Origin of the sequence: uncultured Deefgea sp. (assembly GCF_947072475.1) — a bacterium.
Classification (GTDB): domain Bacteria; phylum Pseudomonadota; class Gammaproteobacteria; order Burkholderiales; family Chitinibacteraceae; genus Deefgea.
On sequence record NZ_CAMTIA010000017.1, the window covers coordinates 1 to 57671 of the forward strand.

Below are 57671 nucleotides of genomic sequence, written 5' to 3' on the forward strand. Positions count from 1 at the left end.
CAACGACGCGTTGCTTACGCGGCATCTGAATGCCTAATTGTTTTAACTTACGGTAGAGATGGGTGCGCTCCAAGCCAATTCGCTCGGCGACGCGACTCATATTACCGTTGGATAATTCAATTTGGCGCTCTAAATAAAACCGTTCAAATTGGTCTCGCGCTTCACGCAGTGGTAAGTCAAGATCGATTTGTGGCAGCGGCATGGCTTGCTGCGTCACGCCTAAAGTCGCCTCTTGCGAGTTGGGCGACAACTGCGTGAGCAGGCGGCTGACTGGCAAGATATCAATATCACCATCGCGACCGGTGAGGGCGAGACTTTTCACTACATTGGCCAGCTGATCAATATTACCTGGCCAATCTTGTTGGCTAAGTAATTGTAAGGCTGATTTAGAAAAGCGCCGTGGCCCGAGCTTATTGCTGGTGACGGTTTGCGCCAATAACACTTCGGCCATGGCTGGAACGTCTTCAGCATGTGCCCGTAGCGGCGGAACCGCCAAGATGATTTGGGTGAGTTGACGCAGCAATTCAGGTTCGCACTGACCAATGAGCTGATCGAGTGGTCGACTGGAGGCGGTGACTAAGCGGATTTTGTATTTTTCCAGCTTGGGCAGCAAATTGAGTAAGCCGGTTTGCGCTTTACGATCGAGCCAAGCGATGTCTCGCACAAAAATAGTCCCGCCCGTGGCGCGATTGAGCAGGTCTTGCGGTGGCAAGGCGAGTTCTTCGTTGGAACTTGGCGAAATAAACGGCGTGTTCGGGCGGGTTAAATGCCGGGCACACGTTTCAAAGCCGGATCCTGGTTCGCCGGTTAATGTGATAGGCAGGGTTTGGCTTGCAACCTGGTCAAGCGCCTCACGCAGCGATGTAATCGCTGGGCTATTACCGAGGCTCTGCAAACCCTGATTCGGCTTTACCTGATTCACAGGTTGCGAAAAAGCGCGTTTTACGGTGGCCAGTAGTTTTTGCAAACCGATCGGTTTTTCAAGAAAATCAAGCGCCCCAATGCGGGTTGCTTCCACTGCGGTATCCACAGTGGCATGGCCTGACATCATCACGACGGGCATGGTGAGTTGACCATTGCGCGCCCACTCTTTGAGTAGTGTCACACCGTCAGTGTCGGGCATCCAGATGTCCAGAAGCACCAAACGTGGTTCACCTTGGTTACGGTATTTGCGTGCAGCTTCTGCATTTTCAGCGATTGCAACGCTATACCCCTCATCCAGCAAGATTTCAGATAGAAGTTCGCGGATGCCGATTTCGTCGTCGACGATTAAAATATCTTGATTAGCCACTAGTTGTTTCCTCCCAGAGCGGCAGCTCGATCCTAACAAATGCACCGGTGGAATTACCCACCTGAACGCGCCCGTGATGTTCTTCGATAATTTTCTTCACGATTGCTAAACCTAGACCTGTACCTTTGGCCTTTGATGTAACGTAGGGCTCAAAAACACGTGGCAAGAGTTCGGCTGGAAAGCCTTTGCCGCTGTCTTCAATATAAAGACGTGCCCATTTTTCGTCTTTTTCCACCAGAAGGCAAATCCTTTGCTCTGCAGCATCGGTAATTGCATCCTGGGCGTTTTGTAGCAAGTTATGAATGACTTGCCGCAAATGCGTTGGGTCGCCATTAATCATCAGGGGCCCGTGTACTTTAAAATCGAGCATGATGGGCGACGCTTCGTACAATACCAGTACTTCGTTCAGTAATTGCATCAAATCCAGTGGGCGTTTTTTGCCCGATGGCTTGCGGGCATAATCCCGGAAGGCATCGACCATTTGTTTGAGCGCCGCAACTTGCTTGACGATGGTTTGCGTATTTCGACGTAAAAATTCAGCGCCAGCAGGGTCGAGTTTTTCAACTAGCTTCATTTCCATACGCTCGGCAGAGAGCTGAATCGGCGTGAGTGGGTTTTTGATCTCGTGCGCTAAGCGGCGCGCGACTTCACCCCAAGCCGCATCGCGCTGCGCTGAGAGCAGTTCAGTAATGTCATCAAACACCATTACGTAGCCATGCAAATCATCACTGCCATCGATTTTTTGCGTTAAACGGGTGCCGCGCACCAACAGCACGCGTTTTTCTGCGTCGAGCTCAATTTGGCGCTGCCAAACTTCATCGTCAGATAAAAACCCGTGGATGGTATGCGCAAAAAAAGCCGTGAGGTTGGGGTAGGCTTGATTCCATTTCGAGAGCGGCAAGTCGCCAATTCGGCTTGGGTCCAGCCCTAAAATGCGCAAGGCACTGTGATTGGCCGATTGTAAGTGCCAGTCTTCATCCAGCGATAAAACCCCAGCTGATAACGAAGCTAAAATCGCTTCAACATAGGCTTTGGCTTCGGCTTGTTCGGCTTGGTTGTGCTCTAGCGTGTCGCGAGCATCGGAAAGCTGGCGGGTCATTCGGTTAAACGAATGGGTCAAAATCCCGAGTTCATCGCGGCTAATCACGGGATGTTGTTGGGTGAAGTCGCCTTGTGCCACCGCTCGAGTGCCCGCTGCCAGCACCGATAACGGGGCGGCGAGTTTGTCTGAGAGGTAAATCGCTAAGGCCAAAGCGCCCAAAAGTGCCATGGTGAGTGCCATCGTCAGCGTGAGACTAAAAATCAGCTTAAGGCCTTCTCTGGATTGCGAGAGCTGCTTGTACTCACTGCGAACTTGTTCGACTAATTCAGCGTCTTGCGCCAATTGTTTGGGTACGGGTTGCAGTAGTTGCAAAAGCTTGACGCGATTGGAGAATTCACTGCCGGGCAATTGCACAATAATGCGCATCATCAAGCCATTGATGGGGTCTGATTCAATGGCTTTGTAACTGCCTCGTTCGGCCTCAGTAATGATTTTTCGGTCCGGTAGACTGGGCACTAGGCTGGCGTATTCATTGCCAATATGGGCGTGCACTTGGCCATTATTGTCAAACAGCGTGATCTCTTGCACGCCAGTTTGATCGCGCAGTTTGGAGAGCCGCTCTAATAAAGCGCTCTGGCTATTGTCGTGAATATCCCAAGCGATCACGCTGGCTTTGCGTTGTAAATCATTGAGCTGGTAATCAATGGCGTTGTGACCCAAATTAAGGCCACGATCGAGGGCATTATCCACCCGAACATCAAACCAGGTTTCAATCGAGCGATTTAAAAATTGTACCGAGAGTGTGTAAACCAAAGCGCCAGGTAAGACCGCGACCAAGGAAAACATCAAGACCATTCGAATGGTGAGCCGAGAGCCAAAAACTTTGCTTCTCACTCGTTTGAGTAATTGGGTGAGTCGAGAGCCTACCAAAACGGCCAGTGCGATCAACAGCAGGGCGTTGAGCGCTAAAATTAGCTTGTAGTATTGCGAAGATTCTGAGGTATTTCCCGAGGCCGAGGCCAATAGAAACAATAAAATCGTACCCAAAACGCCGAGAAAAATTAATAGCTTTTTCATGGCACAGGCTCGGCAGAAGGGCTACTAACCGGGCGCTGTAATTCATGCCAGCCCGAATCGAGCACCCAGTCTTCATCACCTAATGCGGTGAGTTGATACGATTTGGGTAGCTGTGAATGATCTAAACGAAAGCGGATTTTGCCAGCAAAGTCGTCATTATCAATATTGCTACCTTCAAGCACCGTCCAGCCGCGAATAATACTCAGCGCCACTAGCGCCTCTTCGGCGCTATTAAAGCTACGGGTGAGGCCGCTGGTATTGAGGCGGTATTGTCGGGTGAGCGGCTGATAGCTGAGGCGATAGGTGATGCTGGCGGTGGAATTAAAGCTGTCGGCTAAATTGCGATACCAGGCGTAAAATTTAGGTTTTGTAAGTTTAAATTCGTAAGTAAATGGCAGTGATAGCCCATTTTTTAGCGCGGTTTCAATGTCTGGCGACAACGTGACCAAGTAACGTCCCGCCAGTTCGATATGATTACCGTTAAATTCAACTTCGGACTTGATGGTTTTGATGCTGCCTGCTTGCGCGTAATAAGCGCATAGCAGCAGCATGACACCCAATAGGTATCGCCAATTACGATTTAGAGAAAAGCGCGTAATAAAAACCATCATGTTCCGCGGTGGGTAATAACTGACCATCGATTGACTGGCCATTCGGTAATGCGCTGGCGGGTAATTCTAAGCGTTTTGCATCAGGATGACGCAGCGCAAAAGCCTCGGCTGAAGCGGCATTTTCTATAGGAAAAACTGAGCACGTAGCGTACAGGAGTTTGCCGTTTGGCGCTACGAGCGGCCAGAGTGCATCCAAGATTTTTGCCTGTTGGCGCGCGAATTTTGCCAAGTCATCGTTGCGACGCAACCATTTAATGTCAGGGTGACGACGTGCAACGCCTGTTGCCGAGCAAGGTACGTCGGCCAAAATTCTATCGAATTGCTGACCGTCGAACCAAGTATCTGGGGCAGATGCATCGCCTTGCAGTAAGGTCGCGGTTTTATTGACGCGCTTGAGGTTGTCTTTAACGCGCTGTAGGCGGCTGGCATCGTTATCCAGTGCGGTTAATGTCACTTGCGCGGTTTCTAAAATATGGCAAGTTTTACCGCCAGGCGCAGCGCAAGCATCGAGTACGGTTTGCCCGTCGTGTAAATCGAGTAACTTGGCGGCAACTTGCGCGCCCCAATCTTGAACTGACACCCAGCCAGCAAAAAAGTGTGGTAAAAAATCAACACTCACTGGGCGTTTTAAAATAATGGCTAATTCGTCGAGTGCGCTCGCTTCAATATTGGCGGCGCTTAGGAGCGCCAGATAGTCATTCACTGAGGTGTGTGCCGGATTGACACGCAGCGTCATCGGCGGATGTTGATTGTTGGCGACTAGGATCGCTTCCCATTCTGTTGGGTAGGCCGATTTCATGGTTTTAATCCACCAAGCTGGGTGTGAATACAAACCCACTTCATTGGCCTGTGCACGACGAACTAATTCGTCTTTGCCGCGTAAAAAGCTACGTAAAACGCCATTGACGAGGCCTTTGCCAAAGCCGCTGCCGGTTTGCGCTGCAACTTTGACCGCATGGTCAACAATGGTGTGCGATGCCGCACGCGTGAATTGCAGTTGATAGACGGCAATGAGTAACAGCGCTTTGAGTTCAGGTTCATGCAATGGACTGCGCAGCAGCTGTTTTAAAACACCCTCTATTAGACCCAATTGACGCAAAGTGCCATAACAAATATCTTGAATCGCGCCGCGTTGGCCTGATTCAAGGTCGGGGTTGCTGCGCCAAACGGCATTGAGGGCTTCGGTGAGATTTTGACCGGCCAAAACATGGGCGACGGTTTGTCCGGCTAATTTTTGGGTAATAAACATAATAAGCTTCCAAATAATGAGCCCGACCAAGTGTCGGGCTGTAGGGTATTGAGTGGTATATCTTTTTTTATAAGGTCTACAAAGATATACCTATCCGGTGTATCTGATATTTTGTTGCGCCATAGTGCGTAAACGTGCCACCCGTTCACTGGTGAGTGGGTGAGTACGAAATAAATTTTGTAAGCCACCACCGTGCAGTGGGTTCACAATCATCATCTGTGCGGTTTCTGGGTGCGCTTCTGCCGCATGCATTGGAATGCCACGCGCAAAAGCTTCAATTTTGGTGAGTGCATCGGCCAGCGCCGCAGGATCGCCAGAAATGCGCGCGCCACCGGCATCGGCTTCAAATTCACGCGCTCGGGATATCGCCATTTGAATCACACTGGCCGCCAATGGTGCCAACATGGCAACCGCAATGCGGGCGATGGGATTGATACTGTGCCCGTTGCTATCGCGGCCGCCAAAGAGCATGGCAAAATTAGCCAGCGCTGAGATCGCCCCGGCCATGGTTGCGGAAATGGTTGAAATTAAAATATCGCGATGCTGTACGTGCGCTAATTCATGCGCCATCACGCCGCGTAATTCGCGGTAGCTCAGTACACGCATAATGCCCGTTGTGGCGGCCACGGCGGCGTTTTCAGGATTACGTCCGGTGGCAAACGCATTGGGTTGGTCTTCATCAATCACAAACACTTTGGGCATCGGCAGACCCGCATTACGCGCGAGCTCTTGAACCATGGTGTACAGCTCAGGGGCACTTCGCGCATCGACTTGATGCGCGTTATACATTTTGAGCACCATTTTGTCGGAGTTCCAGTAGGCGAAAATATTCATGCCGCCACCAAAAATCAGTGCCATTAGCATCCCGCTTTTACCGCCGATTAAGCCACCAATCAGCATAAACAAGGCCAAAATTGCGGCCATAAGAACCGTGGTTTTAAACCAGTTATCCATGATTTTGGCTCCTGTTGATGTGAACGAAACTAAGCACCCAATTGCTGCCCGATCGCCAGTGGCGAGCCGCTCAAAAAAGCCGCCGCGCTGATGCGCTTGCCGCCAGCTTTTTGGAGTTCGGTTACGCGCAGCGCGCCTTCACCACAGGCAATAATCAGCGCGTCTTTTTCAACGGCAATCAACGTGCCGGCTGTGCCTTGACCTGCAATGGTGCTCGCTTGCCAAAGTTTGATGGTTGCGCCATCCAGCGTGGTTTGGGCGCTAGGGAAGGGGTTGAAAGCACGAATTTTGAGCGCGAGCTGACTGGCCGATTGCGTCCAGTCGATTTGGGCTTCTTCTTTTTTGAGTTTTTCCGCGTAACAAACACCAGTTGCCGGCTGAGGGATTGGCGTCAAATCCGGTAGCTGATCCAAAGCACTGACAATCGCACTGGCGCCTTGCTGGGCTAATTTGTCATGCAAGGTTTGCGCATTGTCGTCGTGCGTAATCGGCGTGATATGCACTGAGAGCATGTCGCCGGTATCGAGCCCAGCATCCATTTGCATAATGGTGATGCCGGTTTCGGTGTCACCGGCCATGATCGCCCGTTGAATTGGCGCGGCACCACGCCAGCGCGGTAGCAGCGAGGCATGAATATTTAGGCAGCCTAAACGGGGCAGATCGAGGATGATTTGTGGCAGTATCAGGCCGTAAGCTGCAACCACCATGACGTCTGCCTCGATACCCAGCAAGAGCGCTTGTTGTTCCGCTGTGCGTAGTTTTTCGGGCTGATACACGGGAATCTGGTGCGCTTGGGCGACCATTTTGACTGCCGATGGTGTGAGTTTCATGCCACGGCCACTGGGGCGATCAGGTTGTGTCAGAACCAAAACAATCTCGTGCCCAGCGGTAATCAGCGCTTTGAGTGCTTCAGCCGCAAAATCAGGCGTGCCAGCAAATATAATTTTCATGGGTTTATGCGCAAAAGTGAATGGATGTGAATGTCCTCGTCTGGTGCGAAGTTCAAGTTGCCGATTAGATCTAGGATCTTAGGATCTAGATCCTAGATCAGTTACATTGTGCGCTTTTGATTTTTTTTGATTTTTTGAAGAATGCGATTGAGTTTGAGGCGCGAGAGTTTTTCAACAAAAATTTTACCGTCGAGGTGGTCCATTTCATGTTGAATGCAAATCGCCAGCAAGCCTTCGGCTTCTAATGTAAGCGCTTTGCCGTGTCGATCGAGTGCTTGAACGGTGAGTGTTTGCGCACGCTCAACTTCTTCGTAAATGCCTGGCAACGAGAGGCAGCCTTCTTCGTACGTAGTGTGACCATCGGCAACGATGATTTCTGGGTTGATCAACACCAGCAAGTCGTTTTTTTCTTCAGAAATATCGATTACAACCAAGCGCTGATGAAAATCAACCTGCGAGGCGGCAAGGCCAATACCCGGTGCGGCGTACATGGTTTCTGCCATGTCATCGATTTGGCGTTGCAGAACTGTATCAAAAACAGTCACGGGCTGAGCGATTGTGTGTAAGCGCTCGTCGGGATAGTGCAGAATGTTTAGAATTGCCATGTGTGCTTGCTAGACCAAAAGTTGATATGCAGAATTAAAAATAGAGATAATCTATAGCGTTGTATTATATTCGATATGGGTCGGGGTGGTTAGATATCAAGATCATATCGGTGAACTTCTTTGAATTTTTGCTTGCAAGGTCGACGACCGGTAAGCTTTGGGCTTAAATAATGATGCGTAAATCCATTGTATCGCTGCTGTTAGCGGTTGGTTTTTTATCTGCGCCTGCCTTGGCAGATGAATTGAAGTTAGCTAAAAATGCACCGGATCGGTATGTGGTGGTGAAAGGCGATACATTGTGGGGGATATCCGGTAAATTTTTAAGTCAGCCTTGGCGCTGGCCAGAAATCTGGCAATTAAATAAAACTGACATTAAAAATCCGCACTGGATTTATCCCGGTGATGTGATTGTGTTGGATACTTCAAGTGGCCAACCGCGACTTAAATTATTAAAAAATCAAAAATTTGACGGGCGCAGCGGCAACGGCAAATTAAGCCCGAGAATTCGCGAAACCACCTTGAGTGGCAATGCGATTGCGAGCATTCCCTACGCCTCAATTGAGCCTTTTTTGAGTAAACCGCTGGTGATGAGTGTTGAGGATTTTACGGCCGCGCCACGGATTGCTGCAGGACCTGATAGCCGCTTATTGTTTGGCCCAAGTGATCAAATTTACTCCGTCGATTTGGTCGATGCCCAACCTGGTGAGACATGGCAGGCGTTCCGCAAAGGTAAACCATTGGTTGATCCAGAAAATCCTAAGGAAGTGATTGGTATTGAAGTGACTTACCTGGGCGATGTTCGGGTTAAGCGCGAGGGCGACGTGACCACGATGATTGTCGGCAATAGCCGAGAAGAGATTTCAGTCGGCGATCGTTTAATCCGCTCGCCAGAAAAGCAATTCATTAATTATGTACCGCACTTGCCAGCTCATGCCATCGAAGGCAAAGTGATTTCTACTTATGGTGGCTCGACTGAAGCGGGTTCTTTAACCACGGTGGTACTGAATCGCGGCGCACTTGATGGTTTGGATATGGGCACGGTGCTGTTTAGTTATAAAGCGCCAAGATTGATTGCTAAAGAAACCAGCGCCGAACCAACACGATTTACGCCACCGATTAAAAGCGGCAATTTATTCGTGTATCGTGTTTTTCCAAAAGTTGCTTATGCCCTCGTGATGGACAGCACATTGCCGATTAATGCCGGCGATACTGCGAAGGCTGGTGCTGCGGCAGAATAAGATTGCTCACCGCTGAACTTCAAGCTTGGCTACGACTCTCTCTAGTTCCTGGACTAGGGGTTCGTAGCCAATTGCATTTATTGCGCGCTTTGGGCGAACCTGAGAAGATTTTTTCTGCGCCGCGCAGCGCATTTAAAAGTCTGATTTCTCCCCAACTTATTGACGCAGTGTTGACCACTTGTGTGCCAAATCATACTGGCATCGTCGAGTTAACCCAAGCGTGGTTGCTTGAACCTCAGCATCACTTAATCACTTTAAATGATGCATTGTATCCGGCTTCGTTGTTGTCACTACCCGATCCCCCAATTGTGTTGTATGCCAAGGGGGACTTGAATTTACTTAAAAAGCCCGCACTCAGTATAGTAGGGAGTCGAAACGCCACGCCGCAGGGGATTGAACATGCAGAGCAATTTGCTGCACATTTATCCAACGCCGGACTGTGCATTGTGAGTGGTATGGCCAGTGGTATTGATGCTGCAGCACATCGCGGTGGCTTAGCTGGCCGTAGTTCGAGCATTGCAGTAGTGGGAACAGGGCTTGATCGGATCTACCCGGCCAGTAATCGTCAGCTCGCCCATCAATTGGCGAGCGAAGGTTTGATTTTGTCGGAGTTTGCCTTGGGCTCACCGCCGTTGCCGATGCATTTCCCACAGCGAAATCGAATTATTGCTGCCTTAGGTTTGGGCTGCTTGGTGGTTGAGGCGGCATTGGGTAGCGGCTCATTGATTACAGCGAGACAGGCCGTTGATCTTGGCCGTGAAATTTTTGCCATACCTGGCTCAATTCATTCCCCGCAAGCGAAAGGTTGCCATGCCTTGATTAAGAGTGGTGCTAAGCTTGTTGAGTCGGGGGATGATATTTTGAGTGAACTTTGTTTTGGTAATGATTTATTTTCAGTGGCCGCTACGCCTAAAAAACAGGCTCAGCCGCCGGTGGCTGAGGATGAGTTTTGGCAAGCTTTAGGTTGGGACCCCGTAGATATCGAGACTTTAATTCTGCGAACTGGCTTGACGAATGCCGCGCTGTACGAGATTCTGTTGGGTTTTGAATTGGAAGGGAAGCTGGCTTCTTTGCCTGGCGGACGCTATCAACGCATTGGCGGAGGGGTTTAATACAGATTATGTTAGAAGTGCTTGCTTACCTTTTTGAGCAGTTTTATAACGCAGATGGCTTGCCTGATATGTCTCAATTGGCCAAAAAATTGTCTTTGGCTGGCTTTGAAGGTGAAGATATACATGACGCGCTGACGTGGTTATCTGAGCTCAAACAAATTGATGTTGCACCCTATAAATTACTCGATTCCAGTGAGTTTGGTTTTCGCTCCTTGCATCCGATGGAGCTAGAAAGACTGAGTGAAGAAGCGGCAATATTTATGCATTCTTTAGATGCAACACGAATCTTGAGTGCGGGCGAGCGCGAACTAGTCCTTGATCGACTTTGGCGTGAACCCGATGGTGAAGTCGCTCTAGAAAGAATTAAATTAATAGTTTTAATGGTGATTTGGCAAAAGCGTGACGCTTTAACCAATCTCCTAATCGAGGAGTTGCTGTTTGGCCGTGAAGGTTTTGCTTTGCATTAGACCGCGCTGCGCCACGCACTCCAGTTTTTGAATCTCTGCTGCCTTGGGGAACCATGCCGGCCAATCTCTTAATCGTTGAGTCGCCTTCGAAAGCGAAAACCCTACAAAAATATTTGGGCAAAGATTTCCAAATTCTTGCTTCTTATGGCCATGTGCGCGGATTAGTGCGTAAATCTGGCTCGGTAGATCCTGAAAAAGACTTCAAAATGAAGTATCAGATCATCGAAAAAAATAAAAAGCACGTTGATGCCATCTGTGATGCCGTTGAAGCTGCTGACCATATTTATCTCGCCTCCGATCCGGATCGAGAAGGTGAAGCTATTTCTTGGCACATTATGGAAATTTTAAAAGCTAAGAAATTAATTAGCCCAGAAAAAACCTTTAAACGCGTTGTGTTTCATGAGATTACTGAGTCTGCTGTTTTGCAGGCCGTCGCCAATCCACGCGATATTGACTTTAATTTGGTCAATGCACAGCAAGCACGCAGCGCCTTAGATTATTTGGTCGGCTTTAATTTGTCGCCCTTGTTGTGGCGAAAAGTGCGTACTGGTCTCTCCGCAGGCCGAGTGCAAAGTCCTGCTTTGCGCTTAATTTGCGAGCGCGAGATTGAAATTCGTGCGTTTAATGCCCAAGAATACTGGTCAATCCACCTTGATACCAAAAAAGGTCGCAGTAAAGTCGCGGCGAGACTCACCACGTGGCAAGGGAAAAAACTCGATCAATTTGATATTCCGGATGAAGCGGCTCAAGCCACTATTTTGGCGGGTTTAGCCGATTTACCCGCTCAAGTGCATTCGGTTGAAAAGAAAAAGAAATCGCGCAGTCCTGCTGCGCCATTTACTACGTCAACCTTGCAGCAAGAAGCGGTGCGTAAATTAGGCTTTACCACCGATAGAGCCATGCGCACTGCGCAGCAACTCTATGAAGGGATTAATCTGGGCGGGGAAACCGTCGGTTTAATCACGTATATGCGTACCGATTCGGTGGCTTTATCGAATGATGCTTTGGCTGAAATACGTGGCTATATTGGCGAGCATTTCGAAAAAGAATATTTACCGAAAGACGCGATTGCGTATAAAAACAAAGCCAAAAATGCGCAAGAAGCGCATGAAGCGGTACGTCCAACGTCGATTCATCGCACGCCTGAGTCGGTTAAAACCTTCTTGTCGCCAGAGCAGTTTAAGCTGTACCAAATGATTTGGAAGCGGACCTTAGCCTGCCAAATGACCTCGGCAAAATTTGATACGGTTGCGGTCGATATTGCTGTTGGTAGTCCAGAAAATTTATTTCGTGCCACAGGACAGACTTTGGTATTTCCGGGCTTTATCGCGGTATATCAAGAAGATGCCGATGATGTCGACGATGATGATGATGAAGCTCGCTTGCCGGTGATGACTGAAGGCGATGTGTTACCGGTAGAAAAACTCTCTGGTGAGCAGCATTTTACCCAACCGCCGCCACGCTTTACTGAGGCGAGTTTGGTCAAATCACTCGAAGAATTTGGCATTGGTCGTCCTTCAACGTATGCATCGATTATTTTTACCTTAAAAGATCGTGAGTACGTGATTTTAGATAAAAAGCGCTTCACGCCGACCGATACCGGTGAAGTGGTGAATAAGTTTTTATCTGAGCATTTTACTCAGTATGTGGATTACAACTTTACCGCCAAATTGGAAGACAAACTCGATGAAATCTCTAACGGCAGCCGTGAGTGGATTCCGGTTTTGGAAGAGTTCTGGGTCAAGTTCCATAAGCAAGTTGAAGAAAAACAAGCTTTAACCCGCGCTGAAGTCACGCATGAAGCGATGGATGAGGATTGCCCGAAATGTGGCAAGCATAAGCTATCGATTCGCTTAGGTCGTCGTGGCCGCTTCATTAGCTGTAGCTCTTACCCAGAGTGTGATTACACACGCAATATTGGTGATGATCCCAATGCGGCCCCAGTTGAGCCCGAAGTGGTACCTGATCGCACATGTCCAAAATGCGAATCACCCTTACTGATCAAATTAGGTCGTTATGGCAAGTTTATTGGTTGCTCTAATTATCCGAAATGTAAGCATATTGAGCCACTTGAAAAGCCCAAAGACACCGGTATTGAATGTCCTGAGTGCCATAAAGGCAGCTTGATTGAGCGCAAAAGCCGTTATGGCAAGCTGTTTTATTCTTGCAATACCTATCCAGATTGCAAATATGCAACATGGAACCCACCGGTGGCAGAGCCTTGCCCACAGTGTAAATGGCCGATTATGACCATTAAAGTCACAAAACGCCGTGGCACCGAAAAAGTGTGTCCACAAAAAGAGTGTGGTTACAGTGAAGTACTGATCCCTCCGCCAGAAAAAGCGTAAAATCACACCACAACGGGAATCGATTCGGTTCCCGTTTTTAGTGTTTTTTTGATAAAGCTCATTCAATTGTTACTCAAGGCTTTTGTGCGGTCAGAAAATCTAGCCCCTATTGCAGCATCGCTTGCGCCTCATGAGGCCTTAGGCCTTTATCAAACCTATTTTAATGCTTTTGATAATGTGGTTAATTTATTGGCGAGCGCTGATGATCCTGATGCCATGGTTGAAGTATTGCGCACGCTGGCAGAGGCATCGCATAGCGGAATGACGGGACTGTATTTGAATGAGGCCGATGGCAAAATAGCGCGGTTGACTTCAGCATGGCGAGATGATGATTGCCATCTTGCACGCAATACCCCCCAGCCGTTTGTAACGCTAGAGTATGACCAATATCCATTACTGGCCGATACCCTTGCTGTCGGTATGGTGCTCAATAAGTCATTGCTTGAGCTACCGCTCGCCGAGCAGATGCTATTGGCGCAAGTCGGGGTGCGCCAATTATTGTGTATTCCATTGCTAGATAATGGGCAGTTATTTGGATTTTTATCTTTTTTAAATGACGATGAACGCCGGCAACGCGACTCAACCGAGCTGCGTTTATTGTCGATGTTAAGCAATCATGTGGCGCAGGCGCTGTTAAAAGCCAAAGTAGAGGCCGATTCAATTGCGAATCAACAACGACTACGTGCCTTAGTCGGTGCGACCCAAGATATGGTGTTTGAACTAGAGCCCAATGGCGTGATTTGCCAAGTTTGGTCTGGTCATCCTAGCCTACCTGCGCCCAGTGATTTATTGGGGCGCGCCTTAACCATTGCATTGCCTTTTGAGTTAGCCCGTGAATTAGTGCAACGCGTGCCTAAATTATTGGCAGGGCTTGCCAGCATGCAGTTTCATTGTGTGTTGCAAGACCAAGTCTGTCTTTTAGTGCGTTTGCAATGCGTTGCGGCGGGTAGTCGTCAGCATATTGTGGTGTTGATGCAGGACGTGACGACATTAATGCAAGATGCGGCGCGTAAAAAAACCACGCTGGACACGCTAAATTTACTCGAAGAGGCCATTGTCGATTTGTCGCCGCAAGGCCTGCTGACGGAGACGACCATCGCTTGGACTAAATTACGCGGAATGGATCCGCGTCATTTAAATCAGGATTTATCACGGTCTATTTTGTCCTGGGTTTATCCGGATGATGTGACCTTGGTGGCGGATGTTTTGGCACAATTGGCCAAATCAGCAGTGCCCAATCAGGTTCGTTTTCGTTTGATGCGTGAAGATGGTGAGTTTGTGTGGGTCGAAGCACGTTTAATCGCCCATTTTGGACCGGACCAACAAATCACTGGCTTGCGCGGCGTATTACGTGATGTAACGGTGGCCCATTTAAATGAGCAGCATATTACGCAATTGGCACTTTATGATGGATTAACCAGTTTACCTAATCGTCTTTTGCTCGATGATGAATTGCATCGCGCCATTGATCAGGCTCGAATAAATCAGTGCAAAGTCGGTTTGGGCTTTATCGATTTAGATCACTTTAAACAAATTAATGATGCATTTGGGCATCAAACCGGCGACGAGTTACTGATTAGATTATCGAAGCGTCTTAAAGCGGTATTGCCCGAAGATGCCATTTTGGCCCGTTGGGGGGGCGATGAATTTATTGCCTTAATTCCAAACTTAAAAGACAGTAAACAATTAAAAACTATTGCTGAGTCACTTCGGTTAGCTGCCAGAGAAAGCATCAGTATTAATGGCATGGAGACGCAACCGACGATTTCAGTGGGTTTTGCGATTTATCCAGACAATGCCGAAAGTGGCGAAGAATTATTATCTGCTGCAGATCATACGATGTATCACGCCAAGCATGCAGGAAGAAATAACGCCTGTTTTTATGGTGATATCGTTCATTTAAAAGCGCTGGGCCGTGAACATGTTGCGATTCAATCTCGATTGTCGAGTGCGATTCAGCAGGGCGGTTTGCAAGTGTTTTATCAGCCAGTGGTGAATGCTAAAACTGGCGAAGTGGTATCGGTTGAAGCGTTGGCGCGTTGGCTAGATGATAAAAGTGGCTGGATTAGCCCTGAATTATTTATTCCAATGGCAGAAAAAGTCGGTTTAATTCAAGAATTATCAGAGCAGATTATGCTGATCGCATTTGCTAAGTTGCGCGATTGGCGCGATGCTGGTTTGGCGCAAAAAATGATGATTAATATTTCACGTAGTCAATTGTTTTTACCTAGTTTTGTGACGCAATTGGTTGAGCGTTTATCCAGTTTTCGTTTGCGGCCATCGGATATTATTTTAGAAATCACCGAAAGTATTGCATTGACTGATTTCTCTCGGCAAATGCGTCATTTACGGCAATTGCGTTTGGCAGGTTTTGAAATTGCGATTGATGATTTTGGTACTGGGTACTCTTCATTGTCGCAATTGCATGAAATGCCGGCCCAAATGCTTAAAGTAGATGTGTCATTCGCGCAGCGTCTGCATACAGAGGATGGTAGAAGAGTCATGCATGCGATTGCACAAATGGCGCAAGGTTTGCAATTGGAGCTGGTGATTGAGGGGGTTGAAAGCTTAGAAACCGCCCGCTTTTTGCAAGGATTGGGCGTGAATTATATGCAAGGATTTTACTTTAGCGAACCAGTGTCAGCGGGCGTTGCCGAACTTTGGATGCGCTTGGGTTTGCAAGGAAAAATGTAAAAAATGGCGAAACAAAAAAAGGGCGGCAAGGTATACGCTTGCAGCCCTTTTTTATGAAGGCTTCTCGGTCAATACTTCGATCTTAGTTATGCAGGATTTTTGACAAGAAGTGCTGAGCACGCTCACCACGTGGGCTGCCAAAAAACTCAACCGCACTGCAATCTTCTTCGATATGCCCTTTATCCATAAAAATTACCCGATTGGCAACGCGGCGCGCAAAACCCATTTCATGGGTTACACACATCATGGTCATGCCTTCTTGCGCCAATTCGGTCATGACGTCGAGCACTTCATTGACCATTTCTGGGTCTAAGGCACTGGTCGGCTCATCAAACAGCATGGCAATCGGGTTCATTGCCAAGGCGCGAGCGATCGCAACACGTTGCTGCTGGCCACCCGAGAGCTGGCCAGGGAACTTAGCCGCTTGCGCCTTAAGGCCGACGCGATCGAGTAGCTTGAGGCCTGTGTCGCGCGCTTCATCGGCGCTACGGCCTAATACGCGCTGTTGAGCGAGCATTAAGTTTTCTGTGATCGAGAGGTGTGGAAACAACTCAAAGTTTTGAAATACCATCCCAATTCGCGAGCGCAATAAAGGCAGGTCGGTTTGTGGATCGCCCACTGAGATGCCATCAACAATAATTCGGCCTTCTTGGAAAGGTTCTAGTGCATTGACGCACTTAATTAAGGTCGATTTGCCCGAGCCCGATGGTCCGCATACGACAACCACTTCACCTTTACTAATATCTGCAGTGCAATCGGTCAGGACTTGGAAATCACCGTACCATTTATTAATGTGTTCAATCGAAATCATACGGTTGTCCTCTTTTTGAGGTACGTCACATAACTAGACGCACCAAAGCTAATAATAAAATAAATTAAACCTGCAAATAATAAGAACTCATGCGGTTGGCCAACAATATCACCGCGTGAACGTGCGGTATTTAAAAAGTCCATTAAACCAACAGCATAAACCAAAGAAGTGTCTTGGAATAAAATAATCGATTGCTGCATTAATAAAGGCATCATTTTTCTAAATGCTTGTGGCAAAACAATGAGTTGCATTGCTTGGCGATAATTTAGCCCCAATGCATAAGCGGCATTAATTTGTCCTTTTGAAATCGATTGAATCCCTGCGCGAACGATTTCGCAAAAATAAGCCGCTTCAAATAGCATAAATGCAATTAAACACGAGGTGAGCGCACCGACAGGGCGATTCGTTCCGGTGACCCAGCCAATGATAAAGGGCACCATAAAGTAAAACCAAGTGATGACCAGTAGCAGTGGAATAGAGCGGAAATAATTAACATAAAACCCTGCGGCCATGGCTAAAAATTTATATTTAGACAAGCGTGCTAAGGCCAGTAAAGTCCCGATGACGACCCCGCCAATGATAGAAAGCACTGTCAGTTTGAGTGTTAACCACAGTCCATCCATCATGCTCGGTAGTGCAGGTAAGATATTGGAGAAATCCATTTATTTTCCTCCTAAAGCAATAAGGCCAGGTACTTGCACCCGTTTTTCTAATTTACGCATTAGCAACATCAGACTCATATTGAGTACGAAATAAATTAAAGTGGCGAGGGTAAATGCTTCGAATAAATTGGCCGTGAATTCAGCGGTTTGTTTGGTTTGCGCCAATAATTCCATAAGCCCGATTAAGGACGCAACCGATGAGTTTTTAAATACATTCAAAAATTCACTGGTGATCGGCGGAATGATGATGCGAAAAGCTTGTGGCAATAAAACATCTTTATACAGTTGCGGTAAACGTAAACCGAGCGCTAAACCGGCATTTATTTGACCCTGAGGAAGTGCCTCAATGCCGGTGCGAATTTGTTCGGCAACTCGAGCGGCAGTAAATAAGCCTAAACAAATCACGGTGCTAATAAATGCGCTAGTCGCTGGATTAATGTCTTGTTTGAACCATAGCTCTAAACTTTCAGGCAGATAATCGGGCACCATAAAGTACCAAATAAACAATTGAATTAAGAGTGGTACATTTCTAAATAAAGCCACATAGCCAGCGGCTAAATTGGCAATTATTTTGTTGGGCAGCGTACGAGCAACACCAATGATTGTGCCAATGAATAAAGCAATAATCCAGCTGGTGAGGGCCAGCGCAATCGTCCAGCCTAAACCGGTCATGAACCAGTCTAAATAAATTTCACTGCCGATACCGGTGGGTTTAAAAAATACACCCCAGTCCCAATGATAATTCATCGTAATTTTCTCCAATGGTAAAAAAGCCGAGTAGTGTTGCTACTCGGCTTGCTGAGTATGCGGTGAATTACATTTGTTCGGCGGACTTGTCTGTTGGCTTAGCGATTAATTCTTTAAAATCATCAGACATTGGGAAATTGAGATTTAAGCCTTTTGGTGGTACTGGGCTTTCAAACCAGCGTTTGTAAATGGTATTGATTTCACCTGATTTGTAGGTGCTGGCAATGGCGCTATCGACGATCTTTTTAAATTGTGGATCATCTTTACGCAATAAACAGCCATAGATTTCATATGATTGTGGTTTGCCAACGATATCCCATTCGCTTGGTTTTTTTGCTTTTGCCATTTCACCGGCCAATAAAGCATCGTCCATCATAAAGGCGACGGCGCGATTTGATTCCAGCATTAAGAATGATTCGCCGTGATCTTTAGCGCTAATGATATTCATATTCATTTTTTTGTCTTCGTTCATTTTTTTCAAAATGCGTTCCGACGTCGTGCCAGCAGTGGTCACGACATTTTTACCGGCTAGATCAGGAAAGTCTTTAATTGCGCCGCCTTTTTTAGTGAGTAGACGCGTGCCAATTTCAAAAATACCCAATGAGAATGCCGCTTGTTTTTGGCGTTCAATATTATTGGTGGTTGAGCCACATTCAACGTCAACTGTGCCGTTTTGCACCAATGGAATGCGCGTTTGTGAAGTCACCAAGTTATAACGAACTTGTAGGTTCGGCATCTTGAGTTCTTTCTTTACCGCTTCAACGATTTTGTTGGAGATGTCGACTGAGTAGCCAATTGGTTTGGCGTCATTGGCGAGGTAGGAGAAGGGGATCGAAGAGTCACGATGCCCCAAGACAATGACACCGCTTTCTTTTACTTTTTTTAAGGTGCCGCTGAGTTCTTCTGCGCCAACGTGTGCGGTGGTGAGTAGAGACATTGCAATGGCCAGAGGAAGTAATACTTTCATGTCGTGCTCCAAGATGTGAGGGTTTTGATTTTTAAGTTTTTTTTTCAGTATATGTAGAACTGAATGAAGCAACATCTAGGGATGTTCCTTACGGGAATACGATAGTGCCCAGTCAATTATGGACATGTATAGGCGTTATATACACTGAATCATTATTTAGCTGAATAGACTGCAATGCGGTGGATTGTATGCTGATGGTGGGGTATTGTTTGTAACCGTATTTTATCCAATTGCTACCGCGATATACCCCATAAAAATGGCTGCCATAGGGCAGCCATTTTGTTTTTGAGTGGTGTATTTTTCGCGTAATTATTGGTCCATGGGGCTTAGTATTTGACGTAAGAATTGTTTGGCGCGATCGGTTTGTGGGCTGGTAAAAAAGCTTTCTGGCATGGTGTCTTCAACGATTTCACCATGATCGAGAAAGATTACCCGATCAGCGACTTCGCGCGCAAAGCCCATTTCGTGGGTGACCACCATCATCGTCATGCCAGATTCGGCCAGTTGCTTCATCACCGCAAGCACTTCGCCAATCATTTCAGGATCTAGTGCGCTGGTCGGTTCATCAAACAGCATGACGCGTGGATTCATTGCCAAACCGCGGGCAATGGCGACACGCTGCTGTTGGCCACCCGACAAATTGCTTGGGTAAGCATCTTTTTTATTTAATAGGCCAACACGTTCCAGCAATTCTAAAGCTTGCTGTTTAGCTTGTGCCGCAGGGACTTTTTTGACATTAATCGGCGCTAGGGTGATGTTTTCTAACACCGATAAATGCGGATAAAGATTGAAGTGCTGAAAGACAAAGCCGACTTCTTCACGCAATTTATTGATATTGGTTTTGGTGCTATTGGCTTGAATGCCATCAACCCAAATTTCACCATCATTAATCGCTTCAAGTTGGTTAATGGTCCGTATGAGGGTGGATTTTCCCGAGCCAGAGGGGCCACAGACCACCACCACCTCACCTTGTTTGACTTCAAGGTTGAGGTTTTTTAAGACATGGTGGTCACGACCATACCATTTGTTAACATTATTAAAGCGAATCATGGTCACATTATCGTTCATGGGTGAACCTGTTATTTTGTAAGGGTATTCAGGGTTAGCCTAGCGGGGAAAACCCTAGTTGGCCAAGGCATTACTCAGTGCCACATATTGGGCCACGCTGACATTCTCTGGTCGGCAGCTCGGGTCAATGCCCAAATCAGCCAGTACTTGATCGTTAGCGATGCCTTTTAAATTATTGCGCAGTGTTTTGCGGCGTTGCGAAAATGAAGCTAACACTAATTTACGCAGGTGATCTTCATTTTTAGCTGGATAAGGTAGTACGTCATAAGGCACCATCCGCACCACGGCCGAATCGACTTTTGGCGGTGGATCGAATGATTCTGGCGGCACATCAATAATATGATCCATCAGATAGCGATATTGCAGCATGATCGATAGTCGGCCGTAATCGGTGGTGCTCGGCTCAGCAACCATGCGTTCAACGACTTCTTTTTGCAGCATAAAGTGCATGTCGTAAATGACGTCGCTAAAGGTGGCGAGATGAAACAGCAGCGGGGTCGAAATATTGTAAGGCAGGTTACCGACTAATTTAATTCGTTTGCCAGGCGCGATTTCGCGCGCCAGTGCGCCAAAATCAAAATTGAGGGCGTCGGCATTGTGAATCACTAAACGCTCTGGCGGATAAATGCTGGATAAATGACTGACAATGTCACGGTCGATTTCGACCACATTCAGTTGTGGAACGCGAGCCAATAGCGGGGCGGTCAGCGCCGCCAAACCAGGACCGATTTCGACGACGATGTCGTCCGCTTGTGGGTCGACAGCATTAATGATGCCAGCAATGACGCCTTGGTCTTGCAAAAAGTTTTGTCCAAAGCGTTTACGGGGAATATGAGCCATTTGAATCCTTGCCCCCAACGGGGACATACAAAAATAAAAAGCGAGATGTCTCGCTATTGTAAAGCAGTCGCACCATGTGGTTTTTCCGTTGATCGATTGAGTTTATCAAGCAATGCCGAAAAGGCCACGTGCTGCGCTGAAGTCGTTAAGTGTGGGCCGCTAATGTGGCGGCTAATTGAGTCGCAGCAATCAAGCTGCCGACATCGGCCTGCCCTTTGCCGGCTAAGTCGAGTGCGGTGCCGTGATCGACCGAGGTTCGAATAATCGGTAAGCCCAGCGTGACATTAATGCCAGCACCAAAGGTGGCAAATTTTAAAACCGGCAGTCCCTGATCATGATACATCGCCAACACCGCATCGCCTTGCGCCAAAATGGGTGGATTAAATAAAGTATCAGCAGGCAGCGGTCCGATTAAGTGCATGCCTTCGGCGCGTAATTGCTCGAGCACCGGAATGATGACCTCAATTTCTTCACGGCCCATATGGCCACTTTCGCCGGCGTGTGGGTTGAGCCCTGCCACAATGATTTTGGGCTGAGCTAGGCCAAAATGCTGCTGTAAATCATGCTGCAAAATACGCAAGGTATTGCGTAATGATTCGCTGGTAATCGCACTGGCGACGTCTTTAAGCGGCAAGTGCGTGGTCGCCAATGCCACCCGCATCATCTTGGGCGTTGTGCCGTATTCACCGGCCAACATCATAACTACCTGTGGGGTATGGGTCTTTTCGGCAAGGTACTCGGTATGTCCAGAGAAATACCCACCCAGCTTGGCGTCATTGATCACCCCTTTGTGCAGAGGCGCGGTCACCATTGCGGCGAACTCGCCTTGCACGCAGCCCGCGATGGCGCGATCAAGTAGCGCCAAAACATAGCTTGAGTTTTTTGGCTCAAGTTGCCCAGCAATACTGCTGACGACTAAGGGGATATGTAAGACTGAAACCGGCGCGCTGTGCTCGGCTTGATAATCAGGCCAAGTGGCGACTATGGCAGGATCAATCCCAACGCAAGCGGCGCGCTCAAGCAGTAATTGGCGATCAGCCAATAAAACGATAGGTACGGGTATATTGCTCTGCGCCAATTGGATTGCTAGCTCAGGGCCAATACCTGCGGGTTCTCCGGTGGTGATCGCCAATGGTTTTTGCATTACTCGTCCTTGAGGCGCAATTCAACGTGGGCGCGATCACGCAATTGACGCAGCCAATCATCGTATTGCTCTTCAGCTTTACGCTGTTTTAATTCATTGCGTAATTTGAAGCGCGCGCGCTCTAAAGTGACGTCTTGCTTGCGGCGTTCATCGACGCGAATCAAATGAAAGCCAAATGGCGATTGTACCGGTTGGCTCACTTCTCCGAGTTTGAGCGCGTTCATGGCGTTTTCAAATTCTGGGACGGTTTCACCCGGATTAAGCCAACCTAAGTCGCCGCCTTTGGGCGCGCTGGCGTCATCCGAAAACGCTTTAGCGAGGTCTTCAAATTTTTCGCCATGCTCAATCCGGCTGCGGATTTGACGTAATTTTTGTTGTGCATCGGTGGTCGAGGTGATTTCATTGCTGCGAATCAAAATGTGCCGCACATGGCTTTGATCGACGACGATTTGTTCTTGCTGGCTACGCTTGTCCAGTAGCTTGAATAAATGAAACCCCGCTGGACTGCGAACCACATCGGTAATGCCACCGGCTTTGAGTTGGTCGAGCAAGCTGGTAAAGGCCGGCGGCAAAGAGCCGGCAGGTCGCCAACCTAATGAGCCACCCTTATTGGCATTTTGATCGGCAGAATAACTGGCGGCAACGCTGGCAAATGCCGCGCCGGTTTCCAGCTCTTTTTTGGCCGCTTGAATGCGTAAACGGCGCGCTTGAATTTGCTCAGGCCCGGCGTTTTCTGGCAATGGAATAAAAATCTGTGCCAAGTTGTATTCCATTTGTTCTTTATTGGCCGCCAGTTTGAGGTAGTCGTCAATTTCAGACTCGGTCACCACCACTTTGCTATCGATTTCACGATCTTTTAAGCGAGCCAGTAGCATTTCTTGGCGAATCTGATCGCGAAAGCCGCGCCATGACATGCCGGTTTCTTCGAGTTTTTTGCGAAACACCGGCAAGCTCATTTGATTTTGTGCCGCAATCCGGTTAATCGCCATTTCTAGCTGATTGTCATCAACCCGAATCCCGAGTTGCTGAGCGTATTGAGTTTGTAGCTGATCCAAAATCATCCGTTCGAGCACTTGTTCTTGCAGTACTTGCTCCGGTGGTAATTGAACTTTTTGCTGTTCTAGATTTTTGCGAATCGCGTTGATTTTTTGATTGAGTTCAACTTGGGTAATTGCATTGCGATTCACAATGGCAATCACCCGATCAGCAGTAATAATTTCGGCCATTGCCGCACTACTAAAGAGCGCTAAAGTTAGCGTTGCGGTACGCAGCAAAGTCATAGTCTTCATACGGTTGTACTGCCTTTAACGAAGTTTTGGAGAGCGATAAGTGTCGGCGTAACCAGGAATGGATTGCTTTAATAAGCTAATCGGATTCATTCCCAATCCGGCCAAACCGCCTAATTCTAAGATTGCAAAGTAATTGGTTTTGTACGTGCTATTGGTCGTGACATAGCTTTGCGCAGCAAAACGCAGCGCCCAACAGCCGGCATTATATTCAACGCCAGCAATCGTCTCTAGTGCTTTGCGATCATTCAGTGAATAGTTGTATCGACCCACGGCATACCAGCCATTACCCAGCGGCCATTGCCCCGAGATGTCGGCTTGCTCGATATTGGATGATTTATTGTGCACGTAGCGTAGGTTAAGGGTTTTATATTCGCTCGGTGTCCAGCTGACGTTTAGCTCCGAATTGATGGTGCTTTTGGTATGCAAGTCTTGCTGCAATAAGTAGTTCACATTGACATTGTTCGGTAATTGACTGCCCATCATTAAAAACATATTTGAGCTTTTTTGCTCATCGCTATTATCTGGGCCAGACAATGTCACTCGTGGCGAGGTGAAATAAAACTGTTGGCCGACACCGGCATAAAAGCGCTCAACACCGGTTGCATCATCAAAAATACGGCTGCTGATGGCCAAAGTCAGATTATTGGCGTCATTAATTCTATCGTTCCCGGTAAATTTATTTTCACTAAACAGCTGCGACCAAGACAGGGCGGCAACGGCCGAATCGTAATTGGGAACATCGCTTTGTGATTTATACGGTGCATACACATAAAAAGCGCGTGGCTCTAGGGTTTGCACAATGTCTGAGCCAAATAAACTGCCTTCGCGCTCGAAAAACAGCCCGGTATCAATACTGGCGATTGGCACGACAAAGGATTGATTGCCCATGTCTTGGCCGCTCGCGCTTTCGGTGCGATAGGTATTGGCGTGTACGCTGAGGCGCGGGGTAATAAAACCGTAGCTATTACTCATTGGCAGGCTAATGCTAGGGTTAATCCAAGCGCGATCGCCCTGTACCAAGGATTGATTCACAAAACGGGTGACTTCACCGCTGATTTTGGTTTCTAAGCCATAACCAATTTGCGGGCTAGCGGTAAAATACCACTGCGGCATGCGCCAGTATGGATCTTCAACTGGGTTGGTTTCAGTTTGCAGTGTTTGATAGCGTTGAACGCGTAAATACGTTGACCAAAAATCGCCGTTGTAATTGAGTAGTGCTTCTTGCGGCAAGTTAACTTGCGAGGCACCCGCTAGCGTGTCAGAAAAATCAATAAAGTAATCCGAGTCAGATACTTTTTGATAATTAATACTTAATGACAAGCGATCGCTCAGCAGTTGATTGTGCTGGAAATAAACACCATAACGTTGCGTGTCGGTTGATCTGTCGTTAATTCCCGCCGCACGAAGGGTGCCGGCGTATTCGGGTTGTAGGTAGCGAAACTCACCACCGAGCATGGCACCACGCTGGCCAAAGTAGCTTGGCGTAATCGTCGCATCATAATTGGGCGCCAGATTAAAGTAATACGGTTGGCTGTATTGCAAGCCATTGGTATTGCTATAGCCTAAGGTCGGCAATAACAGGCCACTTTTGCGATCGCCATTGAGTGGGAAGTCAACAAAAGGGTAGTAAAAAAACGGTACGCCTTTAAATTCGGCCCAACCATGCCAAGCTTGGCCATAATTGCTGGTGTAATCGAGATCAATCTCTCTGGCGTGCAAATACCAATCGTCTTGCCCATCGCGGCAAGTGGTCATTCGACCTTTTTGGATGGTGTATTTGTCTTTACCACCAAATAAAACTTTGACGCCATCCCCACGTACTTGGCCTTCGGCCATGTGGTAAATCGGATTGTCCATTTCACCCAAGCGAGTTTGCACCGTCATATTCAGCGAGTCACCCTCAAGCGTATCGCCTTTTTGCGTGACTTTGACCTTATCGCCGGCATGCACTTGATCGGCCTCGAGTTCGTACTTCACCCAGTCGGCGTTAATGACCATGCCGTCGCGATTGACGATGACATTGCCGCGCGCTTCTGAATATTGTCCTTCTTGGACGCTGGCTTGGTCCGCTTCAATGAATAAGGGCGGCTCGGCCGCCGGGCTGGATGCAGCAGCTTGGCTCAGTGCCGGTAAGATGGCCAATGAGAACGCTACGATCTTGATGGTATAGGGAGGAGAATTACGCACCCGCATGTGGTTGTCGTCATTACTTTGATAGAATTGGTGGATTCTAGCAGTAAACGCGCTTAACTTTCTTAACAAACGTTGTAAACAGGAACGATATTTCTCATGAATCGCAGTGAACAGCTCTCCAATTGGTTGCAACAAATGCGTGTTGCTACGCCGCAAAGCCTCGTTTTAGCTGCGGCTGATGCCAGCGTGCGGCAATATTGGCGTGTCAGCTATGCCGATAGTTCCGTGGTGGTGATGGATTTTGATCCTGCCGTTTTTGATTGCGGCCCTTTTTTAGCCCGTCAGCAACAATTGGCCGGTGCGGGCATTGCCGTGCCACAAGTTTTTGAGCAAGACTTGCAATTGGGTTTTGTCATTTTAGAAGACTTAGGCGACGTGACTTTGGCCAGTGTCCTTAGCGAAAGTAGCGCACAAGAGTGGTATCTGCGTGCCATCAAGCTGCTGGTTGAGATGCAGGCCAATACCTCGGATGATGATTTGCCGGTATTTGATGCCACTTTTGTTCAGCGTGAGCTGGATATTTGCCGTGAATGGTATTTTGGCCAGCAATTTGGCGTAACTTTAGCCGGTAAAGAATTGGCCATTTGGGAGCGCGCTTGCGCTTTGATTGTGCAGCAAGTGGTGAATCAGCCCACGCTGTTTATGCATCGCGATTTTCATTCCAGAAATATCTTGGTGCAAAACGATGTCTTGCGCTTGATTGACTTTCAAGATGCGGTCAAAGGACCAATTGCTTACGATTTAGTCTCATTACTGCGTGATGCGTATGTTGAATGGGGCGAAACCTTTGTGCTGGATTTAACCATTCGGTATTGGGAGCAAGCCCGCGCTGCCGGTTTAGCGGTGCATGACGATTTTGGTGATTTTTACTTGGCGTTTGAAATGGCCGGTTTGCAGCGGCATTTAAAAATCTTGGGTTTATTTGCCCGTTTAAAATACCGCGATAATAAGCCGCAATATCAAGCCGATATTCCCCGCGTATTTCATTATGTGCGCCAAGTTTGCTTGCGCTATAGCGAATTAACGCCATTGGGACGGTTATTGGTGAATTTAAACGGCGAAAAAATCGAAACTGGTTTTACTTTTTAATCCGCCGTTTTTTGCCGCATGGCGGGCGATTGTGCCGTGCGCTTGGTCGCCGTTACGCCTTGGCATCATTGGCTGGACGTTTGCTTCGCAGTCTCGATCGGCATGGCGCTGATCGAGCTTTTTTTTGCGCCATTTTTTGATTGAGTTTCCAATGAAAGCAATGATTTTAGCGGCCGGCCGTGGTGAGCGGATGCGGCCTTTAACCGATGTGACGCCCAAGCCTTTGCTCGAAGTGGGTGGGCGGCCGTTGATTGCTTGGCATTTAGCGCGTTTAGCCGCAGCCGGCATTAACGACGTGGTGATTAATCACGCTTGGCTCGGTGAGCAAATTGAAGCCGCGCTCGGTGATGGCTCGCAGTGGGGCGTGCGAATTGAATATTCCGCCGAAAGCACGGCGCTGGAAACTGCTGCCGGTATTGCCCGCGCACTGCCACTATTGGGAGACGCACCATTTATCGTGGTCAATGGTGATGTGCTCACTGATGTTGATTTTGTGGCTTTAAGCCAAACTGCCGCGCAATTAAGTGCGCAAAGTCATTGGGCGCATTTGATGTTGGTGCCCAAGGCGGGCTATCCAACGGGGCGCGATCTGAGTTTGCACGCGGGCTTGGTGGTGCCATGCCAAAGCGACGATCAGCCGCTGACTTTTTGTGGCGTGGCGGCGTATCATCCGCGCTTTTTTGCCGATGTGCCCGCAGATCAAGCAATGCCGTTGTTGCCTTGTTTGCTCACAGCAATGGCGGCAGGGCGAGTGCGTGGTGAATGTCATCACGGGCAATGGCTGGATGTGGGTACGGTGGAACGATTGGCTTTAGCGCGGGCGCAGTACGCTGTGGATGGGGGCTAGAGCTAGATTGAGCAGAATTTGGGCTGAATAAAAAAGGATGTGATTAGCCAGCATGCATCGCAATTGCGCCGTAGGGGAAAGACTTGTTTTTTGTTGCACCGCAACGTAGATTGAGGTTGTTGATTGTATCGATCAGGCCTAAATCAGGGATCAACACTGCGATTTACCCTATCGACATCGGCAGATATCGTTGGCATGATTCATGCGCAAGCTCGAAATTAAAGCGTCAATTCGGTAAAGCGTAGTCGATCCGATGATGCCAATATCCGTGGTTTTGGCGTCATCATTTTGGATCTTTACGGTATTTTTTGGTGTTGAATGGGTTGATGCGGCCCATTGGATGCACGGTATATGGCTACTTGTTTTGGGAGGCCCGGCGCGGGTGTTTGATTTTAAGCTTGATTTAGCTTTTAGTTTGCGCCAAAGCAATATCCCTATTTAGGTAGCATGAGTACAATGTCAGCATAAGCGTTTTAATTCTGTCGTAAAGCTGAGTTAAAGCGAGAATAAGCCCTATTTAACGCGCTGTTGGGTGGCAGTTAGGCCAACAGGGCGTGTTTAATCAAGTTGGCGCAAGAGCGCTTATATTCAATCTGAGGAAACTGTGATGGCAGCAACGCGTACTGATTTAGCAAATGCAATTCGTGCACTGGCGATGGATGCTGTGCAAAAAGCCAATTCAGGCCACCCTGGTGCGCCGATGGGCATGGCCGAAATTGGTTTGGCTTTGTGGGGCGGCAAAATGCGCTTTAACCCACAAAACACCGCTTGGGCTAACCGTGACCGTTTCGTATTGTCAAACGGCCACGGCTCGATGCTGCAATATGCGCTATTGCACCTCACAGGCTTTGACGTATCCATTGAAGACATCAAAAACTTCCGTCAATTTCATTCAAAAACCCCAGGTCACCCAGAAGTGCATTACACCCCCGGTGTAGAAACCACCACGGGTCCATTGGGTCAAGGCATTACCAATGCCGTGGGCTTTGCCTTGGCAGAAAAACTCCTTGCTGCGCAATTTAATAAGCCAGGTCTAGACATCGTTGACCACCACACTTATGTATTCATGGGTGACGGCTGCTTGATGGAAGGTATTTCGCACGAAGCTTGCTCACTCGCCGGTACTTTGGGCTTGGGCAAATTGGTGGCATTCTGGGACGACAACGGTATTTCGATCGACGGCCATGTTGAAGGCTGGTTTACTGACGACACGCCAAAACGTTTTGAATCATACGGTTGGCACGTGATTGCTGGCGTTGACGGCCATGATGTGGATGCACTCAATGCCGCCATTGATGCCGCCAAAGCAGAAACCAGCAAGCCAACATTGATCTGCTGCAAAACCATCATCGGTAAAGGTTCGCCAAACAAAGCCGCGAGCCATGATTGCCACGGCGCACCATTGGGTGACGCTGAAATCGCCGCAACGCGCGAAGCCATTGGCTGGCCGTATGCCCCGTTTGAAATTCCAGCGGATGTGTATGCCGGTTGGGATCGTAAAGCGGCTGGTGCTGTATTTGAAGCTGAGTGGAATACTTTGTTTGCCAAGTATGCCGCACAATTTCCGACTGAAGCCGCTGAATTTACTCGCCGTATGAAAGGCGATTTGCCTGCCAATTGGAATGCTGTCGTTGCGGCTGCCGTGAGCGACGCGAACAGCAAAGCGGAAACCATTGCAACGCGTAAAGCCAGCCAAAATGCCTTGTCGGCATTGTGTCCACAGCTACCAGAAATGCTTGGTGGCTCGGCCGATTTGACGGGTTCAAACTTGACCAACTGGAAGGGTTCGACCAGCTTGAAAGTTGAAAACGGTCAGATTTCAGGCAATCACATCAGCTATGGCGTGCGTGAATTTGGGATGAGCGCGATTATGAACGGTATCGTGTTGCACGGTGGTTTCCGTCCATTTGGTGGCACGTTCTTGATGTTCTGCGAATACGCGTTGAATGCATTGCGTATGGCGGCGTTGATGAAAACCAATAACATCTTCGTTTACACGCATGATTCGATTGGTCTGGGTGAAGATGGTCCTACGCATCAACCGATTGAACAATTGCAAACCTTGCGTTGCATCCCGAATATGAATACTTGGCGTCCATGCGATACCGTTGAATCGGTGGTGGCTTGGGCTGCGGCGATTGGCGAGCGCACTACACCGTCATCATTGGTGTTCACGCGGCAAAACTTGCAATTCCAAGCGCGTACTGAGCAACAGTTGGCGGATATTGCCAAAGGCGGCTATGTGCTGGTTGATGCGGCTAACCCACAGTTGCTGATTTTGGCGACGGGTTCGGAAGTGGATCTAGCGGTGAAAGCCGCAGCGCAATTGCAAGCTGAAGGCGTTGCGGTTCGTGTGGTGTCATTGCCATCGACCAATGTGTTTGATAAGCAAGATGCAGCGTACAAAGCCTCAGTCTTGCCAGCCGGTGTACCACGCTTGGCGGTCGAAGCGGCAACGAGCGACTTCTGGCGCAAATATGTCGGCCTTGAAGGCGATGTGATTGGCATGGATACGTTTGGTGAGTCTGCACCGGCGAATCTATTGTTTAAGCACTTTGGCTTCTCAGTTGAAAACGTAGTGGCTCGTGCTAAAGCATTGCTGAAATAAGCTAGTCAGTGCTTGTAATGATAAAGCGCCTTCGGGCGCTTTTTTATTGTGGGTTGTTTAAGTATGATGCGGGGGTATTTGCTTGTAGGTTTTATATTTAAATGGCCACATGAATATACCTAATATAGGTATATTACGTGACCATTTAAGTTATTGCTGGGTTTATTGCCTCGCATCAGCAAACGGTGTAGCTCGTTTTAAAGTCGATATCTTGATTTTTGCTGTCGTTTAAGTTGAGTTCAAGTCCGTTTTCATGGCCTAAACAGGCTGCCGATGAGTCCGGACTTCACCAGCGCAATCGACCGGTGTTCGCTCAATTGCGTCATGAATGAAGCGGTATTGCGTTAATGTGCAGTCGCAGTCGGCATGTGGGCGATATTTTTAACGTCAATGGTCACGTTGATGACGCCGGCTTTGGCAAAGTGCAGCGTGAGAGACCGTTTTTCACCGGCAACGAGGTCTTTTTTAAGTCCAATCAGCATAATGTGGTAGCCGCCCGGCGCCAGTGTCAGCGGTTGATTGCTGGCAATAGGGAGCCCAGCCGTCATTTGACGCATTTTCATCACGCCGTCGCTCATTTTCATTTCATGAATCTCAGTTTTGCGCGCAAGGTCTGAACTCGCTGATAGCAGTTGATCCGCCGTTTTGCTATTGATGGTCATAAAAACACCGGCATTGGCCGCTTGAGGCGGCGTGGCTCGCGCCCACGCTTGATCAATTGACAGGCTCTCTTGCGCGAAGGATAGGCTTGCGCTGACAGTCAGTACCGCGAATAGGGTGAGTTTTTTTAGCATAATGAATTCCGAAACTAGGCGACTTAAAAAGACCGCCAACCGTTATGGTGTAAGCGCTTAGCGATGGTTGGCGAGTAAGCCGTCAGTATAACGGGATGGCGAATCAGTTTAAAAGTGGGCTGTGTGTCAGTTGATGACGGGGTGATTAAGATTGGCTATCACGAAGCTGGTTTCTGCCATGTTGTTTAGCAAAATACAGCGCTAGATCGGCCTCTTGAATTAAAACACTCGCTTCGGTGTCTCGATTGGGGGTGGTTGAGGCGCAGCCAATGCTCACGGTGGCGATGTGGTGGGGTGAGTCTGGGTGTGGCCGCTCGAGTTCACGAACCGCCTCGAGTAATTGTTCGGCAATCGTAATGCAACCGGCCATCGGCGTGGCGGGGAGTAAGACGATGAACTCTTCGCCACCGTAGCGAGCAATAATATCTGTTGGGCGACGTAATGCTGCTTGCAGCGCTTTGGCAATGTCTTGTAAGCAGGTGTCGCCTTGTTGATGGCCCAGATGATCGTTGTAACGTTTGAAAAAATCAATGTCGATCATCAACACGCTGAGCGGATGTTTTTGCCGCACCGCCCGACGCCATTCTTCGGCCAGTTTTTCTTCATAATAACGACGATTGGGAATGCCGGTTAAGCCGTCTTGATAGGCAAAACGATGCAACTCTGCGGCACGTTCTTGCAAAATTTGTTCCCGAATGACCGATGCAGTCACGTCTTGAATTTGAATTAAGCAAAATTGCTCATCATTAAATTGCCGAAGTGGGGTGATTTGAATTTGCTGCTGCATACGTAGTGGTACTTCATCGTTATTATGTAAACGAAATAAATTAAATGGGGCTCGATTTAAGCATTGCGATAAAAATGAAGATTGATCTTTCTCTATGGCCAGTTTGACGGCTTGTTCCACGCGGGTGTTTTTTAACTCTGGAAATGCAACGCTTAATGGTAAACCGATTAAATCATCAGAGTGACGGCTAGATGCTTTAACGAGCCAACGATTCCACAGTGCGATTTCTCCTTTGCTATTTAAAATAAGAACGCCCAGCTCAAGCGCATCAAAGGTACTAAATAATAATAAAGGCGCATGGTTACTCATCATTTAGCTTAGCTTTGCACCATTAGGGTACCTAAAAATCGATCAATTGCCTCATTGAGTAATTCCAGGGAGTTGGCATTCATAATAAAAATGACATGACCATGTAATTCACGAGACGACAATGAAAATTGAATTTGTAGCACCATGACCACATGATTGGCATCGCACTCTTTAAGTACAGAGATACCTGAACCGATGTGTAGCACGGGTAAACCACATTGAAAAGGTTGCTTAAAAATATCGGCTAAAGAGCCTAAGCAAGAATTGAGAATAATATTGCCAATTTCGGAAAGGGCGTCTTGTTCTAATTCAGTCAATTGCTCGATCGGTAAACTATTTCCCATCATTAAACGGACTAAATCTAAGCTTCGTGCTTCGGGGAAAATCAGTAGGGCGTTACCATGAAAGCTGCCGTCAAAGCTTTGCCTGATGCTACAAACGCGTTGGCTCGATTGCTCTAAATAAGCCGCCGCCTCTTCAACACTGTAAAATTCCACCATGGGCACTGAGAGTAAAATCTCTTCATTAATGATTTGGCTCATGCTGGCAGCAGCTTGGCCGACACTAATATTGAATATTTCGCAAAGTGCATCGCGTTGTAACGCGCTAAGTTCTAGCATGCTCAAGCCCCTGCGATCGTGAAAACTTTAAGCAGCGTATCTGCAACAATCGGCTTAGGAATAAAATGTAAGCCGGCGTTGAGTGCGCGTTCTTGTGTGCTGTTTTGGACATTGGCCGTCAATAAAGCAATAAAACAATCCGGTTGCAGCGCTTTGATGGTGGTGCCCGCTTCAATGCCATCGATGCCAGGCATGTTAAGATCCATAGAAATCAGATCTATTTTTTGGTTTTTCGCCATTTCAATGGCATCTAAGCCCGAAGCCGCTTCGAGATAAACCCAGTCTGGGCGTTGCTCGATGGCAAAAGCACGTATCATCATTCGCGATACACGACTGTCATCAACAATAAGCATGGTATAGGGCATGTGTTTGTTCCAGCAAGTAGTCAGTTCAGTGTAGGTATTTGCTGTGAAATTGCAATGTATGATGTTTTAAATTGGAGTTGTAGAAATTACAAGATGATCTGGCGAACTGCTTTTTTTGGCTCTTTACTACTGCATGCCTTGGTGATTTTTGCTTGGCAGGGGCGTTTTGAGCCTGAGGTCGGCGCATCGAATCAGCCGCTGTTCGTGGTGTTGCAAGCGCCTGCGGCATTGCATCCTGCGCTGACAAAACATCGTGCGCCAAAGCATTCAAGTGCATCGGATTTGCCGCTACCTAGCAAGCCTGAACAACCGCGTGAACCGCCGCCACGTAGAGACGTCGCTGCGCCGCTGGCCGTGCCAGTAAATTCAGCCGTAAGCCAAACGGCACTTCAGTCACCGCATGCCGCTGAGGTTGATTCGGCGCTTTCATCGCCAGCGGTGAGCGCGGCGACAACGGATTTTGCGGTGCAATATCGTGCGGCGTATTTAAATAATCCAGAACCTGAAATGCCACGCTTGTCACGCATCAAAATGGAAAGCGGTAAAGTTCAATTGCAAGTGAGAGTCAGCGCCGCAGGTGAGCCAATGGATGTGAAAGTATTGACGAGCAGTCATTACCCGCGCTTAGATGCTGCCGCATTGAATACCGTGAAGACGCAATGGCGATTTATACCTGCGCAAAAAAACGGCGTGGCGATTGAGGCTAATGTCGTTTTTGCAATTGAATTTAATTTGAAATAAAGCAAGGTGATAGTTTAACGCGATGAAAATACCAGAAATTCCCAGCAATGAGATTGAGCTTAGTGCGATTCGTGCCCAAGGATCGGGTGGACAAAATGTCAATAAAGTCTCCAGTGCCGTGCATTTACGTTTTTCAATTCCCAATTCTTCATTACCCGCCGAATTGAAAAGCCGGCTATTGGCACTGAATGATCAAAGAATTAATAAAGACGGCGTGGTGGTGATTAAGGCGCAAACTTCGCGCAGCCAAGAGGCGAACCGAGCTGAGGCGATGCTGCGCTTAATGGCGCTGATTGAAAGTGTGGCGGTATTGGCCAAGCCGCGTCGAGCAACCAAGCCTAGCTATGGCGCAAAACAACGTCGTTTAGATGGCAAACAACTGCGAGGCTCGGTAAAGGCGCAGCGAGGCAAGGTCACGTTTTAAGCTGGATTGATGGTGTGTCGTGTCGTTTGTAGCTTGTTTTTGACTCAAGCGTGCACGAGTGATTCCGACTAAAAATATCAATCAATACGCTTTGCATGACATAAAAAAACCGACGGCCATGTTGTGCGGCGTCGGTTTGGACTGCGTTGTCGTCGATGAACGGCTTAATTGGTTTTAAAACGGTTTTCGTAGGCGATGCTGGCTTGGATATTAAGCGCTTGGCACAGTTTGAAAAAAGCCGTGAGATGATGCGTTCGAACGAGGAGCATTTGCATTTGCTCACGCTGACTAAAGTCGATCAAGGTGAAGTTAGGGTTGAGTTCATCTTGGATGGCTTTAAGCGCCGACGTCTCGCTCAGTTCTGCCAAAGCGCTGGCTTGGAGTTCAAGCTCGCCCTCACCAAAAGCTTCGCTGATGTGCTGATAGAGAGCGGGTATGGATTGGGCATTAAAAATCAAGCCGTCAGCCAATTGCTCCAGTAGCACCACTTCCCACAGTGGCACGGCCATTTCGCTCGGATAAAAGTCGGCGGCATGGCGAGCACGATAGGCGATTGGATCTTGTTGTGCGGCAATGACTTCGGCGCTCATCGCGAGAATGTCGTCGTGATCTAAGCCGCCATCGGCGATTAATTCGAAAAGTTCAATGATTTGCGTTTGCATAGCGTTCCAAAATAGTAAGCCGCCCGATGTGGGCGGCAGACGTGATGCGAGCGTTGAGTAAACTCGACGCTCGAGTTAAGCGAAATTTGACTAGGGTATATGCTTATAAGCTTTGTTTTATATGGCTTAAAGGGCAATACCCTTGTTTTTTAGATTTAAAACCAGCGAATGTAAGCGCAAAAACCCGGTTTTGGGCCAATGGTCGGGTGATTACGACAGGTATTTGGACGCTTGTCGTAAATGGTACATAAACGCGTTTCTTCATCTAAATAAATACAGTCACGGGTGCCGCGTCGAGCGAGGGTGTAAATTTCGTGTTTGAAATTAAAATGCTCGATAATTCGGGCTTTCATTAAGCGTTTGGCGATGTTTTTCGCCGGCTCGTCTTTATCGAACTCATCGACCACACCCATCCGGATTAAATCACCGATTTTGACTTCGACCGGCATGGTGCAACAGCCCGAATAGCAATCGTCGCATTTGCCTTTGGTGAATTTCACCCATGTATCAGGATCGTGGAGTTCGGTACGGTTGAGGATTTGGCGGGTCATGATGCATTCAAAATCAAGAAAGGTGGGCAGCATACCACAGTCTGACGCTCGCTAAGTAGTTGTTCTGGTACAAAAAATATTACCTTAGGGGCTATTGATGCATGGGTTCTTGCTGCGTGGGTGCAAAATTGAGTTGAATTGGCTTTGATTAAAATAATTCAATGCCATTGTCATCGTTTGGGCGGGGTGTTGGGTCAAAGTTAATGCTGATATTGCCAGCCTTAATGAGGGCGGTATGAATCGGGTCGCCGTGTAATATGGCATCAAATAAAACTTTTTCTTGTTCCATGGTGTATTGCGAGCGAATTTTTCTTTGTAAATCAAGCCATGCTTGGGCTTGATGCGGTAAAGCATGGTCAGCCACCAGTACCGCTAGCTCGCTGATGGTGCTGCAAACATGTTCAAGTCGCTGCGATAAGCGATCATAAAATTGAAAAGCGATGATCGATTGCATGTTTTGTTCGGTGATGTCGGCGATTTTGTTTTCTAAATCGAGCTTTGTAGGCAGCGTGGGTAAAATCTGTGTCAGCTGTGTATTGAGTGCTTCAATGTGTTGGCAAGTCAGGGCAAATGAATTGGCCAAAGCGGTAAATGAGGCGCTACCTTCTTCCATCGCATGGCGAACTTGAGCGACGGCGATGCCCATCATTAAAATGGTTTCGCGTATTTGATCCCAATCTAAATCTGGATTGTGTGCTGCCGAGCCGCCGAAAGGGAGTTCCACCATGGTTCAATCGTCCAAATAAAGGAATCATCCTTTATAGGTTGAAAGATTGAGTTCAGCTTGGGTTTATGTCTGGCCTGACTATAAACGCTTAATCGATGGTGCGAATCACTTTGAGTTGCCAGATCAGTAGCAGCATTACCAGTGCCATCGTTAAGCCAAAAATAGGCATAATCCAAGTGATGCTCAGTTGTGCCGCCAGCATGGCGGTGACCATCGCGTAAGAGACCGGAGACAGGCCCATAGACACCATATTATTCAGACTCATCACGCGGCCCAATTTATCGCGATCGGCGGACTGCTGAATCAATGACATCATCGGCACATTATTGCCTGCAACGCCCATCCCAATCAAAAATTGAATGCCCACGGCGGCCCAAATCCAAGGCGTATGCGGTAGTAAGGACAGCAATACGCCTTCGAGCGCAATAATGACGGTAATCATCAGTAGGCGTTTTTTATTGGGCGGGTAAAGCGTTAATAAAATACCGCCTAACACCATGCCAGCAGCAAAAGCGCTTTGTAAGAATGACAAGGTACTGGCTTCGCCATGCAAATAATCCGCCACGATAATTGGAATGCCTAAGGCCAGTGGCCCCATAAACAGCAGGTTGGCGGTGATGTAAATCAGCATCAGTGCGCGTAAAACCGGGGTTTGGATGGCGTAAGTTACGCCTTCTTTGAGCTCGGTGAGCATCGAGCTGGCTTGGCGAATCACTTGGCTCTGCGGCTCTTGAATCCCCGCTATGCATAAAGTCGCAATAAATAACATGCCGCCGGTGAGACTGAAAATCGCCTCGTAACTCATGAATGCGAGCATTGCGCCACCGAGTACCGGCCCAAAAACCATGCCGACTTGGTTGGTGGTGAGCATAATTGAATTGGCGCGAGTCAGATCGCCATCCGTAACAATGGCCGGGGTGAGCGTGTCGCGTGCCGGCCAGAAAAAAGCGTCTAAGGCGCCATATAAGAAAGCAAAAGCGGTTAAAGCCCAAATATCTAAACGCTGTAAATACAGTAGCCCGACTAAACCAAACAGTAAAACCACACGCAAGGCCAAAGAAACCAAAATAATCCGGCTGCGCGACATACGATCAGCCAATACGCCACCGATGGCCATCAAAGCGATCCTTGGGATGGAGCCAGCAATCATCACCCAACCTAATTGCTCTTTCGCGCCGAGGGTTTTAACGACGTACCAGGTCTCTGCCATCATGGCGATGGCCAGCGCAAAGTTACCAATGATAGAGGCGAGCCATAAAAGGCCAAAATTACGATTTCTAAATAAGCTGGGCTGTATGGGCATAAGTTTTAAAAGTAGGGTGTTTTTATTTTGTATTGCTTTAGTCTTAGTGGCGTGACAGAGCAAGAGGTTGCTGCCGTTTTGTATTGAAATCTGGCGTTCAGAGTATGCAACTTTTTGCGAAAGAATGCAGCTACCATAGCCAGCAATATTGACTTTACTTGGGTTGTTGCCGCGTAAATCAGGTCATTCAGACTTGAAGTGGTATTAGATGGGCTAGGTCTTGTGCTACGCAATGCAGGTCGTGGGCGTCAGCCTAGGCTAAAGGGACTCGCAATGTAAGGCTGATTGACGTCTGCTAGCTTAAAAACGGCGTGTCATTTACCGCTGTAGTGGTTTTAGTGCTTTCCCGAATGATGAATTTCCTGATTTGGCAGCACGTTTATTAGCACCTACAGTGCGCTGGTGCAACGCAACAAGGAAAAAACTATGCCCCTCGTTTCTCTGAATCAAATTTTGGATCATGCCGCTGAACATGGTTATGGTGTGCCAGCGTTTAATGTGAATAATTTGGAACAAGTCCAAGCCATTTTGCAAGCGGCCGATGCCACGCGCAGCCCGGTTATTTTGCAGGCCAGCGCGGGGGCTCGCAAATATGCGGGCGAGCTCTTTTTGCGGCAAATGATTCAAGGCGCAGTGGCCAGTTATCCGCATTTACCGATTGTGATGCATCAAGATCATGGCACTAGCCCTGCGGTTTGTATGAGCGCGATTAGCAATGGCTTTTCGAGTGTGATGATGGATGGCTCATTAATGAGCGACGGTAAGACACCAGCAAGTTATGAATATAATCTTGAAGTGACGCGCGAAGTCGTCAAAATGGCGCATAGCTTTGGCGTGTCAGTCGAAGGCGAGCTTGGCTGCTTGGGCCGTTTAGATACCGGCATGGGGGAAGAAGAAGATGGCGTCGGGGCCAATCGGGCCTTAACACACGCCGAAATGCTAACCGACCCTTGGCAGGCCAAAGAATTTGTCTTGGCGACAGGGGTTGATGCGCTGGCGATTGCCATTGGTACCAGTCACGGCGCGTATAAATTTTCATCGCCACCGACTGGGTCGGTATTGGATATTGATCGGATTAAAGAAATTCATGATGTCATTCCCAATACGCATTTGGTGATGCACGGCTCTTCCAGTGTGCCGCAGGATTTATTGCAGCAAGTTCGCGATTTTGGTGGCGAGCTCAAACCGACTTGGGGTGTGCCTGTTGAAGAAATCCAGCGGGCGATTCGTTGGGGGGTGCGCAAAATCAATATTGATACCGATTTACGCTTGGCAATGACCGGTGCCATCCGCCGACATTTGATTGAAAACCCTGCTGATTTTGATCCGCGCCAATATTTAAAGCCCGCCATTGCCGCTATGGCGGCAGTATGTCGGGCGCGCTATATCGATTTTGGTGCTGCAGGGCAGGCAGATAAAATCAAACCCAAAGCATTAGAAAAAATATTAGCCAAGGCATAGCAAAAAATAGGGGTATTTCATTGTGGGCATTCATTAATATGGCCTGCAATGAAATACCCCTACTAGTGTTTGGGAGTCTAAATCTAAGGCATCGCCAAGCGCGAAAAAACCCTGACAAGATCTTCATCGTACTGCGTTGACGTTCTCTTTTGGCCAAGCTGATTTCAGCTCACTCATCGGGCAAAGCATCTTTAAGCGTTTCAGCGATCTCTTCAAATTCATGCTGTATCAGCATAAATGCATCGATCACGCGTGGGTCAAAATGCGTACCTTTGCTCTCTAGTATGATTTTGACTGCGACTTCATGGCTCATTGGGGCTTTGTAGACCCGTCTTGCGCGCAAGGCATCATACACATCAGCCAGCGCCATCAAACGAGCAGACAGCGGAATTTGATCGCCTTTTAATTGCAATGGATAGCCACTACCATCCCATTTTTCTTGGTGTGAATAAGCAATTTCTTTGGCATAACATAAAAAAGCGCTTTCTTTGCCCATCACGGCTTCTGCAGCCAGAATCGCGTCGCGGCCTAAGCGGCAATGTTCTTTCATGATTTCAAATTCGGCAATGTCGAGTTTGCCAGGCTTAAGCAAAATCGCATCCGGAATCCCCACTTTACCAATGTCATGCAGGGCGGCCGATTTTTCTAGCAAGGCAATATTGGCCAGATTGAGTTGTTGGCAAAAATCAGGGTGGTGCATTAATTGAGTGGCCAGTCGCCCAACATAATACTGCGTACGGCGAATATGATTGCCGGTGTCGTTGTCGCGAGTTTCTGCCAATGAAGCCATGGCTAAAATAATTGCATCTTGGGTGTGCTCTAATTCTTCGGTTCTTGCTTTAACTTTGGCGTCTAAAATGTCATTTTGATTTTTAAGATTATTCAGCAATTGAAACAGCAATAAATGGTTGCGAACCCGCGCTAATAAAATAGGCGGGCTAACGGGTTTTAAAATAAAATCAACGGCCCCCACTTCAAACCCGAGCTGCTCATCAGCCACGTCATTCATCGCGGTCAAAAAAATAACCGGTATTTTGCTGGTGCTAGTTTCCGCTTTTAATCTTCGGCATACTTCATAGCCATCAATGCCCGGCATGATAATGTCGAGTAAAATCAAATCGGGTAATTCAAGCTGTACCACTTCGAGCGCTTGTTCACCATTGACCGCGACTTTGAGTCGATAGCTATCCTTTAACAAATGCATTAATAGCATTCTGTTTTCAGGGCTATCATCAACAATTAATAAAGTCGGTAACGGGTTCGTATTCATTGAATTTAATATCCAAAAATATAAAATCGACGCTAACAAATAAACGCTATAACTGGTCACGAATAACTGACTGGAACTGGTAGGCACTGGCTGAGCAAATTCTACGAAGAGTAAAAAGTATTCCTCTTAACTACTTACTCTTCTTGTGCTTGTATTTATTTAGTTGCTTGAAAAAATACCTAATTTTCTGTTGATTCATTGTCTTACCATGAAACCGATTTGTTGGTTTTTTATTGGAATTCAATGTGGATTGCTAGCGAGTAAATGGTTTAATTTAATGTGCGCCGCCGAAAAATCGCAGCATTCAATAGATAAATTGAGATCATTAAAGTCCTCATGGCTAAAGATGGAGGAAAAAATAGTTCGATGCTGTTCAAAAAAATCCAGCACTTCACCGTCCATTTGTTTTAATAGCGCGAGCAATTCATCAATTAAAATATGCTCTTGCGGCGTGGCTGCACGGGCTTTATTTTTTGTGGTGTTAGTCTCGTTTGATTGACGATTGAAATTAGAGAGTACATTGGATATCGCTTGTAGTGCCGATTCAATTTTAATGAGCCAGGGTGTTAAATCACTTTGATTGTTTTCGGTACGCAAAAACTGCTCAATGACGCCCGCATCTTCAGCCAATTGATTTGCACCTAAATTGGCGGCGACACCTTTAATCGTATGGGCATAACGAGAAGCCGTTGCTCTATCATTATTTGCAATCGCCGCGTTGATACGGGAAATACAATCGAGCTCACTTTGGCAAAATTGGCGCATTAGCTGTAAATATAACGGCTTGTTATTCATCAAGCGGTTTAGCCCGCCGATTAAATCAATACCGGGCAATTTAGCAATAGCACTTAATATGCTACTCATTTCGGTGGCTGGATTTGCCTGCGCTGAAGGGGGTACTATTGAGTCGGTTGGCGTGGCTGATTCACGCGCGGTGTTAATCGATTGGGCGGTCGCTAAATAGGGCGTTGATAATGGCCCCTCAATTGGCGGCGTAGACGATAGAGTTTGGGTTTTCCAATGCTGCAAACGCTCAAAAAGAACCGCAGGGTCAATGGGTTTGGAAATATGATCATTCATTCCGAGTGATAGGCAGCGTTCTCGCTCCTCGACCATGGCATGCGCGGTCATGGCTAATAAGGGAATGTGATCGTAGCGTGCATCAGCTCGAATATGCCGGCTGGCCTCATACCCATCCATAACCGGCATTTGCATGTCCATTAAAATGACTGAGAAATATTGATTGGGGTGCTGCTCTAAAATCTGAATGGCTTCTTGCCCATGATTGGCAATCGTGACTTCAATGCCGACCGAACTCATTAATTCAAAGGCAATTTGTTGATTAATTAAATTGTCCTCAGTAAGTAAAACGCGAATGCCGTTGAGCAATAAATGATTTTCTTGATCATTGCTGATTTGATCGCCGATATTTGATTTTTGCTCCGGGGCAAATAGCTCGACCATGCAATCGACTAAACTCGATGCGGTTACCGGCTTGACAATCACCGCATCGAGCAAATCATCACGAACGGTTTGATGGACTTCTTCACGCTCAAACGCGGTGACCAAAACAATGCGGGGCTGATCTTGTCCGGGAATGTGTTGGCGGATTTCTCTGGCCGCAGTAATGCCATCCATTCCCGGCATTTGCCAATCCATTAAAATTAAATTAAACGGATTTTTGTGTTGCAAAGCGCCCAGCGCCATTTCGACGGCGGCCGCACCCGAGTCACAAATTTCGATTTGCACCGGCATGGTTGATAAAATTTCATGCAATAGCTGGCGGGCGCTGTCGGTATCATCGACGACTAAAATGCGTAAATTGTTGACCTTGCTCGGGAAAACGCGCGGTACATGCTCAATGTCATCATGACCAAACCAAGCGGTAAAATAAAAGCAACTGCCCATGCCCGGCTGGCTGGTAAATGCCATTTGCCCAGACATAATTTCAACCAGGCGTTTGCTAATGGTTAAGCCCAGTCCGGTGCCGCCATATTTGCGCGTGGTGGTGCTATCGGCCTGAGTAAACGGTGAAAACAAGCGCTCTTGCTGTTCTGGCGACATACCAATGCCACTATCGCTGACTTTAAATTCGAGTTTGACGCGATTGTCGAGCTGTTCAATTAAGTGAATGCGAATATCGACTTCACCGTGATCGGTAAATTTAATGGCATTATTAATTAGGTTGGTCAAAATTTGGCCAAGCCGCAATGGGTCACCAATGAGATGCGCTGGAATACCCGTTAAAGGATGAATAATAAATTCCAGCCCTTTTTCGTAGGCTTTTTGGCTAGTAATTGTGCTGACATTCGCGAGCACTTGATCGAGTTCAAATTTGATCTGCTCAATATGGAGTTTGCCGGCTTCTATTTTTGAAAAATCAAGAATGTCATTAATGATGCCAAGTAATGAGGTGCCGGCATTGTGGATTTTGGCCACGTAATCGTGCTGCTTGGGGTTTAAATCGGTTTTTAAAGCCAAATGACTCATGCCGATAATGGCATTCATTGGCGTGCGAATTTCATGGCTCATATTGGCTAAAAACATCGATTTGACGCTCGCCGCATCTTCGGCTTTATCTTTGGCGATTTTCAATTCGACTTCATTTTTTTTGCGTTGACTAATATCTCGCGCAAATAGCGTTGCCACCCATTCATCATTTTGTTGGTAAATGGTGATGCCCACTTCGATGGATAATGTACTGCCGCTTTTATTTTTTGCTTCTAGATCCCAAAACAAATTGCCGACTTTGTTTTTTGATTGTTCATTTAAATGTTGATTTAATATTTCGTAGAGCAGTGATTTTTCTGGCAATGCAATTAAATCGACAATCTGTTTACCGATGGCAAATTGCCGCAAAAAACCAAATGTGAGTTCAGCAGCACGATTCCAATCGGTAATCATGCCTTGGTTGTTCAGTAAGGCCACCGCGACGGGTGCGCCTTCAAGCACTGCGCGAGAACGCGCTTCGCTGTCGGTGAGCGCCATGGTGCGGCGCTCTATTTCTTGTTCTAAACCATTTTGTTGCTCGGCTAATTGTATGTTTCGGCTAGAAAGCTCGGCAAAAAGCGCTTCTCGGCTGGGTTGTGTAATGATTTCTTGAAGGGTTTGCAATACTGCCGGCGAGATATTTTGCCCAGCTAGCGCAAATGAATATGACCATTGTTGTGGTGCGTTATGGCGGTTTTTTTTAAAAAATGTTTCGATTTCCGCAGGGGCGCAGGCCAGTGCGGGGGTGGTTAAGTAAATGAATTGCAAGTCATAGTGCAGCGTTACAATGCTATTTTTTTCATTGACTGCCGAGCGAATCAGTAGCGAGAAGCCAATGGCATAAAAATCAACTAAGTGGGTTGGCAATGCGATGATTTGTAAAATGCGTCTAAATTTAGTTCGCGCAGTCAATAAACTGGCTTCAGTATTGATTTCGATTTGCCCTAAGGGAGATATTTTCATGGCAGATACCTCACTGCGAGGCAGGTCGCATCATCATGCTCTTTGCCATACTCGCGTAAGATTTCAACACAAAATCGATTAAGGGGTAGCGAAAACCAAGACATTAGAAGCAGATTGTCGAGGTGTTCACTAATGCCATCGGTGGCCAAAAAAATCAGATCACCCGCAATCAATGGTGTTTCAACCATCCGCAGGGTTGGCATAATCTGCCCTAAAATCCCCGATTGCGCGGCCACCCCTTTGGGTTGGTCTTTCATTCGGTACAGCATGGTGTTGCCAATGCCCACGGTGCGCAGCAACGGTGGTTTTAAGTGGGCCAGCGTCATTGCTGTGCCGCGACTACCTTTCAGTTCAAGGTGTAATTCATGCATCAAACCCAAAATGTCGCTGCTGGCATGGCTTTTGAGCCAAGATTCACAAAAACGCGCCAGCTCATGCGCCTCTTCGCCGTGACCAAGCACATCGATAATACCAATCAGTAGGCTGTCTTCAAGGTCGATCACCACATAGCCGTCACCGGTGACGGTTTCACCAAAGCAAGGTCGACCAATATGGGCGTGCTGATATGGGGGTGTCGTTGGCTGAGTTATTTCCATTGTGATACCTGCATGCTGCAATCGCAGCGCGAACTTCAGTCGATAAATAAAAATGGCGCGTAATTTGAATCTGCTGCTTTGTGCGCATTGACGCCGAACGAAGTCGTGGTCTGCGGCGTGCTATTTAATATTGATTAATCCATTTTTTAACGCGTATTCGCGTGCCGTGATTGATTTGTGATTGAATTTCAAACTCATCGACCATGCGTTTAACGCCCGGTAATCCCAAGCCTAAAGTGCCTTTGCTACTGAAATGGTCTTGCATGGCTTGTTCAATATTGGCAATACCCGGGCCACGATCTTCGGCAATGATTTCAATGCTGTAATTACTTTGGTAATGAATATACAGCTCACCATACTGCGCGTATTTCACAATATTCATTGCCAGCTCAGAGATACAGGTGGCGATTTGCGTTGCCAATCCGGCATCGTTAAAACGTGACATGATTTCGGAATAACTGAGCATCACTGCGCCTCGGACATCATCCTCGTTATTAATGTCAAAGCGCTCGCTCGGTGAATCCAAGTTAGCGTCCATCTAATAACTCCAATGCTTGCGTTACACTATTGGCGCCTTGTATCGCATTGAGTGCGACATTGAGTGCACATAAACCGGCAATAATGCCGGGACGTAAACCCACGACAATGGTTTTGGCACCAATCAGTTTGAGCATTTGTGTGGTGTTGACAATCTGCACAAAGCTCTCGCCGTCTAAAATAGTGATGCCTGAAACATCGAGCAATACGCCTTTGGCACTGTGCTTGATGGTCAAATTCAGTAGATCTTCACGCAGCCATTGCAGCAAGATCGTATCGGGGTCGAGTTGGATTGAGGCATACACGGCACCAGACACCATCGAGACCGGGATGCGCCGTTCCTCATTGGCAAAATCCATTATGTGACCGTACGGCCAATGATTTTAAATGCTTGCTCAAGAGCATCGCGCAGCGTGGCGGTTGAATTCACCTCGTCGACATTAATCCCCAAATTGACAATGGTTTGGGCAATCGCCGGCGAGATACCCGAAATCAGGCTGACACAGCCCATTAGCCCCGTTGATTTGGTGATTTTAAATAAATGATTGGCCACCGCCGAGTCCACGACGGCGACGCCAGAAATATCCATGATAAAAACCTTGGCGCGCGTTTCGCCGATGCGTGACAAAATCGTCATCATGATGTCTTGGGCGCGTTTCGAATCGATGATGCCGACCACGGGCAGCATTAAAATGTCTTGCCAGATTTGTGTCACGGGGGTGGACATTTCCATCAACGCTTTGCTTTGTTTGCTGATGCGCTCGTTAATCAGGCGTGAATAGGTTTCAACAACAATGGTGATATCAAAGTGCATCAGTTTGGTGAGCGCGCTAATGGCCGAGCTGTACTCTTCGCTATACAGGCCGCCATCGTAGAGTTTTTTGGTGAAAATAATAAATGACACATTCATTGCGGCAAAATAGCTGGGTAAAGACAGGCCAACGCGGGCATGGACTTCACCAATTTTTCGTCTTTCTTGCACGTAGTTATCATCAACACGGGCATTAAAAAAGCTACGCCAATAATTGATTTGCTCGCTACGCGCGCGACCCATGACCTCAGGATTGCTAAATAAAACCTGATATTCAGGCAGCTCAGCAATCCACTCATAAAAAAGCACCGCGTATTCTTCGAGCTTGGGGCTGATGATCGTCCCATACTTACGCACCATCACTAAGTCGCTTTCGTCAAGATCATGCATCTTCATTAGTCCTGACGTTTTCATTTCTCTTAGGTCGGTTTGCATTGAGTTGATCCTTTTGACTGGCTGACGAATGCAGTTTGCATTGGTTCGGTATAGCAGACGCATCCAGCGCAAGCAATCCATTCGCGTGGCAAATTGACGTCGTTGGTCGGCGGAAAATCAGGCCGTAAAAAGGGGGCGTATTGTGAGAGAAATGCCGTTCAATCAGGGTGGGATGTTGGGCGTCATCGCGTGCGCGACCAGCGTCGTTAGAGAAAACGCTGGTCGTTGGATGTCAGATAAAGTCAGGCGACTTAGTGGTTTTTATACAGGGCGAGCGCCGCAACGCGTTGCTCGGCATGGTCAACAATCGGTGGAAAATAATCGGTTTGTTCTAAGAAACTCACAAACAATGCACCGCGCCGATCATTGGCCGAAAAAGCCCACGGCGAGTGGATCGCCACATCGGGTAGCTCGGCTAATTCGGGCACATAACGACGAATAAATTGCCCTTCGGCATCAAATTTTTCCGATTGTAAAACGGGATTGAAAATTCGGTTGTAAGGTTGTGCATCGCAGCCGGTGGATGCGGCCCATTGCCAACCGCCGTTATTACTCGCTAGATCGTAATCGAGTAAGTGTTCGGCAAAAAACTTCTCACCCCAGCGCCAATCAACCAGTAAATCTTTGACTAAAAAGCTGGCGGTAATCATGCGCAATCGATTGTGCATATAGCCAGTTTGCGTTAATTGGCGCATTGCAGCGTCGACAATCGGGTAGCCGGTTTCACCCGCGCACCATGCGGCAAATAATTCTGGATGATTCGGGAACGGCAACTGATCGAGCTCGGGCTTAAATGTATGCTCAACCACATCTGGGCGGTGCCATAAAATTTGCGCATAAAACTCACGCCAAATGAGTTCAGACAGCCAAGTTTCTGCGCCAATGCCGCCGTGTTCATGCGCAAAACGCACGAGTTCACGCATCGATACCGTACCAAAGCGAATGTGCGCCGAAAGATAAGAAACGCCTTTAATCGCCGGAAAATCCCGCGCGTCTTTGTAGTCATTAATTCGACGTTTGAAGTCTTCGAATAATTTTTCCCCGCCACTCATGCCCAGTGGCACTTTCAGCTGGGTGAGATTGGTTTTGGCAAAACCCAGCTCTTTGAGGCTCGGGAAGTATTGTGGCTTGAGTGGTTTCAGTTGCTTGATAACGCGCTGAACAGGGTAGGGGGCAACATCTTGCTCGCGCAGTGTGGCCAGCCAAGTGCGTTTATACGGGGAAAACACACTATACATGCCGCCGCTTTGCGACAAGATTTGATCTTGTTCAAAAATAACCTGATCTTTATAGGTATTGAACGCTACGCCTTTTTCTTTAAGGCTTGCAGCCACATACCCATCGCGCTCAATCGCTTTTGGCTCGTAATCGCGATTGCAATACACGGCGGTGATGCCAAATTGCTCGACTAGCGCCGGGATTTCAGTGAGTGGATCACCGTGGCGCACCACCAAATCGGTATTGTATTGGCGCAAGTCGGTTTTAATTTCTTTGAGCGCTTCCCAAATAAACTCCACCCGACGGTCTTGTTTAGGAAGATCTTTTAAGATTGTCGTATCAAAAACAAAAGCCAAAATCACTTGATCGGCATTTTTTAGCGCTTCATACATCGCGTGATGGTCAAATAAGCGCAAATCGCGGCGCAGCCAAACGAGGGCAGTGGTGGTCATATTTATTCCTTTTGGTGGGTATCTGAATCTAGACATTAATAAAAAACCGCTAGATTCATATACCTATTGAATGCAGTGCGCGAAGTGCGAATGGCGTTGACTACATTCTGTTGCATTTTTGAATAAGCGCATCTTAACACTCTGCGCCTCGCTTGACTGTCTTTGTGTATTAGTTCAACAATACACACATACACCAGCCAGCGGATTGCGCATGTTCATCTTAAACCCCGCTTTACCCACGCCGATTTATCGGCAAATCCAAGATCAAGTGCGCCGCTTGATTGCGGGTGGGCAATTGCTGCCGGGCACCGCGCTGCCGTCGGTGCGAGAGCTGGCCGAAATTCACGCCGTTAATCCAATGACGATTTCCAAAGCCTACAGCCTGCTTGAAGCCGAAGGCTTATTGGCGCGGCAACGTGGTAAACCAATGATCGTCGCTGAGCATCCACCGCCGCACATCTTAGCAAGTCTGCAATTACACACGATTTTACGCGACACCATCACCGCCGCACGCCAATTAGGTTTGAGCGACGCCGAGCTGATTGCCGCCCTTCACGCTGAACTGAATCAGGATCAAGACCATGAATGATCGCAAGCCTGCTGTATTAGAAACCTTAGTCACGGCTAAAGATGTCGCCCTCGGCGTTGTCAATTGTGCGGGGCAAACGCTCAGCATTATGCCGGGGCAAGTGGTGGGTTTACTGGGTAAAAATGGCGCAGGTAAAACGACTTTGCTTGATGGTTTGCTGGGCTATACGTTTTTGAACGCGGGGGAGGTGACCGTGTTTGGCCATAATCCAACTGAATTACCCGCCGATGTTTGTAGCCAAATTGGCTTTGTTGCCCAGCAAGATGATTTGCTGCCGTGGCTCACCGGCAGCGAAATGCTGGCGGCGACGCGACTGTTTTATCCAAATTGGAATCATCAATTAGTCGATCGTCTGCTTGATCGTTGGTCGGTGCCGGTTTGGCAAAATATCAGTGAGATGTCAGTTGGCGAGCGGCAAAAATTGGCGCTGGTCGCCGCAATGGCGCACGAACCCAAACTGCTGGTGCTGGATGAGCCTGCCGCCAGTTTAGACCCACTGGCGCGCCGCGCTTTGATTGGTGAATTGATCGATATTGTCGCCGATGGCGAGCGATCTATTTTGTTATCCAGCCATATTTTTAGCGACATCGAACGCGTTGCTAGCGATGTGTGGTTGCTAGAAAAAGGCCGTATCACGTATCAAGGTGGCTTGGATGAACTAAAAGAATCGGTGGTGCGTTTGCACTTAACGAGACCCTTGCAAGTGAATGGCAGCTTGGAACTCACTACGAAGCAGGTGATTCGCACCGAGGTGAATACCGGGCGCGAAACATGGATTATTCGCGGCTGGAATGAGGCGCTAGCCGCTGAATGTGCTGCTCAAATTACCTCGCCGTACCAAGTTGAAGCGCTGGGGCTGGAAGACGCTTTTGTGGAGATTTCGCAATGAGCTTGGCCTATCAAATCTTTGCCACGTGGCGCGATCCAGCGGTGAAAGCGCAGCGGGATTGGCTGTTTTTGCAGTTTTGGGGGCGGACATCGAATCAGCGTATGTGGTGGTTTTTGGGCTTTATGATGCTGCTGTGTTTCTTGTGGCTTTTGCCAAATGAACACTCAAAGATGTTTTATATGCCCTTATGCTTTCTATCCTATTTTCATGCAACGAATGCAGTTGAAGTCATCGCGGCGCTAAAGAAATGGCGCTTACGTTCTGTTCAATTGCAAAATGTGATGGTTCAGGCTTTATTGCTGTATTGGCTTGTGTGGAGTTTGTTGGGATTGATGATTGGGTATCGCATGGAAAATGCAACTCTGCTGGTTTTGCTGAGTCTTGTGCAGTTGAATGTTTTATTGATGAGCTATTCAGTACCACAAGCACTGGATAATAAAGCACTTAACCTGCTGAATGCACCAATGCTGCAGGGGCAGGGAATTTGGGCTGTATTGATCCCGACATTTGCGCTGATATTTTTTCCCCAGCACGAAGCCTTAATTAGCAATATTCTACTTGCAGCCACATTTAGCTTGTTGTTAGCGCTAACTTGGCAGTTGAGGCGGTTCGGGCGCGCAAGGCAGCTAGAAAATATCAAACATGCAGAACGTCATACCAATGAAGTGCCTCAGCAGAGCAAGCATCCGCTGCGGTTGCGGTTGCGGCTGGAAATGAATATGGGCGGCGCTTTGGATAATAAAGGCCTGCGAAAAATTTTGGTTTCACTGCTTCTTGTCCCGTACGCATTCATTTTGATGTATCAACACCTACTGCCTGCATCATTCGCGACAGGCCAATGGGGCGCTGGGGCATTTTTTGCAATACTCACTCCTGGATTTCTAGGGTTGTTTAATGGTCGACAGCAGTGGTCTGGCGCTTGGTTGGTTCGCAGTCATAGTCGGGCGCAGTTATGGTGGCAAGATGAGCTATTATTTTTAGGCGCATTATTCATCACTGCTGTGCTCAATTGTGCCTTGTTACTGCTGCTGCAAATTGATAGTGCAGGCAATGTATTGAATGCTGCACTGTTGTTTGTGTTTGGTGCGGCTAGTTTACGGTATCTTATTTTTAGTGTGCCGTGGATGTCGATGTGGAGCTTGACTGCCGATGGCCGTACAACTCAAGAAGGGTCTTTAACGAGCTTTTTCTGTTTGGGCTTTTTATGGTACTGGCTCACCGTGATCTGGGGTTCTGGCGTGCAAAGTAACATCTCTGTGATGATTATAGCGTTTGGGCTGGTCGCGCCGATTTTGGCTTATGTTTCCTTGCGCAAAGCGCTGAAAATCGATCTAGGTGCAATTCGACGAGTTAAACGAAGTTGATTTATGTGGGTATTGCTGTGTCGTCAATTATAATAAAGGCCTAGGGCTAAATACCTTAAGGCCTTTTTCTTTTTGAGCTGAGCAACTGCAGAGTCATCGCTTAGTCGCAGCGACTTTGCAAAAGCTATGCGATAATTGGGTTATGGAAAACGCCAACACAATGAATCTTTCTCGACACTTCCTGATCGCGATGCCGAATCTGGTCGATCCTATTTTCGCTAAATCACTCACTTATGTGTGTGAACACAATGAAAAAGGTGCGATGGGGGTGATTATGAACCGTCCGCTTGGCATGACGCTGACGACCTTATTTGAACAAATCGATCTGGAAATGCATCGTCCAGATGTGGCTGAATTGCCGGTGCATTTCGGCGGCCCAGTGCAGACCGATCGTGGCTTTGTGTTGCATACCCCATTGGGCGATTGGCAATCTTCTTTAATTATTTCACCCGAAATCGGTTTAACCACCTCCAAAGATATTTTATTGGCGGTTAGCGAAGGCAAGGGGCCAGAAAAACTATTTGTTTCTTTGGGCTTTGCCGGTTGGGAAGCGGGCCAGCTAGAAAAAGAAATCTTTGAGAATTCTTGGCTGACGGTGCCGGTTGAAACGATGCAACAACTGTTTGATATCCCTTCTGAAGAACGCTATGCCGCTGCGCTGGCTTTATTGGGGGTGGATGTAGCAATGTTGTCCAAAGAGGTTGGTCACGCATGAGTACGATTTTAGCTTTTGATTTTGGTGAAGTGCGAATCGGCGTGGCCACAGGCTCAACCGAAATCGGGATTGCAACGCCCGTTGAAACCATTGCTTTTGCCGACAACGATAAAAAATTTGCTCGTATCGAGGCGCTGATTAAAGCATGGCAACCGGCGCTGTTGGTGGTGGGGTTGCCGTGTTATCTCGACGGCACCGAGCATGATATGTCGCGCCTTGCGAGAAAATTTGCCAATCGCCTAAATGGGCGATTTTCTTTGCCGGTGCATTTGGTCGATGAGCGCTTAAGTAGTGCTGCGGCCAGCTCGGCCTTAAATGAGACGGGTTTAAAAGGTCGCAAACAAAAAACTGCGTTGGATCAAGTGGCGGCGATGCAAATTCTGCAAACTTACTTTGATACACCGCCCGTCTAAAGACGCTAGGAAAAATACTTACCACAGAGGCACGCAGACACTGAGTAAGCGAAAACAGGGTAGTGGCAATTACGCCGTTCTCTGCGCCTTTGTGTCTCTGTGGTGGCTTTAAAACGAATTTACTCCGCGAGGAAGCTATGTATAACCCGCAACTGAATGCCCAAGGTGAGTTGATTCATTTACTCACCACCGAAGGGCTGCCGCGTCGTGTTTTGACGCAGATTTTGGATAAAGCCGCCGAGTTTGTCTCGGGCGGTGAGTTGGTGAATCAAAAATTCGCCGATTTGGCTGGCACTTCGGTGTTTAACTTATTTTTTGAAAACTCAACGCGCACGCGTACGACGTTTGAAATCGCCGCTAAACGGTTGTCGGCCGATGTATCGAGCTTGAATATTCAAGCTTCCAGTACCGCCAAAGGCGAAACGCTGCTCGATACCATTCACAATATTGAAGCAATGGGCGCGAACTTGTTCGTCGTTCGGCATTCGGATTCGGGCGCCGCGCATTTGATTGCCAAACACGTAAAGCCGGGCGTGGCCGTGGTGAATGCCGGTGACGGTCGCCACGCGCATCCAACGCAAGCGATGCTCGATATGTTCACCATTCGCCATTACAAAGGCGACTTTACCAATTTGCGCGTGGCGATTGTGGGCGATGTATTGCATAGCCGTGTGGCGCGCTCGCAAATTCACGCGCTGTCGACCTTGGGTTGCCCAGATATTCGCGTCATCGCGCCGAAAACCTTGCTGCCAACCGGCATCGAGCAGCTTGGCGTGCATGTGTATCACGATATGGAAGAAGGTCTGAAAGACGTTGATGTGGTGGCGATGCTGCGTTTGCAAAATGAACGCATGGCTGGGGCGTATCTGCCGTCAACGCAGGAATTCTTTAAGGTCTACGGCCTTACCCAAGAAAAATTGGCGTTTGCTAAGCCCGATGCCATTGTGCTGCATCCGGGGCCAATGAATCGCGGCGTTGAGATTGATTCGGCAGTGGCCGATGGTGATCAAGCGGTGATCTTGCCGCAAGTGACATTCGGTATCGCGGTACGCATGGCGGTGCTAAGCATCGTGGCGGCCAATCAACGTGAATTGATTTAGAAAAATCTAACGCAGAGACGCAGAGGCGCAGAGAAAGACAAAACCTAGAATATTTCAATCAGTATTAGGTTTGCTTGAGAACCTACGAGAATTGACTTGTTTTACCTCTGCGCCTCTGCGCCTCTGCGTTGAAAAAATGGGTTAAAAAATGAAAAATATTCTGATTAAAAATGGTTGCTTGGTCGATCCGATTGCTGGTACGGAGCAAGTGGCTGATTTGTATTTAGCCAATGGCAAAATCGCCGCCGTGGATGCTGCCCCAGCTGGGTTTGTGGTTGATCAAACCATCGATGCGACCGGATTGATTGTTGCGCCGGGCTTGGTCGATTTAGCCGCGCGTTTGCGTGAACCCGGCTTTGAGTACAAAGCAACGCTCAAATCGGAAATGGCCGCTGCCGTAGCTGGCGGCGTAACCAGCGTGGTGTGTCCACCCGACACGGATCCAGTGCTCGATGAATCAGGCTTGGTGATGAATTTACGCCAACGCGCTAAAAGTCTTGATTTAGCGCGCTTATATCCGGTTGGTGCGTTGACAGTGGGCCTCAAGGGTAAAGAAATTACCGAAATGGCGATGCTGAAAGAAGCCGGTTGCGTGGCTTTTTCGCAAGGCGATGTGCCGATTGCCGACTTGCAAGTGCTGTACCGCGCAATGCAGTACGCGGCCAATTTTGGCTATGAGCTGCGCCTGCGCCCTGAAGAAGCATCGTTGGTGAACGATGGTGTGGCGCACGATGGTCCGTATGCCTCTCGTCTGGGCTTAACCGGCATTCCGGTGATTGCCGAAACCATCGCCGTTGCCCAAATCGTGCAATTGATGCGCGCCACCGGTTGCCGCGTGCATTTAGCGCGGATGTCGAGCGCCGCTGGTCTGGATTTGGTTCGCGCCGCTAAGGCGGAAGGCCTGCCATTGACGTGTGACGTGAGCATCAACCATATTCATTTGGCTGATATTGATATTGGTTTCTTTGATAGCCAATACCGTTTTGATCCGCCACTGCGGGCGGTGTCTGATCGCGATGCGATTGTGAAAGCGCTGAACGACGGCACGATTGATGCCATATGCTCGGATCATTCGCCAGTCGATGATGACGGTAAATTACTGCCGTTTGCGCAAGCTGAGCGTGGCGCAACAGGTTTGGAATTATTGCTGCCGTTAACGCTTAAATGGGCTAGCAGCCAGCATATTAGTTTGCCGCAAGCACTGGCAAAAATCTCTTCCATGCCAGCCAAAATGCTTGGGTTTGAAGCGGGTTTAGCCGTTGGTAATCGCGCTGACTTGGTGGTGTTTGACGCCAACGCACATTGGCAAGTGATTCCTGAACGCCTAAAAAGCCAAGGTAAAAACACGCCATTTATTGGGCATGAAATGCTGGGTAAAGTGAAATTCACGCTGGTGAAAGGCAAAGTGGTTTTTGCTTAATGGCTGTGTATATTGCTATAGACTATGTATTAATTGGTTTGTAGCGATATACGCTAATATACAAGGTAATGTTCAGATTAGGTGTTGATGGTTTTAAGTGCCTACGGCACGGCTGTTTACAGTCGCAGTCAGTGGCGGCCCCCTCTTTCTTTGACTCGCCAAAGAAAGAGGGGGAAAGAAAGGCGACCCGAGCGCGCCCAGCTCCGCTGTGCCCTCGATCGTCGTGAGCCAAACGATATAGCTGTTTGTCTCTCTCCTCACTCGGTGCGCTTAGACGGGTTTTTAAGCCCCAGCTCGACAAGCGCGGCACAGCATCAACACCAAATCTGAACATTGCCATATATAAAAGGGCTGCGTTGAGCAGCCCTTTTTGCTGTCTTAATTATTTAGGTAGTGCTTGCCCTTTTGGCCACAGTAGCCACAGGCTACCGCTTTGCTTCATTTCTCCGGCGAGTTCACCCGCTGCGTCGCCCGTTCCCCAAAAGAAATCGGCGCGAACACTGCCGCGAATTGCGCCGCCAGTGTCTTGCGCTGCGACTAAACGATGGATGCCGCCAGCGTTATCAGGCCGTGTGGTGGCGATAAACACCATGCTGCCCAGAGGGACCGTATTCGGGTCGATGGCGATACTGTACGCCGCAGTGAGTGGCACGCCGAGCGAGCCAATTGGGCCGTCATTACTGGCGGGTAAGGTGCGGAAAAACACATAGCTTGGATTGCTATTGAGTAATTCATTCACCCGCTTAGGATTAGCTGTGGCCCAAGCCCGAATGCTTTGCATTGAGACTTCACTCGCGGGCAGCAAACCTTGTTCGACCAACCAGCGCCCGACGGGTTTATACGGGCGACCATTTTGGTCGGCGTAGCCTAAGCGCAGTTGTTCACCACTGCTGAGTTGCACGCGCCCTGAGCCTTGGATTTGCAAAAACTGCACGTCCATTGGATCGTTCAGCCAAGCTAACACGGGGGCATTGACGCCATTTTTAACAATCTCGGCGCGGTCGGGAAAAGGCACCAGCTTATTGCCAAGCACTTTACCGCGCAGGCGTTTGCCTTTGAGTTCTGGGTAAACGCTATCCAGAGCAACGGTAATCATGTCTCGCGGCGGGCCATAAACGGCTTGATTGGCGGTATGGGTCTGCGTGAGGCTACCTGCATAGACGGGCTCGTAATACCCCGTGATGAGTCCAGTGGTGCTTTGGTCTGGATTTTGTAACTGATAAGGCGTGAGCCGCGTTTGTAAAAACTGGCGAATAGCCGGTGTCGTCAGTGCTACATTGGCGGCGTCTTGGCAAATCGGCGACCAAATTGGATTTTTTTGTAGCCGAGCGCAGCCATTACGCCACGCTTGAAAACCTTTAAGCAGTTCATCTTGTGACCAAGCCGGTAGCGCTTGCCAGCTGCTGGCGACATAGCGTGCAGCAGCTGTTGCTGTGGGGCTGGTGGGTTCGGTGCTGGGGGTGACTGGGGATGGGCTAGGTTGCGCTGGCGGCGAGACTGGTGCAGTGCCGCAGGCGGTAAAAAAACTGGCCAGCAACAAGCTGGCCAGTGTGTGCTTTAACGCCAAAGTAGGACGTTTGGCGGGGCGACGTTCAATCATTGTGATCCGTTATTTAACTGTGTTCAGGGTTAGGGTCGATATTTTGTTTAAAAGCAGCTAAGCCGGCTTTTTGCATTTCGAGGGTTTTAACCGTCATTTGCAGCATACCAATTTGCATACTGAGCCATTGCTCAACCGTTTTGCACTCGATAATTTTACGCTCGATTTCTTCTTCAGTCAGCGGTGGAATAAATGGATTACTCGCACCTTGCTTGAGCATATTGGCAAAAAAGCCAAAGGGATCGCTTGGATTAAACTCACTCATTTTTTTGCTCCTCAGCCATTGCCGCTTCAACCGCAGCCAAGGCGGCCATATTAATAATACGGCGAACGGATGCGGTTGGGGTCAAGATATGCACCGGTTTGGCCATGCCCATCAAAATCGGACCAATCGTCACGCCATCGACGGCAGTGGCTTTGAGTAAGTTAAACGAAATATTCGCCGCATCCAAATTCGGCATAATCAGAATATTGGCTTCCCCTTTGAGGCGGGAATTTGGGAATACCTGCGCCCGAATCGCGGTCGAGAGCGCTGCATCACCATGCATTTCACCATCGATTTCTAATTCTGGCGCTTGCTCGGTGACAATACGTAGCGCCTCTTGCATTTTACGTGCTGACGGGCTGTCGTTACTGCCAAAGCTGGAGTGACTCAATAGCGCCGCTTTCGGCGCAATCCCAAATTTACGCACCGCTTCAGCCGCCATTAGGGTGATTTCAGCCAATTGTTCGGCGTTCGGGTCGGCATTGACATAGGTGTCGGTGATGAAAATATTGCCCGAATGCAAGAGCAAAATATTCATTGCCGCCGTCGTTGAGACGCCCGGTTTTAAGCCCAACACATTTTTAATGTGCGCCAAATGATTGTGATACAAACCGTAAGTACCGCAAATCATGGCGTCCGCTTCACCACGTTCGACCATTAAAGCGCCGATAAGGGTGGTTTTGCGGCGAACTTCGGCTTTGGCGAGGTCTTCTGAAACGCCTTTGCGTTGCATGATGCTGTAATACAGCTGCCAGTATTCGCGATAGCGCGGATCATTTTCTGGGTTACACACTTCAAAGTCGATACCTAGGCGAATGCGCAAGCCGAGCTTTTCAATTCGGGCCTCAATCACCGGCGGGCGGCCGATTAAAATCGGCTGACATAAACGCATGTCGAGTAATTCTTGGACGGCATGCAAGGTGCGTTCATCTTCACCTTCACAAAACACCACGCGTTTTTGCGCTTTTTTGGCCGCCATAAATACCGGCCGCATAAAGAGGCTGGATTTATACACAAATTGCGTGAGCTCTTCGATATACGTTGCCCAATCTTCAATCGGGCGAGTCGCGACGCCACTGTCCATCGCCGCTTTGGCTACTGCTGGCGCAATTTTAACGATTAGACGCGGATCAAATGGGGTTGGGATTAAATATTCTGCGCCAAAAGCCAGTGTTTTTCCGCTATAGGCATTAGCAACCACATCCGATAATTCGGCGTGCGCCAGCTCAGCAATCGCGTTCACTGCCGCGTGTTTCATCGCCTCATTAATCGTCGTGGCACCGACATCGAGTGCACCACGGAAGATAAATGGGAAGCAAAGTACGTTATTGACTTGATTTGGATAGTCCGAGCGACCAGTACAAATAATCGCATCCGGGCGCGCAGCGCGGGCTTCTGGCGGCGTGACTTCTGGATTTGGATTGGCCAAAGCCAAGATCAATGGCGAGGCCGCCATGGTTTTGAGCATTTCGGCGTCAATCGCGCCAGGACCTGATAGCCCTAAGAAAATATCAGCGCCGACTAACGCTTGGGCTGGCGTGCGAATGTCGGTGTCGCGCGCGTAGCGTTGCTTGGTTTCATCCAGCGGGCCACGGCCGTTATAAATCACGCCTTTTGAGTCGCAAACAAAGATATTGCTTTTTTGTACGCCCAAAGAAACTAGTAAGTCTAAACATGCAATTGCCGCAGCACCGGCGCCTGAGGCGACTAATTTAACGTCGGCGATGTTTTTATTGAGTAAGGCGAGGGCGTTTTTGACCGCAGCGCCGACAATAATCGCCGTGCCATGCTGGTCATCATGAAATACCGGAATATTCATTCGCTCGCGAAGTTTTTTTTCTACATAAAAACACTCGGGCGCTTTAATGTCTTCGAGGTTGATACCGCCAAAAGTCGG

Annotated in this window: 52 protein-coding genes (1 of these 52 running past the window's edge); 18 read left to right on the forward strand and 34 right to left on the reverse strand. The window is 48.2% G+C overall.

Features of this window, described 5'->3' with window-relative positions:
• The 7 genes from Q0V82_RS07675 to def form a co-directional block, all read right to left on the reverse strand.
• On the reverse strand, positions 1 to 1291 hold a 1291-nt coding region (locus Q0V82_RS07675; RefSeq protein WP_297574312.1), incomplete at its 3' end, for a sigma-54 dependent transcriptional regulator.
• Positions 1284 to 3410, reverse strand: a complete 2127-nt coding sequence (locus Q0V82_RS07680; protein ID WP_297574315.1) for an ATP-binding protein — start codon at positions 3408 to 3410, stop codon at positions 1284 to 1286. The genes Q0V82_RS07675 and Q0V82_RS07680, both read right to left, overlap by 8 nt.
• Positions 3407 to 3961: a DUF4390 domain-containing protein gene (locus tag Q0V82_RS07685; protein WP_297574318.1), complete on the reverse strand. Its 555-nt coding sequence runs from the start codon at positions 3959 to 3961 to the stop codon at positions 3407 to 3409. Before Q0V82_RS07685 ends, Q0V82_RS07680 begins: the two co-directional genes overlap by 4 nt.
• A gap of 22 nt (positions 3962 to 3983) precedes the next feature.
• Positions 3984 to 5270 carry a 16S rRNA (cytosine(967)-C(5))-methyltransferase RsmB gene (gene rsmB / locus Q0V82_RS07690; RefSeq protein WP_297574320.1) on the reverse strand — a complete coding sequence of 429 codons (1287 nt, stop codon included), beginning with the start codon at positions 5268 to 5270 and terminating at the stop codon, positions 3984 to 3986.
• Positions 5271 to 5360: 90 nt separating this feature from the next.
• A complete protein-coding gene (htpX, locus tag Q0V82_RS07695; protein WP_297574322.1) occupies positions 5361 to 6224 on the reverse strand; it encodes a zinc metalloprotease HtpX in 864 nt (287 codons plus the stop codon).
• A gap of 29 nt (positions 6225 to 6253) precedes the next feature.
• Entirely contained in the window at positions 6254 to 7174 is a 921-nt protein-coding gene (gene fmt / locus Q0V82_RS07700; RefSeq protein ID WP_297574325.1) for a methionyl-tRNA formyltransferase, read from the reverse strand.
• Between the two features lie 101 nt (positions 7175 to 7275).
• Positions 7276 to 7779: a peptide deformylase gene (gene def / locus Q0V82_RS07705; RefSeq protein ID WP_297574328.1), complete on the reverse strand. Its 504-nt coding sequence runs from the start codon at positions 7777 to 7779 to the stop codon at positions 7276 to 7278.
• 170 nt (positions 7780 to 7949) lie between these two features.
• Here def and Q0V82_RS07710 point away from each other — a divergent pair, with 170 nt between their 5' ends.
• The 5 genes from Q0V82_RS07710 (at position 7950) to Q0V82_RS07730 (ending at position 15638) form a co-directional block, all read left to right on the forward strand.
• On the forward strand, positions 7950 to 9017 hold the full coding sequence (locus Q0V82_RS07710; protein WP_297574331.1) for a LysM peptidoglycan-binding domain-containing protein: 1068 nt from the start codon (positions 7950 to 7952) through the stop codon (positions 9015 to 9017).
• 2 nt (positions 9018 to 9019) lie between these two features.
• Positions 9020 to 10129, forward strand: a complete 1110-nt coding sequence (gene dprA, locus Q0V82_RS07715) for a DNA-processing protein DprA (protein WP_297574333.1) — start codon at positions 9020 to 9022, stop codon at positions 10127 to 10129.
• An 8-nt stretch (positions 10130 to 10137) separates the two neighbouring features.
• Positions 10138 to 10596, forward strand: a complete 459-nt coding sequence (locus Q0V82_RS07720) for a DUF494 domain-containing protein (RefSeq protein ID WP_297574335.1) — start codon at positions 10138 to 10140, stop codon at positions 10594 to 10596.
• Positions 10597 to 10649: 53 nt separating this feature from the next.
• A complete protein-coding gene (gene topA, locus Q0V82_RS07725; protein WP_297574337.1) occupies positions 10650 to 12944 on the forward strand; it encodes a type I DNA topoisomerase in 2295 nt (764 codons plus the stop codon).
• Between the two features lie 84 nt (positions 12945 to 13028).
• Positions 13029 to 15638 (forward strand): EAL domain-containing protein, encoded by a 2610-nt coding sequence (locus Q0V82_RS07730; protein WP_297574338.1) that lies wholly within the window; start codon positions 13029 to 13031, stop codon positions 15636 to 15638.
• Between the two features lie 82 nt (positions 15639 to 15720).
• On the opposite strand, the gene Q0V82_RS07735 is transcribed toward Q0V82_RS07730, so the two are convergent.
• The 9 genes from Q0V82_RS07735 to Q0V82_RS07775 form a co-directional block, all read right to left on the reverse strand.
• Positions 15721 to 16449: an amino acid ABC transporter ATP-binding protein gene (locus tag Q0V82_RS07735; RefSeq protein WP_288841196.1), complete on the reverse strand. Its 729-nt coding sequence runs from the start codon at positions 16447 to 16449 to the stop codon at positions 15721 to 15723.
• Positions 16446 to 17111, reverse strand: a complete 666-nt coding sequence (locus tag Q0V82_RS07740) for an amino acid ABC transporter permease (protein WP_297574344.1) — start codon at positions 17109 to 17111, stop codon at positions 16446 to 16448. Before Q0V82_RS07740 ends, Q0V82_RS07735 begins: the two co-directional genes overlap by 4 nt.
• Positions 17112 to 17858: an amino acid ABC transporter permease gene (locus Q0V82_RS07745; protein WP_297574347.1), complete on the reverse strand. Its 747-nt coding sequence runs from the start codon at positions 17856 to 17858 to the stop codon at positions 17112 to 17114.
• Positions 17859 to 17925: 67 nt separating this feature from the next.
• Complete coding sequence (locus Q0V82_RS07750; protein WP_297574350.1) at positions 17926 to 18825, reverse strand: glutamate/aspartate ABC transporter substrate-binding protein; 900 nt, start codon at positions 18823 to 18825, stop codon at positions 17926 to 17928.
• Between the two features lie 309 nt (positions 18826 to 19134).
• On the reverse strand, positions 19135 to 19875 hold the full coding sequence (locus Q0V82_RS07755; protein WP_297574423.1) for an amino acid ABC transporter ATP-binding protein: 741 nt from the start codon (positions 19873 to 19875) through the stop codon (positions 19135 to 19137).
• 72 nt (positions 19876 to 19947) lie between these two features.
• Positions 19948 to 20733: a 16S rRNA (adenine(1518)-N(6)/adenine(1519)-N(6))-dimethyltransferase RsmA gene (gene rsmA, locus Q0V82_RS07760; RefSeq protein WP_297574353.1), complete on the reverse strand. Its 786-nt coding sequence runs from the start codon at positions 20731 to 20733 to the stop codon at positions 19948 to 19950.
• 145 nt (positions 20734 to 20878) lie between these two features.
• The gene (pdxA, locus tag Q0V82_RS07765; RefSeq protein WP_297574356.1) at positions 20879 to 21877 is read right to left on the reverse strand and encodes a 4-hydroxythreonine-4-phosphate dehydrogenase PdxA; all 999 of its coding nucleotides are present in this window, start codon (positions 21875 to 21877) and stop codon (positions 20879 to 20881) included.
• Positions 21877 to 23166, reverse strand: a complete 1290-nt coding sequence (locus tag Q0V82_RS07770) for a peptidylprolyl isomerase (RefSeq protein WP_297574359.1) — start codon at positions 23164 to 23166, stop codon at positions 21877 to 21879. The genes pdxA and Q0V82_RS07770 overlap by 1 nt, the downstream gene beginning before the upstream one ends.
• A gap of 15 nt (positions 23167 to 23181) precedes the next feature.
• The gene (locus Q0V82_RS07775; protein WP_297574361.1) at positions 23182 to 25359 is read right to left on the reverse strand and encodes an LPS-assembly protein LptD; all 2178 of its coding nucleotides are present in this window, start codon (positions 25357 to 25359) and stop codon (positions 23182 to 23184) included.
• 96 nt (positions 25360 to 25455) lie between these two features.
• Here Q0V82_RS07775 and Q0V82_RS07780 point away from each other — a divergent pair, with 96 nt between their 5' ends.
• From Q0V82_RS07780 to tkt, 3 genes are all read left to right on the forward strand, one after another.
• Complete coding sequence (locus Q0V82_RS07780) at positions 25456 to 26448, forward strand: aminoglycoside phosphotransferase family protein (RefSeq protein WP_297574363.1); 993 nt, start codon at positions 25456 to 25458, stop codon at positions 26446 to 26448.
• Between the two features lie 151 nt (positions 26449 to 26599).
• A complete protein-coding gene (gene murU / locus Q0V82_RS07785) occupies positions 26600 to 27295 on the forward strand; it encodes an N-acetylmuramate alpha-1-phosphate uridylyltransferase MurU (protein ID WP_297574365.1) in 696 nt (231 codons plus the stop codon).
• Positions 27296 to 27902: 607 nt separating this feature from the next.
• Positions 27903 to 29903, forward strand: a complete 2001-nt coding sequence (gene tkt, locus Q0V82_RS07790; RefSeq protein ID WP_297574366.1) for a transketolase — start codon at positions 27903 to 27905, stop codon at positions 29901 to 29903.
• A gap of 344 nt (positions 29904 to 30247) precedes the next feature.
• Here tkt and Q0V82_RS07795 read toward each other — a convergent pair whose 3' ends face one another.
• The 4 genes from Q0V82_RS07795 to Q0V82_RS07810 form a co-directional block, all read right to left on the reverse strand.
• Entirely contained in the window at positions 30248 to 30697 is a 450-nt protein-coding gene (locus Q0V82_RS07795; RefSeq protein WP_297574367.1) for a copper chaperone PCu(A)C, read from the reverse strand.
• A 145-nt stretch (positions 30698 to 30842) separates the two neighbouring features.
• Positions 30843 to 31796 carry a diguanylate cyclase gene (locus Q0V82_RS07800; RefSeq protein ID WP_297574368.1) on the reverse strand — a complete coding sequence of 318 codons (954 nt, stop codon included), beginning with the start codon at positions 31794 to 31796 and terminating at the stop codon, positions 30843 to 30845.
• Between the two features lie 5 nt (positions 31797 to 31801).
• Complete coding sequence (locus Q0V82_RS07805) at positions 31802 to 32413, reverse strand: chemotaxis protein CheX (RefSeq protein ID WP_297574369.1); 612 nt, start codon at positions 32411 to 32413, stop codon at positions 31802 to 31804.
• Between the two features lie 2 nt (positions 32414 to 32415).
• Positions 32416 to 32778, reverse strand: coding sequence for a response regulator transcription factor (locus tag Q0V82_RS07810; protein ID WP_297574370.1), 363 nt, complete (start codon positions 32776 to 32778; stop codon positions 32416 to 32418).
• 93 nt (positions 32779 to 32871) lie between these two features.
• Between Q0V82_RS07810 and Q0V82_RS07815 the strand changes: the two genes are divergently transcribed.
• Together Q0V82_RS07815 and arfB are read left to right on the forward strand one after the other, a co-directional pair.
• The gene (locus Q0V82_RS07815; protein ID WP_297574371.1) at positions 32872 to 33519 is read left to right on the forward strand and encodes an energy transducer TonB; all 648 of its coding nucleotides are present in this window, start codon (positions 32872 to 32874) and stop codon (positions 33517 to 33519) included.
• Between the two features lie 22 nt (positions 33520 to 33541).
• On the forward strand, positions 33542 to 33943 hold the full coding sequence (arfB, locus tag Q0V82_RS07820) for an alternative ribosome rescue aminoacyl-tRNA hydrolase ArfB (protein ID WP_297574372.1): 402 nt from the start codon (positions 33542 to 33544) through the stop codon (positions 33941 to 33943).
• Between the two features lie 164 nt (positions 33944 to 34107).
• On the opposite strand, the gene Q0V82_RS07825 is transcribed toward arfB, so the two are convergent.
• From Q0V82_RS07825 to Q0V82_RS07840, 4 genes are all read right to left on the reverse strand, one after another.
• The gene (locus Q0V82_RS07825; protein WP_297574373.1) at positions 34108 to 34605 is read right to left on the reverse strand and encodes a hypothetical protein; all 498 of its coding nucleotides are present in this window, start codon (positions 34603 to 34605) and stop codon (positions 34108 to 34110) included.
• Between the two features lie 155 nt (positions 34606 to 34760).
• Positions 34761 to 35156, reverse strand: a complete 396-nt coding sequence (locus Q0V82_RS07830; protein ID WP_297574374.1) for a YkgJ family cysteine cluster protein — start codon at positions 35154 to 35156, stop codon at positions 34761 to 34763.
• Between the two features lie 148 nt (positions 35157 to 35304).
• The gene (locus Q0V82_RS07835) at positions 35305 to 35883 is read right to left on the reverse strand and encodes a hypothetical protein (protein ID WP_297574376.1); all 579 of its coding nucleotides are present in this window, start codon (positions 35881 to 35883) and stop codon (positions 35305 to 35307) included.
• 88 nt (positions 35884 to 35971) lie between these two features.
• The gene (locus tag Q0V82_RS07840) at positions 35972 to 37186 is read right to left on the reverse strand and encodes an MFS transporter (RefSeq protein WP_297574378.1); all 1215 of its coding nucleotides are present in this window, start codon (positions 37184 to 37186) and stop codon (positions 35972 to 35974) included.
• Positions 37187 to 37612: 426 nt separating this feature from the next.
• Here Q0V82_RS07840 and fba point away from each other — a divergent pair, with 426 nt between their 5' ends.
• On the forward strand, positions 37613 to 38647 hold the full coding sequence (gene fba, locus Q0V82_RS07845; RefSeq protein ID WP_297574380.1) for a class II fructose-bisphosphate aldolase: 1035 nt from the start codon (positions 37613 to 37615) through the stop codon (positions 38645 to 38647).
• A gap of 169 nt (positions 38648 to 38816) precedes the next feature.
• Here the strand turns inward: fba and Q0V82_RS07850 are convergent, their stop codons facing one another.
• The 7 genes from Q0V82_RS07850 to Q0V82_RS07880 all read right to left on the reverse strand — a co-directional run bounded on the left by Q0V82_RS07850 (position 38817) and on the right by Q0V82_RS07880 (position 47419).
• On the reverse strand, positions 38817 to 39917 hold the full coding sequence (locus tag Q0V82_RS07850; RefSeq protein WP_297574382.1) for a two-component system response regulator: 1101 nt from the start codon (positions 39915 to 39917) through the stop codon (positions 38817 to 38819).
• Positions 39918 to 40157: 240 nt separating this feature from the next.
• Positions 40158 to 43370 (reverse strand): response regulator, encoded by a 3213-nt coding sequence (locus Q0V82_RS07855; RefSeq protein WP_297574384.1) that lies wholly within the window; start codon positions 43368 to 43370, stop codon positions 40158 to 40160.
• Entirely contained in the window at positions 43367 to 43966 is a 600-nt protein-coding gene (locus tag Q0V82_RS07860) for a SpoIIE family protein phosphatase (protein ID WP_297574387.1), read from the reverse strand. The genes Q0V82_RS07855 and Q0V82_RS07860 overlap by 4 nt, the downstream gene beginning before the upstream one ends.
• A 124-nt stretch (positions 43967 to 44090) precedes the next feature.
• Entirely contained in the window at positions 44091 to 44504 is a 414-nt protein-coding gene (locus Q0V82_RS07865) for an anti-sigma regulatory factor (RefSeq protein WP_297574388.1), read from the reverse strand.
• Positions 44494 to 44862 carry a hypothetical protein gene (locus Q0V82_RS07870; protein ID WP_297574390.1) on the reverse strand — a complete coding sequence of 123 codons (369 nt, stop codon included), beginning with the start codon at positions 44860 to 44862 and terminating at the stop codon, positions 44494 to 44496. Before Q0V82_RS07870 ends, Q0V82_RS07865 begins: the two co-directional genes overlap by 11 nt.
• The gene (locus tag Q0V82_RS07875; RefSeq protein WP_297574393.1) at positions 44862 to 45749 is read right to left on the reverse strand and encodes a protoglobin domain-containing protein; all 888 of its coding nucleotides are present in this window, start codon (positions 45747 to 45749) and stop codon (positions 44862 to 44864) included. The genes Q0V82_RS07870 and Q0V82_RS07875 overlap by 1 nt, the downstream gene beginning before the upstream one ends.
• Before the next feature lie 251 nt (positions 45750 to 46000).
• The gene (locus tag Q0V82_RS07880; protein ID WP_297574396.1) at positions 46001 to 47419 is read right to left on the reverse strand and encodes a deoxyribodipyrimidine photo-lyase; all 1419 of its coding nucleotides are present in this window, start codon (positions 47417 to 47419) and stop codon (positions 46001 to 46003) included.
• Between the two features lie 211 nt (positions 47420 to 47630).
• On the opposite strand from Q0V82_RS07880, the gene Q0V82_RS07885 reads away from it, so the two are divergent.
• The 7 genes from Q0V82_RS07885 to Q0V82_RS07915 all read left to right on the forward strand — a co-directional run bounded on the left by Q0V82_RS07885 (position 47631) and on the right by Q0V82_RS07915 (position 53909).
• The gene (locus Q0V82_RS07885) at positions 47631 to 48008 is read left to right on the forward strand and encodes a GntR family transcriptional regulator (protein ID WP_297574399.1); all 378 of its coding nucleotides are present in this window, start codon (positions 47631 to 47633) and stop codon (positions 48006 to 48008) included.
• Positions 48001 to 48897 (forward strand): ABC transporter ATP-binding protein, encoded by an 897-nt coding sequence (locus Q0V82_RS07890; RefSeq protein ID WP_297574402.1) that lies wholly within the window; start codon positions 48001 to 48003, stop codon positions 48895 to 48897. The genes Q0V82_RS07885 and Q0V82_RS07890 overlap by 8 nt, the downstream gene beginning before the upstream one ends.
• Before the next feature lie 101 nt (positions 48898 to 48998).
• Positions 48999 to 50261: a hypothetical protein gene (locus Q0V82_RS07895; RefSeq protein ID WP_297574405.1), complete on the forward strand. Its 1263-nt coding sequence runs from the start codon at positions 48999 to 49001 to the stop codon at positions 50259 to 50261.
• 160 nt (positions 50262 to 50421) lie between these two features.
• Positions 50422 to 50976: a YqgE/AlgH family protein gene (locus Q0V82_RS07900; protein WP_297574407.1), complete on the forward strand. Its 555-nt coding sequence runs from the start codon at positions 50422 to 50424 to the stop codon at positions 50974 to 50976.
• A complete protein-coding gene (gene ruvX, locus Q0V82_RS07905) occupies positions 50973 to 51389 on the forward strand; it encodes a Holliday junction resolvase RuvX (protein WP_297574411.1) in 417 nt (138 codons plus the stop codon). Before Q0V82_RS07900 ends, ruvX begins: the two co-directional genes overlap by 4 nt.
• A 137-nt stretch (positions 51390 to 51526) precedes the next feature.
• Positions 51527 to 52489, forward strand: a complete 963-nt coding sequence (locus Q0V82_RS07910) for an aspartate carbamoyltransferase catalytic subunit (RefSeq protein ID WP_221022647.1) — start codon at positions 51527 to 51529, stop codon at positions 52487 to 52489.
• A gap of 148 nt (positions 52490 to 52637) precedes the next feature.
• Positions 52638 to 53909 (forward strand): dihydroorotase, encoded by a 1272-nt coding sequence (locus Q0V82_RS07915; RefSeq protein WP_297574415.1) that lies wholly within the window; start codon positions 52638 to 52640, stop codon positions 53907 to 53909.
• 382 nt (positions 53910 to 54291) lie between these two features.
• On the opposite strand, the gene Q0V82_RS07920 is transcribed toward Q0V82_RS07915, so the two are convergent.
• The 3 genes in view from Q0V82_RS07920 to Q0V82_RS07930 are tightly spaced (at most 13 nt apart) and all read right to left on the reverse strand, a layout consistent with a single transcriptional unit that may run on beyond the window.
• A complete protein-coding gene (locus tag Q0V82_RS07920) occupies positions 54292 to 55509 on the reverse strand; it encodes a murein transglycosylase A (RefSeq protein WP_297574418.1) in 1218 nt (405 codons plus the stop codon).
• A 13-nt stretch (positions 55510 to 55522) separates the two neighbouring features.
• The gene (locus Q0V82_RS07925; protein WP_226764432.1) at positions 55523 to 55774 is read right to left on the reverse strand and encodes a PhaM family polyhydroxyalkanoate granule multifunctional regulatory protein; all 252 of its coding nucleotides are present in this window, start codon (positions 55772 to 55774) and stop codon (positions 55523 to 55525) included.
• A protein-coding gene (locus tag Q0V82_RS07930) for an NADP-dependent malic enzyme (protein WP_297574421.1) crosses the window boundary here: on the reverse strand, positions 55767 to 57671 show its 3' portion. 381 nt of this gene lie beyond the right edge of the window; only the last 1905 of its 2286 coding nucleotides appear in the window; the start codon falls outside the window, past its right edge; the stop codon is at positions 55767 to 55769. Before Q0V82_RS07930 ends, Q0V82_RS07925 begins: the two co-directional genes overlap by 8 nt.

Bases quoted from the DNA above. Each gene is read 5' to 3' on its own strand.
- Q0V82_RS07680 (WP_297574315.1), bottom strand. From the start codon at position 3,410: ATGAAAAAGCTATTAATTTTTCTCGGCGTTTTGGGTACGATTTTATTG.
- Q0V82_RS07685 (WP_297574318.1), bottom strand. From the start codon at position 3,961: ATGCTGCTGCTATGCGCTTATTACGCGCAAGCAGGCAGCATCAAAACC.
- rsmB (WP_297574320.1), bottom strand. From the start codon at position 5,270: ATGTTTATTACCCAAAAATTAGCCGGACAAACCGTCGCCCATGTTTTG.
- htpX (WP_297574322.1), bottom strand. From the start codon at position 6,224: ATGGATAACTGGTTTAAAACCACGGTTCTTATGGCCGCAATTTTGGCC.
- fmt (WP_297574325.1), bottom strand. From the start codon at position 7,174: ATGAAAATTATATTTGCTGGCACGCCTGATTTTGCGGCTGAAGCACTC.
- def (WP_297574328.1), bottom strand. From the start codon at position 7,779: ATGGCAATTCTAAACATTCTGCACTATCCCGACGAGCGCTTACACACA.
- Q0V82_RS07710 (WP_297574331.1), top strand. From the start codon at position 7,950: ATGATGCGTAAATCCATTGTATCGCTGCTGTTAGCGGTTGGTTTTTTA.
- Q0V82_RS07720 (WP_297574335.1), top strand. From the start codon at position 10,138: ATGTTAGAAGTGCTTGCTTACCTTTTTGAGCAGTTTTATAACGCAGAT.
- topA (WP_297574337.1), top strand. From the start codon at position 10,650: ATGCCGGCCAATCTCTTAATCGTTGAGTCGCCTTCGAAAGCGAAAACC.
- Q0V82_RS07735 (WP_288841196.1), bottom strand. From the start codon at position 16,449: ATGATTTCGATTGAACACATTAATAAATGGTACGGTGATTTCCAAGTC.
- Q0V82_RS07740 (WP_297574344.1), bottom strand. From the start codon at position 17,111: ATGGATTTCTCCAATATCTTACCTGCACTACCGAGCATGATGGATGGA.
- Q0V82_RS07745 (WP_297574347.1), bottom strand. From the start codon at position 17,858: ATGAATTATCATTGGGACTGGGGTGTATTTTTTAAACCCACCGGTATC.
- Q0V82_RS07750 (WP_297574350.1), bottom strand. From the start codon at position 18,825: ATGAAAGTATTACTTCCTCTGGCCATTGCAATGTCTCTACTCACCACC.
- Q0V82_RS07755 (WP_297574423.1), bottom strand. From the start codon at position 19,875: ATGATTCGCTTTAATAATGTTAACAAATGGTATGGTCGTGACCACCAT.
- rsmA (WP_297574353.1), bottom strand. From the start codon at position 20,733: ATGGCTCATATTCCCCGTAAACGCTTTGGACAAAACTTTTTGCAAGAC.
- pdxA (WP_297574356.1), bottom strand. From the start codon at position 21,877: ATGCAAAAACCATTGGCGATCACCACCGGAGAACCCGCAGGTATTGGC.
- Q0V82_RS07770 (WP_297574359.1), bottom strand. From the start codon at position 23,166: ATGAAGACTATGACTTTGCTGCGTACCGCAACGCTAACTTTAGCGCTC.
- Q0V82_RS07775 (WP_297574361.1), bottom strand. From the start codon at position 25,359: ATGCGGGTGCGTAATTCTCCTCCCTATACCATCAAGATCGTAGCGTTC.
- Q0V82_RS07780 (WP_297574363.1), top strand. From the start codon at position 25,456: ATGAATCGCAGTGAACAGCTCTCCAATTGGTTGCAACAAATGCGTGTT.
- murU (WP_297574365.1), top strand. From the start codon at position 26,600: ATGAAAGCAATGATTTTAGCGGCCGGCCGTGGTGAGCGGATGCGGCCT.
- tkt (WP_297574366.1), top strand. From the start codon at position 27,903: ATGGCAGCAACGCGTACTGATTTAGCAAATGCAATTCGTGCACTGGCG.
- Q0V82_RS07795 (WP_297574367.1), bottom strand. From the start codon at position 30,697: ATGCTAAAAAAACTCACCCTATTCGCGGTACTGACTGTCAGCGCAAGC.
- Q0V82_RS07800 (WP_297574368.1), bottom strand. From the start codon at position 31,796: ATGATGAGTAACCATGCGCCTTTATTATTATTTAGTACCTTTGATGCG.
- Q0V82_RS07805 (WP_297574369.1), bottom strand. From the start codon at position 32,413: ATGCTAGAACTTAGCGCGTTACAACGCGATGCACTTTGCGAAATATTC.
- Q0V82_RS07810 (WP_297574370.1), bottom strand. From the start codon at position 32,778: ATGCCCTATACCATGCTTATTGTTGATGACAGTCGTGTATCGCGAATG.
- Q0V82_RS07815 (WP_297574371.1), top strand. From the start codon at position 32,872: ATGATCTGGCGAACTGCTTTTTTTGGCTCTTTACTACTGCATGCCTTG.
- arfB (WP_297574372.1), top strand. From the start codon at position 33,542: ATGAAAATACCAGAAATTCCCAGCAATGAGATTGAGCTTAGTGCGATT.
- Q0V82_RS07825 (WP_297574373.1), bottom strand. From the start codon at position 34,605: ATGCAAACGCAAATCATTGAACTTTTCGAATTAATCGCCGATGGCGGC.
- Q0V82_RS07830 (WP_297574374.1), bottom strand. From the start codon at position 35,156: ATGACCCGCCAAATCCTCAACCGTACCGAACTCCACGATCCTGATACA.
- Q0V82_RS07835 (WP_297574376.1), bottom strand. From the start codon at position 35,883: ATGGTGGAACTCCCTTTCGGCGGCTCGGCAGCACACAATCCAGATTTA.
- Q0V82_RS07840 (WP_297574378.1), bottom strand. From the start codon at position 37,186: ATGCCCATACAGCCCAGCTTATTTAGAAATCGTAATTTTGGCCTTTTA.
- fba (WP_297574380.1), top strand. From the start codon at position 37,613: ATGCCCCTCGTTTCTCTGAATCAAATTTTGGATCATGCCGCTGAACAT.
- Q0V82_RS07850 (WP_297574382.1), bottom strand. From the start codon at position 39,917: ATGAATACGAACCCGTTACCGACTTTATTAATTGTTGATGATAGCCCT.
- Q0V82_RS07855 (WP_297574384.1), bottom strand. From the start codon at position 43,370: ATGAAAATATCTCCCTTAGGGCAAATCGAAATCAATACTGAAGCCAGT.
- Q0V82_RS07860 (WP_297574387.1), bottom strand. From the start codon at position 43,966: ATGGAAATAACTCAGCCAACGACACCCCCATATCAGCACGCCCATATT.
- Q0V82_RS07865 (WP_297574388.1), bottom strand. From the start codon at position 44,504: ATGGACGCTAACTTGGATTCACCGAGCGAGCGCTTTGACATTAATAAC.
- Q0V82_RS07870 (WP_297574390.1), bottom strand. From the start codon at position 44,862: ATGGATTTTGCCAATGAGGAACGGCGCATCCCGGTCTCGATGGTGTCT.
- Q0V82_RS07875 (WP_297574393.1), bottom strand. From the start codon at position 45,749: ATGCAAACCGACCTAAGAGAAATGAAAACGTCAGGACTAATGAAGATG.
- Q0V82_RS07880 (WP_297574396.1), bottom strand. From the start codon at position 47,419: ATGACCACCACTGCCCTCGTTTGGCTGCGCCGCGATTTGCGCTTATTT.
- Q0V82_RS07885 (WP_297574399.1), top strand. From the start codon at position 47,631: ATGTTCATCTTAAACCCCGCTTTACCCACGCCGATTTATCGGCAAATC.
- Q0V82_RS07890 (WP_297574402.1), top strand. From the start codon at position 48,001: ATGAATGATCGCAAGCCTGCTGTATTAGAAACCTTAGTCACGGCTAAA.
- Q0V82_RS07895 (WP_297574405.1), top strand. From the start codon at position 48,999: ATGTGGTGGTTTTTGGGCTTTATGATGCTGCTGTGTTTCTTGTGGCTT.
- Q0V82_RS07900 (WP_297574407.1), top strand. From the start codon at position 50,422: ATGAATCTTTCTCGACACTTCCTGATCGCGATGCCGAATCTGGTCGAT.
- ruvX (WP_297574411.1), top strand. From the start codon at position 50,973: ATGAGTACGATTTTAGCTTTTGATTTTGGTGAAGTGCGAATCGGCGTG.
- Q0V82_RS07910 (WP_221022647.1), top strand. From the start codon at position 51,527: ATGTATAACCCGCAACTGAATGCCCAAGGTGAGTTGATTCATTTACTC.
- Q0V82_RS07915 (WP_297574415.1), top strand. From the start codon at position 52,638: ATGAAAAATATTCTGATTAAAAATGGTTGCTTGGTCGATCCGATTGCT.
- Q0V82_RS07920 (WP_297574418.1), bottom strand. From the start codon at position 55,509: ATGATTGAACGTCGCCCCGCCAAACGTCCTACTTTGGCGTTAAAGCAC.
- Q0V82_RS07925 (WP_226764432.1), bottom strand. From the start codon at position 55,774: ATGAGTGAGTTTAATCCAAGCGATCCCTTTGGCTTTTTTGCCAATATG.